Annotated in this window: 50 protein-coding genes and 1 pseudogene (2 of these 51 cut by a window edge); 9 read left to right on the top strand and 42 right to left on the bottom strand. The window is 68.8% G+C overall.

The window, feature by feature from the left end:
* The 4 genes from ccoN to C2U31_RS16305 all read right to left on the bottom strand — a co-directional run.
* A protein-coding gene (ccoN, locus tag C2U31_RS16320) for a cytochrome-c oxidase, cbb3-type subunit I (protein WP_103273714.1) crosses the window boundary here: on the bottom strand, positions 1-331 show its 5' portion. The gene continues 1,154 nt to the left of window position 1, outside the view; the window shows 331 of its 1,485 coding nt (coding positions 1-331); its start codon is at positions 329-331; its stop codon lies beyond the left edge, outside the window.
* 222 nt (positions 332-553) lie between these two features.
* Positions 554-715 carry a cbb3-type cytochrome oxidase assembly protein CcoS gene (ccoS, locus tag C2U31_RS16315; protein ID WP_103273713.1) on the bottom strand — a complete coding sequence of 54 codons (162 nt, stop codon included), beginning with the start codon at positions 713-715 and terminating at the stop codon, positions 554-556.
* Complete coding sequence (locus tag C2U31_RS16310) at positions 712-1,680, bottom strand: hypothetical protein (RefSeq protein WP_103273712.1); 969 nt, start codon at positions 1,678-1,680, stop codon at positions 712-714. The genes ccoS and C2U31_RS16310 overlap by 4 nt, the downstream gene beginning before the upstream one ends.
* A 122-nt stretch (positions 1,681-1,802) precedes the next feature.
* A complete protein-coding gene (locus tag C2U31_RS16305) occupies positions 1,803-3,071 on the bottom strand; it encodes an adenosylmethionine--8-amino-7-oxononanoate transaminase (protein ID WP_103273711.1) in 1,269 nt (422 codons plus the stop codon).
* 153 nt (positions 3,072-3,224) lie between these two features.
* Between C2U31_RS16305 and C2U31_RS16300 the strand changes: the two genes are divergently transcribed.
* From C2U31_RS16300 to bioD, 3 genes are read left to right on the top strand one after another with little or no spacing between them, the layout of a single operon-like run.
* Positions 3,225-4,415 (top strand): aminotransferase class I/II-fold pyridoxal phosphate-dependent enzyme, encoded by a 1,191-nt coding sequence (locus C2U31_RS16300; protein ID WP_199770832.1) that lies wholly within the window; start codon positions 3,225-3,227, stop codon positions 4,413-4,415.
* 2 nt (positions 4,416-4,417) lie between these two features.
* A complete protein-coding gene (locus C2U31_RS16295) occupies positions 4,418-5,068 on the top strand; it encodes an alpha/beta fold hydrolase (protein ID WP_103273709.1) in 651 nt (216 codons plus the stop codon).
* 1 nt (position 5,069) lies between these two features.
* Entirely contained in the window at positions 5,070-6,512 is a 1,443-nt protein-coding gene (gene bioD, locus C2U31_RS16290; protein ID WP_103273708.1) for a dethiobiotin synthase, read from the top strand.
* A gap of 49 nt (positions 6,513-6,561) precedes the next feature.
* Here bioD and C2U31_RS16285 read toward each other — a convergent pair whose 3' ends face one another.
* From C2U31_RS16285 to C2U31_RS16260, 6 genes are all read right to left on the bottom strand, one after another.
* Entirely contained in the window at positions 6,562-7,437 is an 876-nt protein-coding gene (locus C2U31_RS16285) for an SMP-30/gluconolactonase/LRE family protein (protein WP_103273707.1), read from the bottom strand.
* A 16-nt stretch (positions 7,438-7,453) separates the two neighbouring features.
* Positions 7,454-8,383: a 3-keto-5-aminohexanoate cleavage protein gene (locus tag C2U31_RS16280; protein ID WP_103273706.1), complete on the bottom strand. Its 930-nt coding sequence runs from the start codon at positions 8,381-8,383 to the stop codon at positions 7,454-7,456.
* Between the two features lie 80 nt (positions 8,384-8,463).
* The gene (locus C2U31_RS16275; RefSeq protein ID WP_103273705.1) at positions 8,464-9,414 is read right to left on the bottom strand and encodes a 3-hydroxyacyl-CoA dehydrogenase; all 951 of its coding nucleotides are present in this window, start codon (positions 9,412-9,414) and stop codon (positions 8,464-8,466) included.
* Positions 9,415-9,482: 68 nt separating this feature from the next.
* Entirely contained in the window at positions 9,483-11,561 is a 2,079-nt protein-coding gene (locus C2U31_RS16270) for an ABC transporter permease (protein WP_233772401.1), read from the bottom strand.
* The gene (locus C2U31_RS16265) at positions 11,558-13,207 is read right to left on the bottom strand and encodes a sugar ABC transporter ATP-binding protein (protein WP_233772400.1); all 1,650 of its coding nucleotides are present in this window, start codon (positions 13,205-13,207) and stop codon (positions 11,558-11,560) included. The genes C2U31_RS16270 and C2U31_RS16265 overlap by 4 nt, the downstream gene beginning before the upstream one ends.
* 8 nt (positions 13,208-13,215) lie before the next feature.
* Entirely contained in the window at positions 13,216-14,343 is a 1,128-nt protein-coding gene (locus tag C2U31_RS16260) for a sugar ABC transporter substrate-binding protein (protein WP_103273703.1), read from the bottom strand.
* A 342-nt stretch (positions 14,344-14,685) separates the two neighbouring features.
* Between C2U31_RS16260 and C2U31_RS16255 the strand changes: the two genes are divergently transcribed.
* Positions 14,686-15,348: a GntR family transcriptional regulator gene (locus tag C2U31_RS16255; RefSeq protein ID WP_199770831.1), complete on the top strand. Its 663-nt coding sequence runs from the start codon at positions 14,686-14,688 to the stop codon at positions 15,346-15,348.
* A gap of 352 nt (positions 15,349-15,700) precedes the next feature.
* Here the strand turns inward: C2U31_RS16255 and aceA are convergent, their stop codons facing one another.
* Positions 15,701-17,029, bottom strand: a complete 1,329-nt coding sequence (gene aceA, locus C2U31_RS16250; protein WP_103273701.1) for an isocitrate lyase — start codon at positions 17,027-17,029, stop codon at positions 15,701-15,703.
* A 339-nt stretch (positions 17,030-17,368) separates the two neighbouring features.
* On the opposite strand from aceA, the gene queF reads away from it, so the two are divergent.
* A complete protein-coding gene (gene queF, locus C2U31_RS16245; protein ID WP_103273700.1) occupies positions 17,369-18,193 on the top strand; it encodes an NADPH-dependent 7-cyano-7-deazaguanine reductase QueF in 825 nt (274 codons plus the stop codon).
* 77 nt (positions 18,194-18,270) lie between these two features.
* On the opposite strand, the gene C2U31_RS16240 is transcribed toward queF, so the two are convergent.
* From C2U31_RS16240 to C2U31_RS16180, 14 genes and pseudogenes are all read right to left on the bottom strand, one after another.
* The gene (locus tag C2U31_RS16240; protein WP_103273699.1) at positions 18,271-19,278 is read right to left on the bottom strand and encodes a cytochrome-c peroxidase; all 1,008 of its coding nucleotides are present in this window, start codon (positions 19,276-19,278) and stop codon (positions 18,271-18,273) included.
* A gap of 78 nt (positions 19,279-19,356) precedes the next feature.
* Positions 19,357-19,524: a hypothetical protein gene (locus C2U31_RS30575; protein WP_158658392.1), complete on the bottom strand. Its 168-nt coding sequence runs from the start codon at positions 19,522-19,524 to the stop codon at positions 19,357-19,359.
* 58 nt (positions 19,525-19,582) lie between these two features.
* Positions 19,583-20,866, bottom strand: a complete 1,284-nt coding sequence (locus C2U31_RS16235; protein ID WP_103273698.1) for an MFS transporter — start codon at positions 20,864-20,866, stop codon at positions 19,583-19,585.
* A 199-nt stretch (positions 20,867-21,065) separates the two neighbouring features.
* Positions 21,066-21,638, bottom strand: coding sequence for a CDP-diacylglycerol--glycerol-3-phosphate 3-phosphatidyltransferase (gene pgsA / locus C2U31_RS16230; protein ID WP_103273697.1), 573 nt, complete (start codon positions 21,636-21,638; stop codon positions 21,066-21,068).
* A gap of 286 nt (positions 21,639-21,924) precedes the next feature.
* Positions 21,925-23,751 (bottom strand): excinuclease ABC subunit UvrC, encoded by a 1,827-nt coding sequence (gene uvrC / locus C2U31_RS16225; protein ID WP_103273696.1) that lies wholly within the window; start codon positions 23,749-23,751, stop codon positions 21,925-21,927.
* Positions 23,714-24,775, bottom strand: a complete 1,062-nt coding sequence (gene nagZ, locus C2U31_RS16220; protein ID WP_103273695.1) for a beta-N-acetylhexosaminidase — start codon at positions 24,773-24,775, stop codon at positions 23,714-23,716. The genes uvrC and nagZ overlap by 38 nt, the downstream gene beginning before the upstream one ends.
* A gap of 52 nt (positions 24,776-24,827) precedes the next feature.
* Positions 24,828-25,289, bottom strand: coding sequence for a holo-ACP synthase (gene acpS, locus C2U31_RS16215; RefSeq protein WP_369869672.1), 462 nt, complete (start codon positions 25,287-25,289; stop codon positions 24,828-24,830).
* 60 nt (positions 25,290-25,349) lie between these two features.
* Entirely contained in the window at positions 25,350-26,093 is a 744-nt protein-coding gene (locus C2U31_RS16210) for a pyridoxine 5'-phosphate synthase (RefSeq protein WP_103273694.1), read from the bottom strand.
* Positions 26,090-27,575: pseudogene (locus tag C2U31_RS16205) on the bottom strand (efflux transporter outer membrane subunit). The gene C2U31_RS16210 and the pseudogene C2U31_RS16205 overlap by 4 nt, the downstream one beginning before the upstream one ends.
* On the bottom strand, positions 27,572-30,790 hold the full coding sequence (locus C2U31_RS16200) for an efflux RND transporter permease subunit (RefSeq protein ID WP_103273693.1): 3,219 nt from the start codon (positions 30,788-30,790) through the stop codon (positions 27,572-27,574). Before C2U31_RS16200 ends, C2U31_RS16205 begins: the two are co-directional and overlap by 4 nt.
* Before the next feature lie 67 nt (positions 30,791-30,857).
* Positions 30,858-32,120, bottom strand: a complete 1,263-nt coding sequence (locus C2U31_RS16195; protein WP_103273692.1) for an efflux RND transporter periplasmic adaptor subunit — start codon at positions 32,118-32,120, stop codon at positions 30,858-30,860.
* A 299-nt stretch (positions 32,121-32,419) separates the two neighbouring features.
* Positions 32,420-32,743, bottom strand: coding sequence for a helix-turn-helix domain-containing protein (locus C2U31_RS16190; RefSeq protein WP_199771038.1), 324 nt, complete (start codon positions 32,741-32,743; stop codon positions 32,420-32,422).
* Positions 32,744-33,029: 286 nt separating this feature from the next.
* Entirely contained in the window at positions 33,030-34,310 is a 1,281-nt protein-coding gene (locus C2U31_RS16185) for a patatin-like phospholipase family protein (RefSeq protein ID WP_103273691.1), read from the bottom strand.
* A 10-nt stretch (positions 34,311-34,320) separates the two neighbouring features.
* Positions 34,321-34,917: a DUF4136 domain-containing protein gene (locus tag C2U31_RS16180; protein WP_103273690.1), complete on the bottom strand. Its 597-nt coding sequence runs from the start codon at positions 34,915-34,917 to the stop codon at positions 34,321-34,323.
* Between the two features lie 153 nt (positions 34,918-35,070).
* Between C2U31_RS16180 and C2U31_RS16175 the strand changes: the two genes are divergently transcribed.
* On the top strand, positions 35,071-35,865 hold the full coding sequence (locus tag C2U31_RS16175) for a TOBE domain-containing protein (protein WP_103273689.1): 795 nt from the start codon (positions 35,071-35,073) through the stop codon (positions 35,863-35,865).
* Between the two features lie 88 nt (positions 35,866-35,953).
* Here C2U31_RS16175 and C2U31_RS16170 read toward each other — a convergent pair whose 3' ends face one another.
* The 8 genes from C2U31_RS16170 to C2U31_RS16140 form a co-directional block, all read right to left on the bottom strand.
* The gene (locus tag C2U31_RS16170) at positions 35,954-36,640 is read right to left on the bottom strand and encodes an ATP-binding cassette domain-containing protein (protein ID WP_103273688.1); all 687 of its coding nucleotides are present in this window, start codon (positions 36,638-36,640) and stop codon (positions 35,954-35,956) included.
* On the bottom strand, positions 36,637-37,320 hold the full coding sequence (gene modB, locus C2U31_RS16165; RefSeq protein WP_103273687.1) for a molybdate ABC transporter permease subunit: 684 nt from the start codon (positions 37,318-37,320) through the stop codon (positions 36,637-36,639). Before modB ends, C2U31_RS16170 begins: the two co-directional genes overlap by 4 nt.
* 22 nt (positions 37,321-37,342) lie before the next feature.
* Positions 37,343-38,113, bottom strand: coding sequence for a molybdate ABC transporter substrate-binding protein (modA, locus tag C2U31_RS16160; RefSeq protein ID WP_103273686.1), 771 nt, complete (start codon positions 38,111-38,113; stop codon positions 37,343-37,345).
* Between the two features lie 122 nt (positions 38,114-38,235).
* Positions 38,236-38,586, bottom strand: coding sequence for an adenosylmethionine decarboxylase (speD, locus tag C2U31_RS16155; protein ID WP_103273685.1), 351 nt, complete (start codon positions 38,584-38,586; stop codon positions 38,236-38,238).
* Entirely contained in the window at positions 38,583-38,744 is a 162-nt protein-coding gene (locus C2U31_RS30795) for a hypothetical protein (protein ID WP_199770830.1), read from the bottom strand. The genes speD and C2U31_RS30795 overlap by 4 nt, the downstream gene beginning before the upstream one ends.
* 4 nt (positions 38,745-38,748) lie before the next feature.
* Positions 38,749-40,218 (bottom strand): DUF4178 domain-containing protein, encoded by a 1,470-nt coding sequence (locus C2U31_RS16150; protein ID WP_103273684.1) that lies wholly within the window; start codon positions 40,216-40,218, stop codon positions 38,749-38,751.
* Between the two features lie 32 nt (positions 40,219-40,250).
* Positions 40,251-41,270 carry an SPFH domain-containing protein gene (locus C2U31_RS16145; RefSeq protein WP_103273683.1) on the bottom strand — a complete coding sequence of 340 codons (1,020 nt, stop codon included), beginning with the start codon at positions 41,268-41,270 and terminating at the stop codon, positions 40,251-40,253.
* A 38-nt stretch (positions 41,271-41,308) separates the two neighbouring features.
* On the bottom strand, positions 41,309-41,695 hold the full coding sequence (locus C2U31_RS16140) for a DUF350 domain-containing protein (protein WP_103273682.1): 387 nt from the start codon (positions 41,693-41,695) through the stop codon (positions 41,309-41,311).
* 79 nt (positions 41,696-41,774) lie between these two features.
* Here C2U31_RS16140 and C2U31_RS16135 point away from each other — a divergent pair, with 79 nt between their 5' ends.
* Both C2U31_RS16135 and C2U31_RS16130 read left to right on the top strand, forming a co-directional pair.
* Positions 41,775-43,286 carry a polyamine aminopropyltransferase gene (locus C2U31_RS16135; protein ID WP_103273681.1) on the top strand — a complete coding sequence of 504 codons (1,512 nt, stop codon included), beginning with the start codon at positions 41,775-41,777 and terminating at the stop codon, positions 43,284-43,286.
* Positions 43,286-44,923: an FAD-dependent oxidoreductase gene (locus C2U31_RS16130; RefSeq protein WP_103273680.1), complete on the top strand. Its 1,638-nt coding sequence runs from the start codon at positions 43,286-43,288 to the stop codon at positions 44,921-44,923. Before C2U31_RS16135 ends, C2U31_RS16130 begins: the two co-directional genes overlap by 1 nt.
* A gap of 67 nt (positions 44,924-44,990) precedes the next feature.
* Here the strand turns inward: C2U31_RS16130 and C2U31_RS16125 are convergent, their stop codons facing one another.
* From C2U31_RS16125 to C2U31_RS16115, 3 genes are all read right to left on the bottom strand, one after another.
* A complete protein-coding gene (locus C2U31_RS16125; protein WP_103273679.1) occupies positions 44,991-45,785 on the bottom strand; it encodes an ABC transporter ATP-binding protein in 795 nt (264 codons plus the stop codon).
* Between the two features lie 142 nt (positions 45,786-45,927).
* Positions 45,928-46,803: an ABC transporter permease gene (locus tag C2U31_RS16120; protein WP_103273678.1), complete on the bottom strand. Its 876-nt coding sequence runs from the start codon at positions 46,801-46,803 to the stop codon at positions 45,928-45,930.
* Positions 46,804-47,164: 361 nt separating this feature from the next.
* A complete protein-coding gene (locus tag C2U31_RS16115; protein WP_103273677.1) occupies positions 47,165-48,136 on the bottom strand; it encodes an ABC transporter substrate-binding protein in 972 nt (323 codons plus the stop codon).
* A gap of 289 nt (positions 48,137-48,425) precedes the next feature.
* Here C2U31_RS16115 and C2U31_RS16110 point away from each other — a divergent pair, with 289 nt between their 5' ends.
* Positions 48,426-49,385, top strand: coding sequence for an aldo/keto reductase (locus tag C2U31_RS16110; RefSeq protein ID WP_103276403.1), 960 nt, complete (start codon positions 48,426-48,428; stop codon positions 49,383-49,385).
* A gap of 12 nt (positions 49,386-49,397) precedes the next feature.
* Here C2U31_RS16110 and C2U31_RS16105 read toward each other — a convergent pair whose 3' ends face one another.
* From C2U31_RS16105 to C2U31_RS16080, 6 genes are all read right to left on the bottom strand, one after another.
* Positions 49,398-51,827: a TonB-dependent receptor gene (locus C2U31_RS16105; RefSeq protein ID WP_103273676.1), complete on the bottom strand. Its 2,430-nt coding sequence runs from the start codon at positions 51,825-51,827 to the stop codon at positions 49,398-49,400.
* Between the two features lie 84 nt (positions 51,828-51,911).
* On the bottom strand, positions 51,912-52,880 hold the full coding sequence (locus tag C2U31_RS16100; protein WP_233772399.1) for a FecR domain-containing protein: 969 nt from the start codon (positions 52,878-52,880) through the stop codon (positions 51,912-51,914).
* Entirely contained in the window at positions 52,877-53,377 is a 501-nt protein-coding gene (locus tag C2U31_RS16095; protein WP_103276401.1) for a sigma-70 family RNA polymerase sigma factor, read from the bottom strand. Before C2U31_RS16095 ends, C2U31_RS16100 begins: the two co-directional genes overlap by 4 nt.
* 83 nt (positions 53,378-53,460) lie before the next feature.
* A complete protein-coding gene (locus tag C2U31_RS16090) occupies positions 53,461-54,432 on the bottom strand; it encodes a tripartite tricarboxylate transporter substrate binding protein (RefSeq protein ID WP_103273675.1) in 972 nt (323 codons plus the stop codon).
* Between the two features lie 181 nt (positions 54,433-54,613).
* Positions 54,614-56,155, bottom strand: coding sequence for a malonyl-CoA synthase (locus C2U31_RS16085; RefSeq protein ID WP_103273674.1), 1,542 nt, complete (start codon positions 56,153-56,155; stop codon positions 54,614-54,616).
* A gap of 5 nt (positions 56,156-56,160) precedes the next feature.
* On the bottom strand, positions 56,161-56,723 hold the 3' portion of the coding sequence (locus C2U31_RS16080) for an enoyl-CoA hydratase/isomerase family protein (protein ID WP_103273673.1). The gene runs 229 nt beyond the window's last position; 563 of the gene's 792 nt are visible here — the last part of the coding sequence; its start codon lies off the right edge, out of view — the gene reads right to left on this strand; the stop codon is at positions 56,161-56,163.

Here is a 56,723-nt window from a genome sequence, read left to right as displayed (position 1 = left end):
TGACGATCTGCCATCCCCAGAAGGTGAACGCGGCCAGCGGGCTGCAGAACAGGCGGGTCTGACAGGTGCGCTGGACCACGTAGTACGACGTGGTGAACAGCGCGCTGCCGCCGAACGCGAAGATCACCGCGTTGGTGTGCAGCGGACGCAGCCGGCCATAGGTCAGCCAGGCGGTGTCGAAGTTCAACTGAGGCCAAATCAGCTGCGCGGCGAGCAGTACGCCCACAGCCATGCCGACGATTGCCCACACTACCGTCATGAGCGCGAATTGCCTCACGATCTTGTAGTTGAAGGTGTCGGCCTTGCTTGCGATTGCGGCGCAATCGTTCATCACCCTTCCCCTAAAAGAAACAAACAGTTCCAGGCTTCAATGATTGGGGGGCCGGGGTAAACCCGCGTTGATGTGGATCAAGTCCCTATTCGAGAAATGGGGAACGCGGCGCGCGGGCAACGGGTCAGAAGCAGCGGCTTCCGACCGGATCAGACATATCGGCGGCGGCGAATCTCAGGCCCCGGCGCGGACATCGCGGCGCGGACACCGAGCGGCGGCGGCCTAGCCCCGGCTGCCCGGCCCGCTGTCGTCGTCGCGCAGGATGGCCGTGCCGGCGCTGTCGGTGTCGTCGTACTGGCCGTTGAACACGGCCCACCACAGCGACACGCCGATCGCCAGCACGAACAGCAGCGACAGGGGCAGCAGCAGGTAGAGGATGGTCATGCGGATTCCGGCGCGCCGGCGGCCAATGCGCCGGACCAGTCGCGGCGCGACAGCCGCCAGGAGTTCCAGGCCACCGCCAGCGAGGACAGCAGCATGGTGATGGCCGCCAGCCAGGGCGTGACCCAGCCGACCAGCGCCAGCGGCGTCATCAGCAGATGCCATACAAGCGAGCCATGCAAGTTCTGGCGCGCCTTGCGGCCCGCCTCGTCCAGCAGCGCCTGCAAGGCCGCGTCGGGCATGGACGGATGCGCCGCCAGCGCGGCGTGCGCCGAGGCCATGGCCGTGGGCACGGCCATCGACATCGCGCAGGGACAGCTCATGACCAGCAGCGCCACCATCACCGGAATGCTGTGGGCCGGATCGATATAGGCCCAGGCCGCGGCGGCGGCCAGCGCCAGGAGCACCTGGATCATCACGAAGCGCGAGGCCAGCCGGTCGGCGCTGGCGCCCAGGCTCAGGCGGCGCGCTTCGACGCGGGAATGGCGCAGGCCGCCGGCCGAGCCGCCGTAGGATTGGCGCGCGCACAGTTCCAGGTAGCGGGCGGTCAGCAGGAAGGCCACGAACATGGTCACGGAATCGAAATACACCTCGCCGTGTCCGGTATAGGTCGCGTGCACCGAGGGAATGAAGGCGGCCACGATGCCCAGCGCCACCGGCACGTCCATGCCGGCGCGGCCATGGCGCAGGTTGTCGCCGGCGTGGCGCCAGATCGGCCATGCCGAGTACAGCACCACGGGCACGGTCAGCGCGAAACTGGCCCAGTTCATCAGCACGATGGCCCAGTCCAGCGTCTCCAGGGCATCCGTGGGGATGCCGTCGTGGCGCAGGTAGCCGGGCCAGGCAAACATCATCACCTGCATCATGGCCAGCCAGGCCAGCGACAGGCGCACCAGCGCGTGCCGGCGCTGCTGGCGGTCGACGTCGGACAGGCCGGCGGGGACGGCGAAGATCGATTTGGCTCGCATGCGCCGATCTTAGCCAGCCGCCCGGTCCGGCGTCTTGACATGGATCAAGCGGCCGGACCGGATTTGCCGCCGGCCGGTCCGGGACCGGCGGCTGGCGAGCCGGCGGTCCGGGCGTCGTCGGTTCAGGGCCGCTGACGGCGCAGCACGTCCGACACGGCGCCTGTCAGGACGGCCAGCTCGTCCGCCGCGATGGTCAGCGCCGGGGTCAGGTAGACCACGTTGCCGAACGGCCGCACCCAGACGCCGGCTTCGACCAGCCGCCGCTTGAGCGCTTCGCGGTCGGCGATGCCGTCCAGCTCCACCGCGCCGATCGCGCCCAGCACGCGCACGTCGCGCACCCAGGGCAGCTCGCGGCACGGCGCCAGCCCTTGCTCCAGCGCGGCGCAGATCGCCCGCGCCTGATCCAGCCTCGGCTCGCGCTCGAACAGGTCCAGCGAGGCATTCGCGGCGGCGCAGGCCAGCGCGTTGCCCATGAAGGTGGGACCATGCATCAGCGCGTGCGACGGGTCATCGGACCAGAAGGCGTCGAATACCCGGTTGCTGGCGACCGTGGCGGCCAGCGGCAGCGTGCCGCCGGTCAACGCCTTGGACAGGGTGATGATGTCGGGACGCGCGCCGGCCTGTTCATAGGCGAACATCGTGCCAGTGCGGCCGAAGCCGGTGAAGATCTCGTCGTAGATCAGCAGCAGGCCGTGGCGGTCGGCCAGCCGGCGCAGGCGGCGCAGCACCTCGGGATCGTGCATCAGCATGCCGCCGGCGCCCTGCACCAGCGGCTCGACCAGGATCCCGGCCAGCTGCGGGCCCCGGCGCTCCAGGAAGGCGTCCAGCTCGACCTCGCCGGCCTCGTCGCGCGGCAGGGCGACGATGTCGTGCTCGGTCAGCATGCCCCGGAACAGGCTGTGCATGCCCTCTTCCGGATCGCAGACCGCCATGGTGCCGAAGGTGTCGCCGTGGTAGCCGCCCTTGAACGCCAGGAAGCGGCCGCGCCCGCGCTCGCCCTGGTTGAGCCAGTATTGCAGCGCCATCTTCATGGCCACTTCCACCGCCACCGAGCCGGAATCCGTGTAGAAGACCCGGTCCAGACCCGGCCCCAGCAGCGCCGCCAGCCGCCGCGCCAGCGTCAGCGCCGGCTCGTGGGTCAGGCCGCCGAACATCACGTGCGGCATGGCGTCGAGCTGGGCGCGCACGGCCTGGGCGATGTGGGGATGGTTGTAACCGTGGCAGGCGGTCCACCAGGACGCCACCCCGTCTATCAGGCTGCGGCCGTCGGCCAGCTCCAGCCGGCTGCCGTGGCTGCGCACCACGGGCAGCGGCGGCGTGGCGGTCTTCATCTGGGCATAGGGCAGCCAGATGTGGGGCTGGCCCTGGGCCACCCAGTCGGGCGTGTGCATATATAGAACTCCTGCAAAACCGGAGGCCCGGGCCAGGGAACTCCCGGTGGGCCGTCTGCCGGGGCGCCGGGCGGACGGCGGCGCCTCCACTACAATGGCCCGCATTCTACGGCCTGGCCGCCCCGCCGCGCCCGGCCGCCCACGGATTTGCCGATGTCGAAGCTGGATTCCCTTTTCTCCTCCGAGCTCGCGCTCGCCGAGACGCGCCGCGTGCGCCGCCGCCTGCGCACCGCCGCCGCCGCCCCCGCCGGCCGCATCGTCCTGAACGGCGCGCCCATGCTGAACTTCTCCAGCAACGACTACCTGGGACTGGCGCGCCACCCGCTGCTGGTCGAGCGGGCGCGCGAATGGGCCGCGCTGCGCGGCGCCGGCGCCCAGGCCTCGCGACTGGTCTGCGGCAACCTGGACCTGCACGAACAGGTCGAGGCCAAGCTGGCCCGGCTCAAGGGCGCCGAGGCCGCCCTGCTGCTGGCCTCGGGCTGGCAGGCCAACGCCGCCGTGCTGCCCGCGCTGCTGCGCGCCGCCGCCGGCCAGGGCGAGGTCCAGCTCTATGCCGACAAGCTCAACCACGCCAGCCTGCACCACGGCTGCCAGGCCGCCGGCGTGAAGCAGATCCGCTACCGCCACAACGACCTGGACCACCTGGAAAGCCTGCTGGCGGCCCGCGCCGAGCCCGGCCCCGGCGGCAAGCCGGCGGTGCGCTTCATCGTCACCGAAAGCGTGTTCAGCATGGACGGCGACCGGACCGACGTGGCCCGGCTGGGCGAGATCGCCGAACGCCACCACGCCTTCCTCTACCTGGACGAGGCGCACGCCACCGGCGTGCTGGGCGCCCAGGGCGCCGGCCTGTCCAGCCTGGCGCCGGGCCGGGTGGACCTGATCATGGGCACCTTCAGCAAGGCGCTGGGTGGCTTCGGCGCCTATGTGGCCGGCTCGCGCGTCATGTGCGACTACCTGGTCAACGCCTGCTCGGGCTTCATCTACACCACCGCGCTGCCGCCGGCCGTGCTGGGCGCGATGGACGCGGCGCTGGACCTGCTGCCGCGACTGGACGCTGAACGCTCGCGGCTGGCCGACAGCGCGCAAACGCTGCGCGCCGCGCTGGCGGGGCTGGGCGTGGACACGGGCGGATCCTCGACCCAGATCGTGCCCGCCATCGTCGGCGACGAAGCCCGCGCGCTGGCCCTGGCCGCCGGGCTGGAGCGGCGCGGCCTGCTGGCCGTGGCCATCCGCCCGCCCACGGTGCCCGCCGGCACCAGCCGGCTGCGGATCGCGCTCAGCGCCGCCCATGGCGAGGACGATCTCGCCCGCCTGATCGACGGCCTGACGGCCGAGCTGGCCTGACCATGTCGCAAGCCACGCTCTGGTTCGCGCACGGCTGGGCCTATGACGCGTCGTTCTGGGCGCCGCTGCGCGCGGCCCTGTCCGACTGGCCCCAGGCGGCCGACGACGCCGGCTATTTCGGCGCCCCCCGCCTGCCGGAAGTCTCCGGCCCGGTGATCGCCATCGGCCATTCACTGGGCGTACTTCGCCTGTTGCGCCAGCCGCCGCCCGGCTGCGCCGGCCTGGTCTGCATCAACGGCTTCGCGCGCTTCGGCGCCGGCCCGGACTTTCCCGAAGGCGTGGCGCCGCGCCTGCTCGACCGCATGCTGCGGCAGCTCGTCGCCCAGCCCCAGGCGGTGCTGCGCGATTTCCGCGCGCGCTGCGGCGACGACACGCCATCCGGCGCGCCCGACATGGCCGCGCTGGAACGCGGCCTGCTGGCGCTGCGCGACGAGGACCGGCGCGCCGGACTGGCGGCGCTGCCCATGCCGGCGCTGGCGCTGGCCGGCGCCGAGGATCCGGTCGTGCCGCCGGCCATGACCGGCGCGGCGCTGCCCGGCGTCGCGCTGCGCTGGCATGCGCGCGGCGGCCATTTGCTGCCGCGATCGGACCCGCAGTGGTGCGCCGGACACATCCGCGACTTCGCGCTCGGCCTGGCCGGCATCGGAGCCTGACATGAACGGCCGCGCACGCAACGCCGCCATCGGCGCGCGCTTCGGCCGCGCCGCCGCCCGCTACGAAGCGCATGCCCCGGCCCAGCGCGCCGCCGCGCGGCGCCTGGCCGAGGACATCGCCCGGCTGGACCTGCCGCCGCGCCCGCGCATCCTGGAGATCGGCTGCGGCACCGGACTGCTGACGCGCGAGCTGGCGCGCCGCCTGGGACCGGCCGACTGGACGCTCACCGACATATCCCCGGCCATGCTGGAGACCGCGCGGCTCGGTCCCGCGCCGCAAGGCAGCGTGCGCTACGCGGCGCTGGACGGGGAACATCCCGACGCCCTGCCCGGCGGCTACGACCTCATCTGCTCCAGCCTGGCGGTGCAGTGGTTCGGCGACCTGAACGCGGGGCTGGGCCGGCTGGCCGCGCTGCTGGCGCCGGGCGGCCATCTGGCCATCGCCACGCTGGCCGAGGACACCTTCGCCGAATGGCGTGCCGCCCACGCCCGCGCCGGCCTGGACGCCGGCACCCCGGCCTATCCCGCGCCCGGCGCCATCCGTCCGGCCATGGGCAATCTGGCCGGTGCCGTGCGCGCCGAACGGCTGGTACAACAGCATCGTGACGGCCTGCATTTCCTGCAAGACCTGAAAGGCATCGGCGCCACCGCCGCCGCGCCCGGCCACCAGCCGCTGGGCGCGGCGGCGCTGCGCCGCGTGCTGGCGACATTCAACGAACAAGGAGCCAGCGTGACCTATCACCTGGCCTATGGCATGTGGAAGAAAACCGACTCCCGCCGCGCCGGCGTCTTCGTGACCGGCACTGACACCGGCATCGGCAAGACCCTGGTCTCGGCCATCCTGGCGCGCGCCTGGAATGCCGATTACTGGAAGCCGGTGCAGACCGGCGTGGCCGAAGAACCCGGCGACACCGACACGGTGGCCGGGCTGGCGCAGCTGCCGCCCGAGCGCCTGCACCTGCCGGCCTACGTATTGCAGGCGCCGCTGTCGCCCTGGGCGGCCGCGCCGCTGGAAGACGCCGAGCTGGACGCCACCACCATCGTGCCGCCGGACACCGACGCGCCGCTGATCGTGGAAGGCGCCGGCGGCCTGTACGTGCCGATCGATGACCGGCACATGATGATCGACCTGATCGCGCGGCTGGGCATGCCCGTGGTGCTGGCCGCGCGCAGCGGCCTGGGCACCATCAACCACACGCTGCTCAGCCTGGAGGCGCTGCGCCGCCGAGGCATCCCGGTGCTGGGCGTGGTCATGAGCGGCCCGCTGTCGCCCGGCAACAGGGAAGCCATCGAACGTTTTGGCGAAGTCCGCGTGCTGGCCGAGATCCCGCCGCTGGCGCGGGTGGACGCGGCTGCCGTGGCCGAGCTGGCGCGCGGCATCGCGCCGCTGGCCGACTGCCTGGCGGCGCTGGAAGGCAGCCCCGAGGGTGGTTCCGGCGGCTGAACCCGCCGCCGCGCCAAGGCGGGCCGGGGGCCCAAACCGCCCGGCCGCTTCAACCGCCGAAGCGCGGCTCGGGCAAGCCGCGCACGCCCAGCCCGTGCAACGCGAACAGGCTGCCGCGCGCCACGCCGTCCTGCGGAAAGCGCGGCAGCGGCGGCTTGGCCATGGACGTGACGTACAGCACGTCCAGCTCCGGGCCGCCGAACATCACGCTGGTGACTTTCTTGACCGGCATCTCGATGACGCGGTCCACGCTGCCGTCGGGCGCATAGCGCACCAGCTTGCCGTCGTAGACCTGGGCGTTCCACAGATAGCCCTCGGCGTCCACCGTGGAGCCGTCGGCCGCGCCGCCGCCGCTCATGTCCACGCGCGTGAAGGTGCGGCGGTTCGAGATCGCGCCGCTGGCTGGATCGCAGTCATAGGCCCAGATCTCGCCCGACCAGGTATCGGCGAAATAGAAGGTCCTGCCGTCCGGGCTCCAGCAAGGGCCGTTCGACACCACGATGCCGGTGTCCAGCCGATGCAGCGACAGGTCCGGATCCAGCCGGTAGAGCGCGCCATTGGGCCCGGCTTCCTGCGTGTCCATGCTGCCGGCGTAGAAACGCCCCTGCCGGTCGACCTTGCCGTCGTTCAGCCGGTTGGCGGGCTTGTCGGGCTCGGGATCGACGATCAGCTCGACCTCGCCGCTGCGAAAATCCAGGAAGTGAAAGCCGCGCGCCAGCGACACCACCGCCCCGCCCTGCTTGCGCAGCGCCATTGAGCCGATCTTCTGCGGCACGTCCCAGGCGCGCAGCTCGCGGCCGTCGGCGGTGCAGCGGAATACCCGGCCGTCGAAACTGTCGATCCAGTACAGCCGCTGCTCGTCCACGTCCCACAAGGGGCCCTCGCCCAGCGTGGTCTTGACGTCGGCCAGAATCTCGATGCGCATGCCTGTCTCCTTTGATTCAGAACGCCACCTGGTCGCCGCCCTTGAGCTGCAGGATGCGGCGGGCATCCTCGGGCGTGGCGATCTGCAGGCCCAGGCCCTCGATGATCTGCCGCACCGAGCGCACCTGTTCGGCGTTCGACTGCGCCAGCCTGCCCTTGCCGGCCCACAGGCTGTCCTCCAGCCCCACCCGCACATTGCCGCCCATGGCGGCGGACTGCGCGGCGACGCGGAACTGGCTGGCGCCGGCGCCCAGCACCGACCAGCGGTAGTCCTTGCCGAACAGGCGGTCGGCGGTGCGGCGCATGTGGATCACGTCCTCGGGGTGCGTGCCGATGCCGCCCAGCAGGCCGAACACCGACTGCACGAAGAACGGCGCCTTGACCAGGCCCCGGTCGGCGAAGTGGGCCAGGTTGTACAGGTGGGCGATGTCGTAGCACTCGAATTCAAAGCGCGTGCCGTTGTCGTAGCAGGTGGACAGGATGTACTCGATGTCCTTGAAGCTGTTGCGGAAGATCAGGTCGCGCGTGGCCTCCAGGTGCTCGCGTTCCCACTCGAACTGGAACTCGGTGTACTTGTTCAGCAGGTGGTACAGGCCGAAGTTGATCGAGCCCATGTTCAGCGAGGCGACCTCGGGCTTGAACTGCGCGGCGGGCCGGACGCGTTCCTCGACCCGCATGTAGGGGCTGCCGCCGGAGGTGATGTTGATGACCGCGTTGGTGCCCTGCTTGACCTGCGGCAGGAAGCGCGCGAAGGCTTCCGGCGTCTGGTCCGGCTTGCCGTTCTCGGGGTTGCGCGCGTGCAGGTGCAGGATGGCGGCGCCCGCCTCGGCGGCGGCGATGGCCTCGCGCGCGATGTGCTCCGGCTGAATCGGCAGGTGCGGCGACATCGACGGCGTGTGGATCGCGCCGGTGATGGCGCAGGTGATGATGACTTTTTCCTGGGACATGCTTCTGCTCCAAGCTTGGAAGATGCGCGGGCCGGCGGCCGGCGCGATGGGGAATCAACAATCGGAAAGGGGAATGGGGTTCAAGGCAGCTCCCGCCCCTGGCGCAGCCGCTCCTTGTGCGCGGCCAGTTCCATCAGGCGCAGGTCGCGCCAGATCTGGCGCTGGGCCAGCCCGTCGGCGGGCAGATGCTCGCGGCGCTGCGCCTCGACGCGGTCCAGCGTGGCGCCGCTCCAGGGCACGCGCCGGGTCATGGACTCGAACATCTCGGCGTACATGCCTTCGTAGCGTTCGGCGTAGTCGCGCACGCCGGCCGGGGCGTTCAGGTCGATGGTCTCGAACGGGCCCATGAAGGCCCAGCGCAGCGCCAAACCGTCGCGGATGCAGGTGTCCACGTCCTCGACGCCGGCATAACCGTCGGCCACCAGCCGGAACGCCTCGTGCAGCAGCGCGCCCTGCAGCCGGTTGACGACGAAGCCGTCGATCTCGCGCCGCATCACGATGGGCTGCTGGCCGGCCTCGGCCAACAGGCTGCGCGCTCGCTCGACGCAGGCGGCGTCGGTCCAGGGCGCCGGCACGATTTCCACGGCCGGCACCAGGTACGGCGGATTGATCGGATGCGCCACCAGGCAACGCGCGCGGCCAGGCAGGTCCGCCGTGAAATGCGAGGGCAGCAGGGCCGAGGTCGAGCTGGCCAGGATCGCGCCAGCCGGCGCCAGGCGATCCAGTTCGGCATAGACGCGACGCTTGCTGTCCAGGCGTTCGGGCGTGCTTTCCTGCACGTAGTCGGCGTCCCGCAGCGCGTCCTCCATGCGCTCGGCGGGCTCCAGCGCCGCCAGCAGCTGGTCCTCCGTGCGCCCGCGCAGCAGGCCCGCCTGCGCCAGCCCCGGCGCCACCTCGCGCGCGAAGGCCAGCGCCTGCTCGACCTGCCCGGGCTGGCTGTCCCAAAGCCGGACACGGTGCCCGCCGCGCGCGTACACCAGGGCCCATGCCCGGCCGATCAGGCCCGCGCCGATGATTGCCACATTCGCCATGCCGCTCTCTCTCCCGCGGCTCGCGCCGCCTGATGGCGGGCCGCTCACGGCGGCCCGCTACGAATCCGCTATGCGCGCCGCTCGCGCAGCGCGATCACCGCGCCCAGCACCACCAGCCCGTACAGGATGGCGCGGGTCGCGTAAGGCAGGTTGCTGCCGGCCAGCAGCGTCTGCAACGCCGTCAGCAGCAGCACGCCCGCCAGCATGCCCAGATAATGTCCGCGTCCGCCCGTGATCAGGCCGCCGCCCACCACCACCGCCGCGATCGACGGCAGCAGGTAGTCATCGCCCATGCCCAGGCTGGCCTGGCCGGAAAAACCCGTCAGCAGGATGCCGGCCAGCGCGGCGCACAGGCCCGACAGCACATAGGCGCAGACCAGCGTGCGCCCCACCGGCACGCCCGCCAGCCGCGCCGCGCGCACGCTGTTGCCGACCGCGTACACGCGCCGGCCGAAGGCCGTGTGCGACAGCAGCAGCACCGCCAGCACGGCGAACAGCGCCATCGCCGGCACCACCGGCGTCACGCCCAGCACCTGCCCCGTCATGAAGCCGCGCAGCAGCGGCGGCGCGAAGCCCGCCGGCGTGCCGCCCGAATACAGCAGCGCCAAGCCTTGCAGGATGCCGTTGACGGCCAGCGTGGCGACGATGGGCGACAGCCCCAGCGCCGCCACGGCCAGGCCGTTGACCAGCCCGATCAGACCGCCGACCAGCAACACCGCCGCCAGCGCGCCCGGCATGGCCGCGTCCATGCCCTGCGTCATGCCCGCGAACAGGATGCCCGACAGGCCGATGGTCCAGGGCAGCGACAGGTCCAGCCCGCCGGTCAGGATCACCGCGCCCTGCCCCAGCGCCAGGATGGCCAGGAAGCTGGACAGCACGATCAGCGCGTTCCAGTAGCCCCAATGCGTGAGCGAACGGCCCAGGGTCCATTGGGTGACGACCAGCACCAGCAGCAGGCAGACCACGGCCGGCAAGGCGTAGCGCAGGGTCTGGGCGTGACGGACGGCGAAGCCCGGCCGGGGTGAGAGGTCGACTCCGGCCTCCGGCAGCGCCAGCCGCCGGTCCGGCCCGCCCAGCTGGCGCGGCAGCATGCCGGCGCGCCATGCGCGCCAGCGCGCCGCCGCCGCGCGCAGCTGGAGCGCCAGCGTCGAGTCGCGGCTGGCGGCGGCGGCCAACGCCGCCGCGATCAGGATCAGGCCTTCGGCCACCGTCGAGAAATAGGCAGACACGTTCAACACCAGCAGGATGTTGACGACGATCATCAGGATGTAGGCGCCGAACACCGAGCCCATGGGCCCTCCCCGGCCGCCCCCCAGCCGCGTGCCGCCCACCACCACGGCCGCGAACAGCGACAGCAGCAGCGGATTGCCCACCAGCGGATCGCCCGAGCCGGTCTGCGCGCTGAGGAACACGCCGGCCAGCCCGTACAGCCCGCCGGCCATGACATAGGCCAGGAAGCGCGTCGCGTCGACCCGCAGTCCTGCGGCCCGCGCCGATTCGGCGTCGCTGCCGACGGCGTACAAGGCCACCCCGGCGCGGGTGCGCTTGAACCAGGCCCAGGCCAGTCCCAGCGTCGCCAGCAGCGCCAGCGGCATGGGTACGAGGCCCGGCACGGCGTCGCCCATGTAGAACTCGGCCAGCGCCGGCGCGACCGCGCCGCCGGGCTTGTCCATGATCAGCAGCATCGCGCCCTGCAGGATGAACATGGTGGACAGCGTCACCACGATGGGCTGCAGCCGCAGCACGGCGACGAAGAAACCGTTGAACGCGCCCGCCGCCATGCCGATGGCGATGCCTGCCGCCGTCAGCGCCAGCGGCGAGGCCGATGCGCCGCCCGCCAGCCCCAGCGCCAGCGCCACATTGACCAGCGAGATCACCGCGCCGGCCGACAGGTCGAAGCCGCCGGTCAGGATCACCAGCGTCGCGCCCATGGCGGCGATCGCCAGCGTGGCGCCGCCGCTGGCCAGGAAGGACAGGTCGAAATAGCTCAGGCCGCCATTGCCCAGCGCCGCCACCGTGGCCAGCAGCAGCGCGAACACGGCGATGGCGGTGACGAGGCCGCGATGCCGGCTCCAGCCCGCGCCGGCGCGGCGGTCTTGCGATACGCGACGCAGCATGGGCGCGCTCCCGGTCAGGTCTGTATTCATGCGGCGCTCCTGCCGGACTCGGATCCGCCCAGCGCGGCGCGCATGATGCCCGCCTCGGTCAACGCCTCGCCCGCCAGCTCGGTCTGCACGCGGCCGCCGTACAGCACCAGCGCGCGGTCGCACAGGTGCACGATTTCGGGGATCTCGGTGGAATGGAACAGGATCGCGCCGCCCGCCTCGACATAGCGGCGCATCAACAGGTACAGCTCGTGCTTGGTCCCCACGTCGATGCCGCGCGTGGGATCGAACAGCAGCAGGATGCGGCTTTGCGCCACCAGCCATTTGGCGATGGCGATCTTCTGCTGATTGCCGCCCGAGAACGCGCCGGCCGGCGTCCAGGCCGCGCGCCGGTCCACCTGCACCTGCGCGAAGGCGCGCGCCACGGCGGCGCCTTCGGCCCGGGCGCTCAGCACGCCGCAACGCGCGAAGCGCGCGGCCACCGGCAGCGTGGCGTTGGCGCGACCGTCCAGCTTCAGGAACAGGCCCTCGGTCTTGCGATCCTCGGGCACCATGCCGATGCCGATGTTCGGCCGGATCGCGTCGGCGGGCGACCCCAGCGCGACCTCGCGCCCGTCCACCAGGATCTGGCCCGCCCGTGGCGGCGTCATGCCGAAGCAGGCGTTGAACAGGTCCTGCTGGCCCATGCCCTGCAGGCCGGCCACGCCCAGGATCTCGCCCCGCCGCAGCACGAAGTCCACGCCGCGCGCGCGGCCGGCGTCCAGCCCGCGCGCCTCCAGCACCGGCGGCCGCGTCTCGGTCGGCGGTTCCGGGCGCGGCGGAAACGCCTGCGACAGGCTGCGGCCGATGATGCGCTCGATCACCTCGTCGTCGCTCAAGGCGTCGGCCGGGCCGGTGGATATGTGCTTGCCGTTGCGCAGGATGGTCAGGCGGTCGCAGAACTCGCGCACCTCGCGCATGCGATGCGAGATGAACACCACGGTCACGCCCTGGCGCTTGAGACGCTCGATGATGCCGCCCAGCCAGTCCACGTCGCGCCCGGCCAGCGTGGACGTGGGCTCGTCCAGCAGCAGGATGCGCGGCTGGCGCCACAGCGCCCGCGCGATCTCGACCTTCTGGCGCTGCGCCAGCTCCAGCGCGCCGGCCTCGGCCCGCAGGTCCACCTCGAACGCCAGGCCGCGCAGATGCGCGTCCACGCGCTCCGCCGCGCGGCGGCGCGCGATCATGCCCAGCGGTCCTTGCGGCGCATAGGGCAGCAGCATGTTGTCCAGCACGCTCAGGTCCGGCACCAGCGTCATTTCCTGGAACGCGGTCTGGATGCCCAGCGCGTGCGCCGCGCGCGGCGAGCGCAGCGCGGCCGGGCTGCCATGCACCCACAGCCGGCCCGCGCTGGGCTCGACCAACCCCGACAGCAGCTTGACGATGGTGGACTTGCCCGCGCCGTTCTCGCCCAGCAGCGCATGCACGGAGCCGGGCAGGATGTCGAACGACACGTCGTCCACCGCCACAGTGGCGCCATAGGCCTTGCGCAGGCCCTGCGCGCGCACCGCCGGCGCCTGCGCGGCGCCACCGTCCGCGCAACCAGCAGCCGCCACGCCATCGGGATGCCGCGGATCCAGCTCCGCCGGTCCGCAGGCATGCCCCCTCGAGGGGGAAGCGCGCAGCGCTTCGGGGGTGGGCCCGTTCACTGGCTTACTCATTTTTCAGGTTGAGCGGACAGCGCGGCGTTCAGCCCGACCTCCGGCGTGTCGGCCGAAAAGATCGACGCGAACCAGCCCGGGTTCTGCACCACGGACGGCTTGAACGCGTTGCAGCCCGCCTTCATCTCCGCCCAGCTGCCCTCCTGGCAAAGCTTGATGGTGTCGTTGGTGACCAGCGGCAACGGCAGCGTGACGCGCTTGGGCACGTCCTTGCCTTCCAGCGCCTGCACCGCCAGCTTCAGCGCCAGCGCGCCCGAGTACGGTGGCGAGGCGTAGGAAATGCGCGGCGCGCCCATGGGCGCGTAGCTGCCCGCCGCGCCGTCCGCCGCCGTGCCGGCCGGCAGCATCTGCACGCGACCGCCGTTAGAGCCCTCGCCCGCGCAGGGCAGCAACTGGCCGGGCTTGCGGCCCGCTTCCAGCTGCATGGCGTTGGCGGTGTAGCAGCCCACCTGCATCCACAGCCCGTCGATATCGTTCCAGCTGCGCGTGGCCAGCAGCTTGGACAGCTCGGTGCGCGCCACGGCCTGGCTCCACATGCCCACGGCCTCGCCCACCACCTTGATGTCCGGATACTTGGCGAACACCTTCTTCGCGGCGTCGGTGCGCTGCGTGTCGACCGAGGTGCCCGGCACGCCGGTCACCATCACCACCCGGCCCTTGCCGCCCAGCTTGTCGGCCAGCCATTGCGCCGTGACGCGCCCGGCCTCTTCCTGGTCGATGGTAACGTTGTGCGCGCAGGGCTCGGTGATCTCGCCGTCGTAGGCGAACACCAGCACCTTCTTGGCGCAAGCGCTGCGCACCACCTGATTCAGCGCGGTGGGCGAGATGGGAAAGATGACGATGGCCTTGGCGCCAGCCTGCACCATGGCGTTGATCTGCTGGATCTGCTTCTGCGCATTGGGACCGGCCACCTGCACCTGCAGGTCGATCTTGTTGGCCAGCGAGGGATGCGCCGCCATCGCCTTGACCATGTTCGAGGCCTCCGCCTGCCAGTCGTTGCCGACGTAGCTCATGCTGAGGAACACCTTGGCCCTGGCGGGCTGCGCCTGCGCGCCCGCCAGCGCGGGCAACAGGCCGGCTGCCACCAGGGCGCAGGCCGCCCCATTCTTGATCCACCGATGCATTTGCTTGTCTCCTGGCCGGAACGGTTGGTTATCGCGGTATTGCGATGGACAACGTCTGGTTGCGCGGCGGGTCCAGGCTGTTCCTGGATCGGGGCGCCTGATCCCGGCCGGCCCCGGTCCGGCCTGGGCGGGATCGGGCACGTCGGGCAGCAGGTTTTCACGCATGCCGGAACTCTTGCGGCTCCGGTCGGGTTAAGCTTGTTGTAGGACCAATCTTATCTGTGATCACAGATCATGAAAAATAATAGTACGACTGCAAATCCGGCCACGCAACCGTTGGAATCTCAGGGTTCTCCCTCGCGCACGTCACGTTTCGGCGCCGAGGCCGACCTGGACGGGAAGATGGAAAAGATCGTCCGCCAGACGCTGTCGGACCAGGTCTACGGCGACCTGAAGGAGCTTCTGCAGGCCGGGGAAATGGAGCCCGGCCAGCGCTTCACGCTGCGCGGACTGGCCGCGGCCATCGGCACCAGCGCCATGCCGGTGCGCGAAGCCGTCACCCGGCTGGCGGCCGAGCAGGCTCTGGAAGTGCTGCCCAACCGCGCGATCCGCGTGCCGCTGATGACGCGCGAGCGCTTCCTGGAACTGCGCACCATCCGCCTGCAGCTGGAATGCCTGGCTATCGAGGCCGCCGCCGACAAGCGCGACGACAACGAACTGGCCGAGATCCAGCGCCACGAACAGGAATTCCTGCAGGCCCGCGCCCAGCCCGACTCACGCGCGGCGGTACGCGCCAACAAGAACCTGCATTTCGCCATCTACCGCAGCGCGCGCATGCCGGCGCTGCTGCAGATCATCGAGAGCCTGTGGCTGCAGATCGGGCCGGTGCTGAACTACGACCTGGCCAGCAGCGCCGCGCGCCTGAGCCAGGGCGAGGCCCATCTGCACCACCGCGCCATGGTCGCCGCCATCGAGAACCGCGATCCCGCCGCCGCGCGCCAGGCGCTGCATGCGGACCTGCTGAGCGCCAGCGAGTACATCCTGGCGCGGGAGTTGTTGCCGTGAACAAGCGACGTTACGCATCCACTGGCGAATCAGCCCATAGAGACGCAGACAAGCTGCGCTTGCGGGAAATATTGCTTGCCGGGCAGGCTTCAGAGCCAGCTACCCCTGCCAACGCCGACTATTTCGCCATGCTGCGCACCCGCGTCCAGCAAAGCGTAGAAAACCGCTGTCCGACCAGCATGCTCCCTCGCCGCCCCCGCTGACCCCGGTTTGCTCTCAAGCAGATTGGGGGTTGGAACACTGCCAAAAAAAAGAGGGTGCCCGCAGGCACCCTTAATCCACCCTACAACAGCTACTACAAACTACGGTTACAGCAAACTCGGGAAGCGCGGGCCTCACGGCCCGGGCCTCGTCAGGCGACCAGCTTGGCCTTGCTGGCGGCGCCGTGCTCGAACTGGGCTTCCTCGGTCGAGCCGGTCAGCGCGGTGGTCGAGGACTGGCCGCCCTCGATGGTCTGGGTCACGGCGTCGAAGTAGCCGGTGCCGACTTCGCGCTGGTGCTTGACCGCGGTGAAACCGATCTCGGCGGCGGCGAATTCCTTCTGCTGCAGTTCCACGAAGGCGCTCATCTGGCGGCGGGCATAGCCGTGGGCCAGTTCGAACATGCCGTAGTTCAACGCGTGGAAGCCGGCCAGCGTGATGAACTGGAACTTGTAGCCCATGGCGCCCAGCTCGCGCTGGAACTTGGCGATGGTGGCGTCGTCCAGGTTCTTCTTCCAGTTGAACGAGGGCGAGCAGTTGTAGGCCAGCAGCTTGCCCGGGAACTGGCGATGGATGGCCTCGGCGAACTTGCGGGCGTATTCCAGGTTCGGCGTGGACGTTTCGCACCAGATCAGATCGGCATAGGGCGCATAGGCCAGGCCGCGCGAGATCGCCTGGTCGATGCCGGCGCGGGTGCGGAAGAAGCCTTCCACGGTGCGCTCGCCGGTGATGAACGGGCGGTCGTTGTCGTCCACGTCGCTGGTCACCAGATCGGCGGCGTCGGCGTCGGTGCGGGCCAGCAGCACGGTCGGCGTGCCCATCACGTCGGCGGCCAGGCGGGCCGAGACCAGCTTGGACACGGCCTCGCGGGTCGGCACCAGCACCTTGCCGCCCATGTGGCCGCACTTCTTGACCGAGGCCAGCTGGTCTTCGAAGTGCACGCCCGAGGCGCCCGCTTCGATCATGCCCTTCATCAGTTCGAAAGCGTTGAGCACGCCGCCGAAGCCGGCTTCGGCGTCGGCCACGATGGGCGCGAAGTAATCGATGTAGCCTTCATCGCCGGGATTCTTGCCTTCCATCCACTGGACCTGGTCGCAGCGGGTCAGCGAGTTGTTGATGCGGCGGACCACCTGCGGCACCGAGTTGGCCGGGTACAGCGACTGGTCGGGATACATCTCGCCGGCCAGGTTGGCGTCGCCCGCCACCTGCCAGCCCGACAGGTAGATGGCCTTCAGGCCGGCCTTGACCTGCTGCATGGCCTGGTTGCCGGTCAGCGCGCCAAGCGAGTTCACGAACGGTTCGCTGTGCAGCAGTTCCCACAGGCGGGTCGAACCGCGGCGTGCCAGCGTGTGCTCGACGGCGACCGAACCGCGCAGACGGATCACATCCTCGGCGCTGTAGGCGCGCTTGATGCCCTGCCAGCGGGCGTTCTCGGCCCAGTCCTTCTGCAGATTGCGGATTTCGGTTTCGCGGGTGCTCATGGTGATGCTCCTGGTCAGTAGTGGGAAAGACTTTCAAGGATGGGTCCGGAGGAATTTCGCGGCCCGGGCATTGCGTGAATCGTTGGAGAAAGTCTATTCCTGTGCTGCGGAGCAATGTGGCCAGATATCTTATATAAGACGAAAAAGTTATTTCTTTAATATCAACAACTTGAAAGTTCAATTTTGCATTACGGAACGCTATCGCCATCTGTGAAATGCCTTCCCGCTGCTGCGCAACACGAACTTTCACATGACGAAGACGGCATTTCACAATGCAAAAAAATGCGCATTTCAAAGCGCCTAAAATGCGTCCATTCCCCTGTAGATCCCAATCCATCCATGACGCTGTCTCACGGCCCGCTGGGCCAGAGCGTGGCCTACGCCTCGCAATACGATCCCTCGCTGCTGTTCCCCATCGCCCGCTCGCACAACCGCGCCGCGCTGGACCTGCATGCCGGCGCCCTGCCCTTCGCCGGCGTCGACCTGTGGAACGCCTATGAACTGTCGTGGCTGGACGCCAAGGGCAAGCCGCGCGTGGCCATGGCCACCTTCTCGGTGCCGGCGGACAGCCCCAATATCATCGAGTCCAAGTCGTTCAAGCTCTACCTGAACTCGTTCAACCAGACCCGGCTGGTCAATTCCGCCGCGCTGCGCGGCCGGCTGGAGCGCGACCTGAGCGCGGCCGCCGGCGCGCCGGTGGGCCTGGACTTCATCCTGCCGCAGCGTTTCGGCGAACTGCGCATGGGCGAACTGGACGGCATCTATATAGACAAGCTGGACATCGAGATCGACACCTACGAGCCCGCGCCCGAGCTGCTGCGCACGCGGCCCGGCGATGCCGTCGAGGAGACGCTGTGCTCGCGGCTGCTGAAATCGAACTGCCCGGTCACCGGCCAGCCCGACTGGGCCAGCGTGCAGATCCGCTATCGCGGCGCGCCGATAGACCGCGAAGCGCTGCTGCGCTACGTGATCTCGTTCCGCCAGCACGCGGAATTCCACGAGCACTGCGTGGAGCGCATCTACACCGACATCATGGCGGCCTGCCGGCCCGAGCTGCTGACGGTCTATGCGCGCTATACGCGCCGTGGCGGGCTGGACATCAACCCGTGGCGCAGCAACTTCGAGGCGGCCCCGCCGCCCGACGTGCGCACGGTGCGCCAATAAGGCAAACCGCCGGCGCGCCCGGCCGGCGGAATGCGGCGGCGCAGCCCCATCGAGGACTGCGCGCGCCTGGCCATGGCCTACTTCGTGAAGGGCTGCGGCCTCGGCGTATCGTCCGCCGAGGGCGGCAGGATCGGATACTGGAACACCGGCTGGTCGCCCGTCAGCGTCTTCAGGAAGGCCACGATCTGGGCGTTCTCCTCCTTCGTGAAGGTGCGGCCCAGTTGCAGCCGGCCCATCACGTCCACCGCCTGCGTCAGCGTGGCGGCTTCGCCATCATGGAAGTAGGGATAGGTCAGCTCGACGTTGCGCAGCGTGGGCACCTTGAAATTGAAGCGGTCGGCGTCCTTGCCGGTCACCGCCGAGCGCCCCTCGGCCTTGTTGTCGGTCTTGTAGGGCTCGACCACGCCCATCTTCTGGAACGAGTTGCCGCCCACCGCCGCGCCGTTGTGGCAGGCCACGCAGCCGCTGTTCTTGAATAGCTGGTAGCCGGCCAGTTCCTGCACGGTCAGCGCCTTCTTGTCGCCGCGCAGCCACTTGTCGAAGCGCGCGTTCGGCGTCACCAGCGTTTCCTCGAACGCGGCCAGCGCGCCGGTCACTTCCTCGATGGTGATGGCGTCCTTGCCGAACACCTGCTTGAACTCGGCCCTGTAGCCAGGGATGGAATTGAGCACCTGCACCGCCAGCTCGTGCGAGGACGCCATTTCCATGGGGTTGGCGATGGGGCCGCCGGCCTGCTCGCTCAGATCCTTGGCGCGGCCGTCCCAGAACTGCGCGATGCTCAGGCTGGAATTGAGCACTGTCGGCGAGTTGATGCCGCCTTGCTGCCAATTGTGGCCGATGGAGCCCTTGATGTTGTCCGAGCCGCCCATGCCCAGGTTGTGGCAGGAATTACAGGAGATGGCGCCGGACTTGGACAGGCGCGGATCGAAGAACAGCTTCTTGCCCAGCTCCACCTTGGCGGGATCCTTGATCACCGCGGCCTCGATCGGCTGTATCGGCTCCTGCGCGGCGGTCGTCGCCGTGGCCGGACTGGCCCACAGCCCCGCGAGCAGTCCTGCGGCGAGCCATACGCTTTGCTTACTCATGTTGCTTACTCCCGTTGAATGACCTCTCTGCTTATGAGGTATTACAGCGATGAAGGCCCCGGCGCTGCTTGCGGCCGGTCAAGCCTGCAAGCCGGTCGCGCGCCAGCCACGCGCGGCGTTGACCAGACGCAAGCACGCGAAGGCGAAAGGGGGAATGAGCAGATGCGCGCGCCAGATGCGGCGCAGAACGAAGAGGAAGGCGAAGAGAAAGGCCGGTCGGACGGCCGGCAGGAGCGTCGCGGCCATTGTGCCGGCGCTCAGGCCCACGGCGATCCGCCAGACAGATCGCCGTGAACGACGCGCCTCAGGACCGCGCGGGCGCGGCCGCCACCGGATCGGCGCGGCGCGCCTGCACCGCGATCCACTGGGCCAGCAGCGCCGCGACGGCGAAAGCCACGCCCGCGCCCACCCACGGCCCCTGGCGCAGGCCCGCGTCCAGCAGCAGGCCGAAGGCCAGCGGCCCCAGGGCCGAGCCCACATCCATGCCCGAATACACCAGGCCATAGACCGAGCCGGTGGCGCCCTTGGGCGTCACGCGGCGGATCAGCATGTCGCGCGACGGCGCCGCCACGCCGGAGCAAAAGCCCGCCAGCCCCACCACCGGCGCGGCCAGCGCGGCGGGCACCAGGCCCAGCGCCAGCACCACCAGCGTCAGACCGGCCAGGATCAGCGCCACCATCACGGTGCGCTCGGTGCGCGGATTGGCCGACACCAGGAAGCCTCCCGCCGCCATGCCCACGGCGGACGCGATCATGTAGCCGGACAGCGCCGAACTGGCGGCGACCTTGGACAGGTCATAGAGCTGGCCCAGCAAGGGAATGGTGTAGTTCTGCACCGAGGACAGCGCGATCGAGGTGAAAGCGAAGAACAGGAAGGCGCCCCACAGCGCCGGCTTGGACAGCAAGGTCGCCAGGGTCGCGAGCACGCCCTGCTGCGCCGCCGGCGGCCGCGCGCCGGTCTTGGCAGCGTCGGCCTCGGCCGCCGCCAGGCCGCCGATCAGATCTCGCCCCAACACGGCCAGCAGCAGCACCAGCGCCACCAGCCCGGCGGCGCAGTAGGCCGCCACGCGCCAGTCGGCCAGCAGCGTGATGCTGGTCATGAACACCGGCGTCAGCGCCCAGCCCAGATTGCCGGTCAGGCCGTGCGCCGAGAACGCATGGCCCAGGCGCGGAGCCGTGACGCGATGATTGATGATGGAATAGTCGGCCGGATGGAACACCGAATTGCCGATGCCGCCCACCACTGCGGCGGCCATCAGCATGGCGTAGCCATTGGCCGAGCCGATCAGCAGCCCCGACACCACGAAGCAGCTCAGGCCGAACCACAGCACCGGCCGCGCGCCGATGCGGTCCACCACGAATCCGGAAGACGCCTGGCCGATGCCGGACACCACATAGAAGGTGGACACCAGCAGGCCCAGCCGGGCGAAATCCAGCCCGAAGGCATTGCCCAGCGAGACGTAGAGCGACGGCAGGACGAGCTGGAAGAAGTGCGAACTGGCGTGGATCACGCCGATCAGGAGGATGATCTGCCAGTCGCGGCGCCGGACGGCGGCGTCCGAGGCCAGGGAATTTGCTGCGCTGTTCATTGCGATGGGCCGCGCGAGGCGGCGATGGCGGCCGCCGGCTGCGGGCGGCTCGCGGGTTGTCTCCGGCGGCGCCGCATATCACGGCGCCGGTCTCTCGGCGAATGCGGCGCGGCGGCCGTGCCGGTCTGCCGGCATCGCTCTTGGAATACGATGGCGGCCCCGGGCGCGAGCCGGGCCGCCATTACGTTAACACGTTAGTTTACTTGGCCTTTTCGCGGATCGCCGGCCAGGCGCGCTGCAGGTAGTACAGCATGGACCAGACCGTCAGCACCGCCGCGACGATGATCAGCAGGTCGCCCAGCAGCTTGGTGCTGACGCCCATGACCGGCTGGTTGTACAGCAGGCAGGGAATCGCCACCATTTGCGCCGCGGTCTTGAACTTGCCCAGCCGGTGCACCGCCACGCTGGCGCTGGCGCCGATCTGGGCCATCCATTCGCGCAGCGCGGAAATCGTGATCTCGCGGCCGATGATGATCAGGGAAATGAAGGCGTCGACGCGGCTCAGGTCCAGCAGCACGATGAGCGCGGCGCAGACCATCAGCTTGTCGGCCACCGGATCGAGGAAGGCGCCGAACGCCGAGGTCTGGTTCCAGCGGCGGGCCAGCCAGCCATCGAACCAATCGGTCAACGCGGCGATGATGAAGGCCCAGGCGGCCAGCGTGTCGCGCGTGGTGACCGCCATCCAGCTGTCGGGCAGGTAGAACAGCCCGACGACCAGCGGAATCATGGCGATGCGCAGCCATGTCAGGATTATGGGTACGTTAATTGGCATAGTATCCGTATGCTACATCAAGGGTCCACCCCCGACGCGCCTGCGGCGCTTCCCCCTCAAGGGGGCGCCACTGCGGACCGGCAAAGCCGGCTCCGCGTGGCCCGGATTGTGGGGCACCAGCGGCTTGCGTCGCTCGGCTTGCGCGGCCCTGCTCGGCTGTTGCGTGGCGCGGCAGCGTTGCAGACAGGCTGTATTGGCTGGCCTGAAAGCCTGCTTTACACGCTGCGCGGTCGGCTTTCCCTGTGCGACGGGTTTGAACAAGGTGGGGATATGTAGCACGGAAGTGCTACCGCAAGGCTTCATAAATGCGGATGGCGAGGTCTTGGGAGATGCCGTCGACCGAGGCCAGGTCTTCGATGCTGGCCGAGGCCACGCCTGAAAAACCGCCGAAGCGGGCCAGCAGGCGCTGGCGGCGGCGGGCGCCGATGCCTTCGATTTCTTCCAGGCGCGACACGTTGCGGGCCTTGGCGCGGCGGGCGCGCATGCCGGTGATGGCGAAGCGGTGCGCCTCGTCGCGCACCTGGGCGATCAGCATCAGCGCGGCCGATTCGCCGCCCAGCGCCACCGGCGGGCGGCCATCGGCGAAGACCAGGGTTTCCAGGCCGACCTTGCGCCCTTCCCCCTTGGCCACGCCGACCAGGGTCTGGATGTCCAGGCCCAGCTCGGCGAACACCTGCCGCGCGACTTCCACCTGACCCTTGCCGCCGTCGATCAGCACCAGGCCCGGCATCTGCGCCTCGCCGTCGGCCACCTTGGCGAAGCGGCGCGACAGCACCTGGCGCATGGCGGCGTAGTCGTCGCCCGGCGTGATGCCGGCGATGTTATAGCGGCGGTAGAGCGAGGGCTGCACGTCGTGATGCTCGAACACCACGCAGGACGCCTGGGTGGCTTCGCCGGCCGTGTGGCTGATGTCGAAGCACTCGATGCGCAGCGCGTCCAGCGCGGCCTCGTCGGTGTCCAGGTCCAGCGCTTCGGCCAGGGCCAGGGTGCGGGCGGCGCGCGCGCCGGATTCGGTCAGCGCCCGCGCCAGCGCCATGTCAGCGTTCTTGCCGGCCTGCTCCAGCCAGGCGCGGCGCGCGCCCTGCGGCCGAGTCAGCACGCGCGCGGGACGGCCGCCGGCCTGCTCGGCCAGCAGGTCCACCAGCTCGGGATCGGGCAAGGCATGCGAGCACACCAGCACCGGCGGCAGCGCGTTGTCGGCGTAGTGCTGGGCGACGAAGGCCTCCAGCACCTGCGGCGCGGCCTCGCCTTCGGCGTGCGATGGGAAAAACGGTTTGTCGCCCAGATGGCGGCCGCCGCGCACCATGGCCAGGTTGACGCAGACCTTGCCGCCGGCGATGGCCACGGCGATGATGTCCGTGTCCTCGCCGCTGGTGCTTTCCATGGTCTGCTGGTGCAGCACGCGCGCCAGCGAACCCATCTGGTCGCGCAGCGCCGCCGCCTCCTCGAAGCGCAGCTCGCTGGCCGCCTGCTGCATGCGCGACTCGATCTCGCCCATGACGTCCTTGGCCTCGCCGTTCAGGAAACGCACGGCTCGCTGCACGTCGCGCGCGTAATCCTCGGCGCCGATCACGCCCACGCAGGGCGCCGAGCAGCGCCCGATCTGATGCAGCAGACAGGGCCGCGAACGGTTGGCGAAGACCGAGTCCTCGCAGGTGCGCAGGCGAAAGACCTTCTGCAGGATCTGGATGGTTTCGCGCACCGCCCAGGCGTTGGGAAACGGGCCGAAGAACTGGCCGCGCTTGTTGGTGGCGCCGCGATAGTAGGCGATGCGCGGCCACTCATGGCCCGTGATGAGCAGGTACGGATAGGACTTGTCGTCGCGGAACAGGATGTTGTAGCGCGGCTTCAGGGTCTTGATGAGGTTGTTTTCCAGGATCAGCGCCTCGGCCTCCGAGCGCGTGACCGTGACCTCCAGCCGCGCCACCTTCGCCACCATCTGGGCGATGCGCGGGCTGGACAGGGTCTTCTGGAAATACGACGAGACGCGCTTCTTCAGGTCGCGCGCCTTGCCGACATACATGACCTCGCCGGCCGCATCCAGGTGCCGGTACACGCCCGGCAGATGCGGCAGGTCAGCCAGGAACGATTTGAGATTGAAGTCGTCGGGCATTCTGGTAACGGCTTTCGGCCTGCAGGGTGTCCCAGTCCGGCGCGTCGAAGCGCGGCATCAGGCGGCGGATGCGCTCGACCGACTCGGGCGGGTGCTTGAACGACAGCCGCGACAGCAGCTCGTCGGCCAGGTCCGGCCGGTTGCACACCAGCACCATGTCGCAGCCCGCGCCCAGCGCCGCGTTGGCGCGGTCCAGGATGTCGCCGGCCACCGAGGCGCCTTCCATGGTCAGGTCGTCGGAGAACACCACCCCGTCGTAGCCCAGGCGCTTGCGCAGGATGTCCTGCACCCAGCGCCGGGAGAAGCCGGCGGGATGCTTGTCGACCTTGGGATAGATGACGTGCGCCGGCATGACCGAGGGCAGCACGGCGTCGCCCAGCCAGGCATAGGGCGCGGCGTCGTCGCGCAGGATGTCGGCCAGCGGGCGCGGGTCGACCGGGATCTCGTGGTGCGAATCGGCCTGCACATAACCGTGGCCGGGGAAATGCTTGCCGCAGGCCGACATGCCGGCCAGCGACAGGCCCTGGATCAGCGCGCGCGACAGCATGGCGACCACGCGCGGATCGGCGTGGAAGGCGCGGTTGCCGATCACCTTGCTGACGCCGTAGTCCAGGTCCAGCACCGGCGTGAAGCTCATGTCCACGCCGCAGGCGCGCAGCTCGGCGGCTAGCACGTAGCCGGCCTCGGTGGCCAGGCGCATGGCGTTCAGCGGATCGCGGTCCCACAGCTCTCCCAGCGCGCGCATCGGCGGCAGCGGCGTGAAGCCGTCCTCGCGGAAGCGCTGCACGCGGCCGCCCTCATGATCCACCAGGATCAGCAGCGGCTCCTTGCGCGCCTTGTGGATCTGGCGCGTCAGGCGGGTCAGCTGGGCGCGGCTCTCGAAATTGCGCGCGAACAGGATCACGCCGCCCACCAGCGGGTGGCGCAGGCGCTTCTTTTCTTCCTTGGTGAGCGTGAATCCCGCCACATCGACCATCACGGGGCCGGGAGGCAGGACCGCTTTCTTGGATGATTTCTTGGTCATCGGGCAGTCCTTTTCGTTGCATCAGGCGGGCCCGAGGATACGGGCGCCGCGGTCAGGGCTTGCTTTCGACCACCACGTAGGCGGCGGCCATGTCGGTTTCGTCGGTAATCGACACATGCGCGGCGCCGAAGCGCGCCGCATACCATTGTTGCAGCTCCGGCGCGATGACGAGCACCGGCCGCCCGCCCGGCGCGTTCAGGGTCTGCACCCGACGCCAGGTCATGGGCATGCGCATGCCCAGGCCGATGGCCTTGGAAAAGGCTTCCTTGGCGGCGAAGCGCGTGGCCAGGAAGCGCACGCCGCGCACCGGGTCGCGGGCGCGGCGCGCATGGAACTTGCGCAGTTCCTCCACGCCCAGGATCTTCTCGGCGAAGCGGTCGCCGTGGCGCGCCAGCGCGCGCTCGATGCGGTCGATGCGCAACAGGTCCATGCCGATGCCGGCGATGGCGCCCGCCTTCGGGGCGGACGGAACTGGCGGCGTGGCGGCTGCAGGATCGTAGGCGGCGTCGGACATGGGCGTGAGCGCGGCGGCGGGTTCAGGTACGGGGCGTCGTGCAGGCCTCGCGGCCACGGATCAGCGGCCGCGCAGCGCTTCCAGGCGCGCCTGCACCATCAGCGCCTTCATGTCGCGCACCGCCTTTTCCCAGCCGTCGAACACCGCCTGCGCCACGATGGCGTGGCCGATGTTCAATTCGGCGATCCCGTCCACCGCCGCCACCGGACCCACATTGCCGTAGTGCAGGCCGTGGCCCGCATTCACGCGCAGTCCGTGGCGCAGGCCCTCGGCCACCGCCACGCGGATGCGCGTCAGCTCGGCCCGGGCCGTGGCCTCGTCCTGCGCTTCGGCATAGGCGCCGGTGTGCAGCTCGACCACGGGCGCGCCGGCCTGGGCGGCGGCCGCGATCTGCGCCGGCTCGGGATCGATGAACAGCGACACCCGGATGCCGGACTCGGCCAGCAGGCCGACGGCGTCGGTCACGGCGGCCAGCGCGCCGGCCACTTCCAGGCCGCCCTCGGTGGTCAGCTCGGTGCGTTTTTCGGGCACCAGGCAGACGTCGCTGGGCTTGACGGCACAGGCGATCTCCAGCATTTCGGCCGTGATCGCGCACTCCAGGTTCATGCGCGTGCGCAGCAGCGGGCGCAGCGCGTAGACATCCTTGTCCTGGATGTGGCGGCGGTCCTCGCGCAGGTGCAGCGTGATCAGGTCGGCCCCGGCGTCCTCCGCCCGCAGGGCGGCGGCGACCGGGTCCGGATAAACCGTGTGACGCTGCTGGCGCAGCGTGGCCACGTGATCGATATTTACACCAAGTTCTATCATTGCGTCCTAGTCGTTTCCTGCCAGCCGCCGCCCAGGGCCTTGTACAGTTCCACGCGGTTGATCAATGCGGCCAACCCCGTCTGCACCAGGGAAATCTGGGCATTGAAAAAGTCCACTTGCGCCGTCTGCACCTGCAGATAGCTGTCGACGCCGTTGGTATAGCGCAGGTTCGACAGTTCCAGCGTGCGCGCCGAGGAATCCTGCAGGCCGCGCTGGGCATCCAGCTGGGCGCTGTAGGTAGCCTCGCCGGCCAGCGCGTCCGAGACTTCGCGGAACGCCTGCTGGATGGTTTTCTCATACTGCGCCACCGCGATATTATCGCGCGCCTTGGCCAGGTTCAGCCCTTCGCGGATACTGCCGCCGGCGAACAGCGGCGTGGTGATCGACGGCGAGAAGCTCCAGTACCCCTGCCCGCCCTTGAAAAGATCGGACAGCGAGGGGCTGGCCGCCCCCAGCAGGCCGGTCAGGGAGATGGTCGGGAAGAACGCCGCGCGCGCCGCGCCGATATTGGCATTGGCCGACTTGAGCTGGTGCTCGGCGGCGACGATGTCGGGCCGGCGCTCCAGCAGGTCGGACGGCAGCCCCGCCGGCACGGTGGCCAGCAGTTGCTCGCGGCCGAACGCGGCCGGCGCGGGCAGGTCCTCGGGCAAGGGCGCGCCCACCAGCACCACCAGCGCGTTGACGGCTTGCGCGCGCGCGGGCCAGCTCGGCCAGGCTGGACGAGGCCGAATCCAGCAAGGTCTTGGCCTGATTCAAGTCCAGCTCGGACGACACACCGCCGTCGAAGCGGCGCTTGACCAGGTTGTAGGACTCCTGGCGCGAGGCCAGCGTGCGCTGGGTCAGGTCCATCTGGACCTCGGCCGCGCGCAGGTTGAAATAGGCCTGCGCGACCGAGCCCACCAGCGTGATGTGCACGCTCTTCTGCGCCTGCTCGGTCGACAGGTACTGCTGGTACGCCGCCTCGGACAGGCTGCGCAACCGGCCGAACAGGTCGATCTCGAACGTGGTCAGGCCGATGCCGGCCTGGTAGCTGCTGCTGATCGAGCCAGCGCCCGGCGCCCGCATGTTGGCGGGCAGGTGCTGGCGCTGGCCCTGGATGCCGGCGCCGATGCTGGGCCACTGCGCGCCGCGCTGCACGCCGTACTGCGCGCGCGCCTCTTCGACGCGCTGCACGGCCACGCGCAGGTCGCGGTTGTTGGCCAGCGACAGCTCGATCAGGCGCTGCAGGCGCGGATCGCGGAAGAACTCGCGCCAGCCGATGTCGGCGGCCGGCGTGCCGGCCTGCGGCTCCACCGAGGCCGCCGGCTGCGTGCCCAGCGAGGTCGGCTTGGCGTAGGCGCCGTACTGCACCTTGGGCTGGTCCGGCCAGTTGCCGGACACCGGCGCGTCGGGACGCTTGTAATCGGGCGCCAGCGAGCAGCCGGCCAACGCCACCGCCACGAAGGCGGACAAGGCGGTCTGTTTGTACATCAGGGCTTTCATACCTTGCCCTCCTGGCCACCATGGGGTTGAGCGGGTAGTTGCGCGCCGGAAGCCTCGGCGGCCTTCTTGGCGGCCTGTTCTTCCTCGAACGCCTTCAGTTCGGCGCCCAGCAGGCGGGGCTTGGTCTTGAACAGGCCCAGCACCACCACGAAGAAGGTCGGCACGAACATCACGGCGAAAGGCGTGGCGGCAAGCATGCCGCCCAGCACGCCCAGGCCCACCGCGCGCTGGCTGGCGGCGCCGGCGCCGGTGGCCATGGCCAGCGGCACCACGCCCAGGATGAAGGCCAGCGAGGTCATCAGGATGGGCCGGAACCGCAATCGCGCGGCCTCGACCGCCGCCTCGTAGAGCCCCATGCCGCGCGCGTACTGGTCCTTGGCGAATTCCACGATCAGGATGGCGTTCTTGGCCGCCAACCCGATCACGGTCACCATGCCCACCTGGAAGTACACGTCGTTGGACATGCCCAGCGCGCTGACCAGCGCCACCGCGCCCAGCATGCCCAGCGGCACCACCAGCATGACCGACAGCGGGATGGCCCAGCTTTCATACAGCGCGGCCAGCACCAGGAACACGACCAGCAGCGACAGGCCCATCAGGATCGGGGCCTGGTTGCCGGCCTGGCGTTCCTGGTAGGACAGGCCGTTCCACTCGAAGCCGTAGCCCGGCGGCAGCTGCGCCACCAGGCGCTCCATCTCGGCCATGGCATCGCCGGTGGTATAGCCCGGCGCGGCATTGCCGCCGATACGGATCGACTCGTAGCTGTTGTAGCGCACCACCTGGACGGGGCCCTGCTTCCATTCGGCCGTGACGAAGGACGACAGCGGCACCATGCCGCCCTGCAGGTTGCGAGCATTCAGCGCCAGCACATCCTTGAGCTGCATGCGGTACGGCGCGTCGGCCTGCACCCAGATGTTCTGCATCCGGCCCAGGTTGGGGAACTTGCTCAGGTAGGCCGAGCCGACGGCGGTGGAGATCAACGCCGCAGCCTCGTTGAAGTCCACGCCCAGCGCGGCCGCCTTGTCGCGGTCGATGTTCAGGCTGAGCTGCGTGCCCGGTCCCAGGCCGGTGATGCGGACCTGCGACAGCACCGGGCTCTGCATCGCCAGGCCCATCAGCTGGCCGGTGGCCGCGGCCAGCGCCTCGGTTCCGGCCGCGCCGCGATCCTGCAGGCGGAAGTCGAAGCCGGTGGCGTTGCCCAGCGCGGAGATGGCCGGCGGCACCAGGGTGAACACCATGGCGTCGTGGATGCCCATCAGCTGCTGCTGGAAGGCGTTGAAGGCGATGGCGCCCGCGGAATCCTCGCTGCCCTTGCGCTTGCTGAAATCCTTGAGCGTGGTGAAGGCAATGGCGGCGTTCAGGCCGTTGCCGTTGAAGCTGTACCCCTGGATCGCAATGACGTTCTCGACCGCCGGGATCTTCATGAAGTAGTCCTCGACCTGCTTGAGCACGTCGACGGTCCGGTTGGCCGTGGCGCCTGTCGGCAGCTCGATGTTGCTGACCACGTAGCCCTGGTCTTCCTCAGGCAGGAACGACGACGGCAGGCGCAGGAACAGCCAGCCCAGCAGCACGACCAGCAGCACGAAGGCCAGCATCATGCGGCCGCCCTTGTGCAGGACGCGCGCCACCCAGTTCTGGTAGCCGTGCGTGGTGGCATCGAACTTGCAGTTGAACCAGCCGAAGAAGCCCTTCTTTTCCTCATGGTGCCCCTTGGGGATGGGCTTGAGGATGGTGGCGCACAGCGCCGGGGTGAAGGTCAGCGCCAGCAGGGCCGAGAAGAAGATCGACACGGCCATGGCCACCGAGAACTGGCGGTAGATCACGCCCACCGACCCGCCCATGAAGGCCAGCGGCAGGAACACCGTCACCAGCACCAGCGTGATGCCGACGATGGCGCCGCTGATCTGGGGCATGGCTTTCTTGGTGGCCTCCTTGGGCGGCAGGCCCTCGGTGGCCATGATGCGCTCCACGTTCTCGACCACCACGATGGCATCGTCCACCAGGATCCCGATGGCCAACACCATGGCGAACATGGTCAATACGTTGATGGAGAAGCCCAGCCCCAGCATCACCGCGAATGTCCCCAGCATGGCCACCGGCACCACCAGCGCCGGGATCAGGGTATAGCGCACGTTCTGCAGGAACAGGTACATCACCAGGAACACCAGCACCATGGCTTCCACCAGGGTGTGCAGCACCTGCTCGATCGACACCTTCACGTAGGGCGCGGTGTCATAGGGAATGGAATACGTGATGTTGCCCGGGAAATACTTGGCCAGCTCGTCCATCTGCTTGCGCACGCCCTGGGCCGTGGCCAGCGCGTTGGCGTTGGGCGACAGCACGACGGCGAAGGCGGCCGTGGGCTTGCCGTTCAGGCGGGCGCCGAACTGGTAGTTGTCGGCGCCGACCTCGATGCGCGCCACGTCGCGCAGCAGCACCTTGGAACCGTCGGTATTGGCGCGCAGCACGATCTTGCCGAAGCCCTCGATCGTGGACAGCTGGCCGTTGGCGGTCACGGTGGCGGTGATGCGCTGCGAATCCGGGTTAGGCGGCGAACCGACGCTGCCGCCCGAGATCAGGACGTTCTGCGCGGAAATCGCCTGATTGACCTCGGCCATGCTCAGGTTGAAACCGACCAGCTTGGCGGGATCGACCCAGATGCGCATGGCGCGCGGCGCCGCGAACAGCTGGAACTGCCCGACGCCGGGCACGCGCGAGATCGGGTTCTGGATATTGCGGGCGATGTAGTCGGCCAGCGCGGTCTGGTCCAGCGAACCGTCGGTGGACGACACCGTCACCACCAGCAGGAAGCCCGTGCTGGTCTGCTCGTACTTCAGGCCCTGCTGCTGCACGGCGGTGGGCAGTTGCGCGATCACGTTGGACACGCGGTTCTGCACGTCCACCTGCGCCAGATCGGGGTCGCGGCCGGGCGCGAAGGTGGCGGTGATGGTCGAGGTGCCGTAGGAATCGCTGACCGATTCGTAGTACAGCAGGCCCTTGGCGCCGTTGAGCTTGTCCTCGATGATGGAGGTCACCGACTGAGCCACCTCCTTGGCGGACGCGCCCGGATAGGTGGCCGTGATGGTGATGGCGGGCGGTGCCACGTTCGGGTACTGCGACACCGGCATGCTGGGGATTGCCAGCACACCCGCAAGCAGGATGAACAGGGCGACGACCCAGGCGAAAATTGGTCTTTCAATAAAGAATTGCGGCATGTGGGCGGACTCTGAAAGCGATGCTCACTGAAGGGGAACGCGGCGCCTGATAGGCGCCGCGAGCCGCTTAGGACTTCTGGCCTGCGGCCGGGTCTTGCTTGGCAGGCTCCTGCTTGGCGGGCGCGCCCTCGGCCGGCTCGGCCGGCTGCTGCGCAGCGGGCTGGCCCGCGGGCGCCGCGCCTGACTGGCCGCCGGCCTTCCACGGGCTGGCCTGCACCGGCGCGCCGGGGCGGATCTTCTGGAAACCCTCGACCACCACCGTGTCGCCGGCCTTCAGGCCGCTGGTGACGATCCAGTTGGTCTTGACGGCGCCGCCGGTGGTCACCGGCACCTGCTCGACCTTGTTTTCCTTGTTGACCAGCATCAGGCTCTGGGCGCCGTCGGGCGTGCGTTGCAGCGCCTGCTGCGGCACCAGCAGCGCCTTGTCGTCCACGCCCTGCTCCAACTTCACGCGCACATACATGCCCGGCAGCAGCACGTTGTCCGGGTTCGGCACTTCGGCGCGCAGGTTGACCTGGCCGGTGGTCGGGTCGACCGTGATGCCGGTGAACAAGAGCTTGCCCGGGTGCGGATACTCGGAACCGTCCTCCAGCACCACCGTGGCGCGGGCGGCGTCCTTGCCGACCTGCTGCAGCTTGCCGCTGGCGAAGGCGCGACGCAGCGCCGCCAGATCCGTGGTGGACTGGTTGAAGTCGATATAGATGGGGTCGAGCTGCTGCACCGTGGCCATCTGCGTGGCCGAGGTGCCCTCGACCAGCGCGCCCTCGGTGACCAGCGGCTTGCCGATGCGTCCGGTGATGGGCGAGGTCACGTCGGTGTAGCCGAGGTTGATCGAGGCGTTGTCCTGCGCGGCCTTGGCGGCGGCCACGGCGGCCTCGGCCTGGCGGTACGACGCCACGGCGTTGTCGTACTCCTGCTTGCTGACCGCGTTGGCCTTGACCAGCGGCGCGTAGCGATCGGCCAGCACCTTGGCGCTGAACAGATTGGCCTGCGCCTGCTTGAGCTGGGCGGTGGCTTGATCGTAGGCCGCCTTGTACGGCGCCGGATCGATCTTGAAGAGCAGTTGCTTCTCCTGGACGTCGCCGCCCTGCTCGAAAGCGATCTTCTGGACGATGCCGGTCACCCGCGCGCGGATCTGCGCATCGCGGACCGCATCGACACGGCCGGGCAGCTCCGCCACGATCGGCGTGCGCTCGGGCTGGACCGTGATGACGCTGACCTGGGGCATGCCGGGGTTCATTTGCGGGTGCTCGCCGCACCCCGCCAACAGCAGCGCCAGCGCGCCACCCGAAAGAGCCAGACCTGAAACACGTTTAGGCGAAAACCGCATCGAAACCCCCGCGTAGTATGCCGCGTCAAGTAAGCAAGATAGTCAGGCGCCTGCGTGCAGCCATGGCCAATGCAAGATCCGCGCCGGGGCGGGCGCCTGAATAGCCCAATAATGTAACTCAGTTATCAGGCGATCCAAGGGTTTTCGAGGGGGATTTGGCGTGGTTGCGCAGCAACGGACGCCAAATTTGGCGCCGCGCCACACTATATGGAGAGGAGTTCGCCACAAAAACAGGGTCCGATCAGGCGGACGCCTTGAAGTGAGGGGCGGGCCGCGAGCCGCGCGCGCCCTCTGGCCTGTCAGGGTTCGGCGAATTCCCGGAGCTTGCCCAGGAAGACGTAGCCGATGCCGTGCACGGTATGCAGCGGCAACTGGTCGCCGGCATCGCCCACCTTGCGGCGCAGCCGGCAGATGGCGACATTCAGCGTGCGCATCTTGGTGTGCTGCCGCATGGCCACCAGTTCGGACCGCAACAGCTCGCGCCGCGGGTTGCGCAACAGACACAGGAAGCAGGCGCGCTCGAGTTCGGACAGGTCGAGGCGGCCGCCACGGGGCGTAAGCAGCGTCCAGCCGCCGTAGCGCAGCGTCCACCAGCCTTCCAGCCTGTCGCTGGCGGCTATCAGACCATCGACGGGGACGGCATGGACCGGCGCGGCCAGGGGCGCGCCGGAGGCGGACAGAACGGGCTCGGATTGGGCGGTAACGATCACGGCTGGCTCTCCACCGGACTCGGCACCGCGCAATCCGCGGTTTCCGGGCGCCGGAAACAAAAAATGCAACTTGTTCGAGAGACTAACGGGCCTGCAAGCCGGATTTCCTCTTGCTACGCCAGGATCAGACTAATCCCTTTAAATTCAGTTCATATCGGCTGAAGATCCTATCTTTTCCCCATCCTGCCCGCCCCCTCGATCAATGCCGCTTGCCGTTGCGATGGATGTCGTGGGCGACAAAACAACTGTCCTCGGTCGGACGGTCCAGCACGCCCGGCCGGGCCAGGGTCAGGCGGATGTCCGACAGGCCGGACTCCCAGTGCTCGCGCATGGCCTCGGTGCCGAACTCGTAGTCCTTGGAATAGCGCTCGCGGTGCTTGGACTCGTAGATCAGGTTGACGATGTTGGTCGCCGGCGTGTGCGACAGCCGGCGCAGCTCTTCCAGGTCGGCCGCGCCGCGCTCGGATTCGGGCAGGCGCGCCAGCAGCTTCTGCAGGCCGTGGCGCAGCTTGAGCACTCGGCGCAATTGGTCGGTCACCAGGCGGGTCCGGCTGGAATACTGGATGTCCTTCTGCCGCTCGGCCACTTCTTCCAGCGAGGTGGGCAGGCCGCCGCGCGCCGGCCACAGGTCCACCTGGAAGGCCAGCGTGTCGCGCATGTTCTCCGCGCCCACCACCTGGGCCAGCGGGGTGTTGGACACCACGCCCCCGTCCCAGTAATGCTCGCCATCGATTTCCACGGACGGGAAGCCCGGCGGCAATGCGCCGGAGGCCATGACGTGCTCGGGGCCCAGCCGGTCCTTGCGGCTGTCGAAATAGGCGAAGTTGCCGGTCCGCACGTTGACCACGCCGAAGCTGGCGCGCACCTTGCCCGCGTTCAGCAGGTCGAAGTCGACGAACTGGCGCAGCGTATCGGCCAGCGCAGACGTGTCGTAGAAGCTGGTGGAAGCCGCCCCCTGCCCATGCAACAGGTAGGGCGGCGGAAAGCGCGGCTTGAAGAAACCAGGCTGACCGGACACCAGCGCATGGAAGGCGGACAGCTGGCCGTTCATGGCCGGCGAGCCGAAGCCGAACGGAATGCCCTCGAACATGCCGGCCAGCGTATCGCCCCAAGGCAGGGCGGCGAAGCCGGTCGGCCGGCAGATCGTCTCCCAGAACCCGCGCAGCCGCGCCACGCGCTCGTCCTCGGGCGAGCCGGCGATGATGGCGGCGTTGATCGAACCGATGGAAATGCCCGCCACCCAGTTGGGGCGGATGCCGGCCTCGTGCAGGCCCTGGTACACCCCGGCCTGGTAGGCCCCCAGGGCGCCGCCGCCCTGCAGCACCAGGGCGACCGTGTCGTAGGACTGCGCGCCGCCGGAGTCCGCGGCGGCGCGGCCCGGGCTGTCGGCGTCGGCCGGGGCGGTCTTGGACGTGCGGCGCGGACTGTCGGTATCGGCCGGGGCGGCCTGGCGCTTGCGGGACGGGCGTGCCGTGCTCATGCGGGACTCCTCAAGGCTTGGACTTGTCCGGTCCCTGCGGCGCGGCCACGCCGGCGCGGAACGGATATTTCGAGAACACTTGGGCGACGGCCTTTTCCACGCTCTGCTGCGACGCGGCCATCTCGGGGTTGCGCACCTCGCCCACGGCCACGCCTTCCCACACCAGCTGCTTGCGGCGCGCGTCGACCAGGTCGATGTTCAGCGTGCCCTCGGTGTATTGATAGACGGTGTCGCCCCAGCCATAGCCGGGCCAGCCGCCATAGAAGCCGCTGCGATAGCCGTAATAAGGACCGATGGCCGGCGGCGCCTGGGTGACCTGGGTCTTCTGCTGCAGCTTGCCGTTGAAATTGATCAGCAGGTCCGGATCGGCGGTGTTATAGACGTAGCCGCGCATTTCCATCTGGCCGCGCGTGGCGTCCTTCAGGCGCTCGGTCAGCAGGCTGCTGTAGCCGGCGTTGTCCGTGCCCAGCGGGCTCATGTAGCCGAAGGTGCGATAGCGCGAGAAATCCGCCTTCTGGTCATAGTCGCTGCGTATCGATGGTCCGGTGGCGCAGGCCGACAGCAGCGCCGCCAGGCAGCCCGCGGCCAGCAGGGTTGGGGCTTTCATGATCCAGTCTCCAGGAATCCGAGGCCAGCACATAGTGCCGCGAAGCCCGCAAAGTTTCAATGACGCCTCTCATTCCCATCGCGCCGTCGCCGCCGGGGCCGACCGTCCATTACACTGCAAGCCTTCAATCGGAACTGAACGGACCTCACCGCCATGTTGGAACTCGACGGCTCGATCTGGCTGCGCTCCGGCGCCCAGACCTGGGGCGGCAAGAACCGCATCGACCTGCTCGCCCAGATCGACGCCACCGGCTCGATCACCGCCGCCGCGCGCGCCGTGGGCATGAGCTACAAGGGCGCGTGGGACGCCATCGACGCGATGAACAACCTGGCGGGCGAACCGCTGGTGCTGCGGGCGGCCGGCGGCCGGGGCGGCGGCGGCACGCAGCTGACCGACCGGGCGCGCCGCCTGATCGCGACCTTCCGCGCGCTGGAGGCCGAACACCGCAAGTTCATGGAAAACCTGACGCGCGCGGGCCTGGACGCCAGCGGCGACATCGACCTCATGAGGCGCTTCATGCTCAAGACCTCCGCGCGCAACCGCCTGCTGGGCACCGTCATCGGCATCACGCCGGGCGCGGTCAACGACGAAATCCGCCTGCGCATCGCCGGCGGCCAGACCCTCACCGCCACCATCACCCGCGAAAGTACCCAGGAACTGGGCCTGGCCGACGGCAAGGAAGCCATCGCCCTGATCAAGGCGTCCTCGGTGATCGTGGGCGTGCCCGGCAAGGGCCTGCGCCTGTCGGCCCGCAACCAGCTGCCGGGCGCCGTCTCGGCCGTGCGCCCCGGCGCGGTGAACAGCGAGATCCTGATCCAGCTCGACGGCGGCGCCACGGTGGCCGCCATCGTCACCAATGAAAGCGCGCAGGAACTGGGCCTGAAACAGGGTTCGCCGGCCGTCGCCATCTTCAAGGCCTCGAACGTCATCCTGGGCGTGCTGGATTAAGCGTCTCGCACGGGCCCCGGGAACCGGCCCGCGGCGGTCTCGGGCCAGCGGGCCAGCGCTGATAAATCAGATAGCGATCCGGTCGCCGTCACAATCCCACGTCTTCATCCCGGCGGCGCACGCGGCCGTCGCGCAGCTCGAACACCTCGTCGGCCAGCGCCTCGACGTCGGCCGGATCGTGCGTGATCAGCAGCATCGGCACGTCCAGCCTGCGCTGTAGCGCGTCCAATTCCTGCCGCATCTTGCCGCGCAGCTGCGAGTCCAGCGCCGAGAACGGCTCGTCCAGCAACAGGATGTCGGGTTCCAGCATCAGCGCCCGCGCCAGCGCCACGCGCTGCTTCTGGCCGCCCGATATCTCGCTCGGATAGCTGCCCACGATGGCGCCCAGCTCGAAGGCGTCGACCCAGCGCCGCGCCTGCTCGCTGACCTGCTTGCGCGGCGGATTGCGCCAGCCGCGCCGCATGCCGAACGCGATGTTCTGCGCCACCGTCAGGTGCGGGAACAGCGCGTAGTCCTGGAACAGATAGGCCACGCGGCGCGACTGCGGCGGCAGGCATATGCCTTGCGCCGAATCGAACAGCGCGCGGCCGTTGATGTCGATGCGTCCGGCATCCGGCCGCAGCAGGCCGGCCACGGCCCGCAGGGTCAGGCTCTTGCCGGCGCCGGACGGGCCGAACAGCGCGATGCGCTTGGACCTGGACGTGACATCCACGTCCAGCGCGAAATGCCGGTCGCCGGACACCATGCGCTTCCGGATCTGAATGGCGACGCTCATCGTGCCCCCGAATCACGCCGGCCGGACACCGGCACCAACCGTCCCGCCAGCAGCAGGACCACCACGCAGGTCACGGACGTGACCAGCACCAGCAGGTTGGCGGTGGCGTCATCGCCGGCCTGCACCGCCTCGTAGATGGCGACCGACAGCGTCTGGGTGCGGCCCGGCAGATTGCCGGCGATCATCAGCGTGGCGCCGAATTCGCCCAGCGCTCGCGCGAAGGCCAGCAGCACGCCGGCGACGATGCCGCGCGCGGCCAGCGGCAGCGTCACGCGGAAGAACACCCCCGCCTCGCACACGCCCAGCACCCGCGCCGCGTTCTCCAGCTGCGCGTCGACGTTCTCGAACGCCGCGCGGGCCGACTTGAACACCAGCGGAAACGCCACCACGGCGGCGGCGATGACGGCGCCCTGCCAGGTGAAGACCAGCTCGATGCCCCAGCCCGCCAGCGTCTCGCCCAGCACGCCGCGCCGGCCCAGCAGCACCAGCAGGTAGTAGCCCAGCACCGTGGGCGGCAGCACCAGCGGCAGCGTCAGCAAGGCGTCCAGCAGGTCGCGGCCCCGCCAGCGCCAGCGCGACAGACCATAGGCGGCGGCGGTGCCGGCCACCGCCGCCAGTAATGTGGCCCACCCCGCCACTTTCAAGGAAAGCAGCAGGGGCACCCAGACAGAATCACTCATCGACGCATGCGCTCAAGCGGAATCAGGGCTTCTGGAAGCCGTAGCGCGACAGTATCTCCTGGCCGGCGGGCGAAAGCACGTAGGCGACGAAGCTCTGGGCTTCCTTGGCGGCGGCTTCGCGCGCGGTCACGGCGATGGGATAGGTGACGGGCGTCTGCGACGGCACGCGCACGGCGACCTTGACCTTGTCCGCCATGATGGCGGCGTCGGTGGCGAACACGAAGCCGGCGTCGACCTCGCCGCGCGACACATAGTCCAGGCTCTGGCGCACGTTCTGCGCCAGCACGCTCTTGGCCTGCACGGCGTCCCACAGGCCGGCGGCCTGCAACGCGCCCTGCGTGTAGCGGCCGACCGGCACCGAGGCCGGATTGCCGTAGGCGATGCGCTTGACGTCGTCGCGGGTCAGGTCCTTCAACGCGGTGATGTTGGCGCGGCTGTCGGTCGGGACGATCAGCACGACCTGGTTGGCGGCGAAGTCCACGCGCGAGGCGGGCTTGACGGCCTTTTCCTCGACCGCCTTGTCCATCGCCTTCTGGTCGGCCGAGGCGAACACGTCGGCCGGCGCCCCCTTGACGATCTGCTGCAGCAGCACGTCGGAGGCGCCGAAGTTCAGGACCACCTTGGTGCCGGCATGCTCTTTTTCATAGGCGGCGGCCACGTCCTTGAACGCGTTGGTCAGGCTGGCGGCGGCGGACACGACCAGCTCGCCGGCGCTGGCGTTGGCGCCCCACAGGGTGGCCAGCGCGAAGGCGGCGGCCAGGGTCGGGCGCAGGTTCGGACGTTTGACGGACATCTTGCTCTCCAGAGCGATCGGGTTGTCTATTGGTCACGAAATATATATAGGTATATAACGAACGTCAATTTGAACCCTGTAGCGCCTTGAGGCATGTCAAACAAGGGAAAAAGCGCCGCGCGTCAGCCCCGGTCGACGACCGTGACGCGGACCGAGGCCGGCGCCAGCGCGGCGCGCAGGCTGTCCAGCGCGCGCTCGGGCCGGGCCGCGCCGCACATGAACACATCCAGCGCCGCGTAGCCGTGTTCCGGCCAGGTATGGATGCTGATATGGGATTCGCTGAGCATGACCACGCCGGTCACGCCCGCTCCTTCCCCGAAATGATGGAAATGCGCGCTCAGCACGCGCGCGCCGGCGGCGTCAGCCGCCGCCAGCAACTGGCGCTCCAGCGCGGCCGCGTCGGACAGGCCGGCGGCGGCCACGCCGTGGAAATCGGCCAGCACATGGCGGCCGGGCGTGGCGTGGACCGTCACTTGTGCGACCCGCTGGACCAGCCGGTGCTGCTGGAGGAGCCGCCGCCCCAGGTGCTGCCGCTGGTGCCCGTGCCGCCAAAGCGCGCCCCCGGCGCGCTCGCGCCGGTGGTGGCCAGCACCACGATCACGGCATAGACGGTGTAGATGAACTTGCCCATCGTCTTATTCGCCCCTGCCGGAAAGCTTGTCCGCCAGCTTGGCCGGCAGCCACAGGAAGGCCAGCCCGATCAGCGACGGCAGCAGCCGGCCTTCAAGGATATTGTCGAAATTCAGGAAAGCCAGGACGATGGTCGCGATCCAGGCCCAGCCGGCGTAGGCGCCGGACTTGCCCCCGCCGACCGACGACTTCAGCGCCGCCAGCTCCGGCCGCTTGAACCATTCGGCCAATTGCGCGCCCGACACCGGCGAGGACGCGGACCAGCCCAGTTCGGCCTCGCCCTGCTCGCGCGTGAGCTTGAAATTGCCGGTCTGGTAATCGGTGATCTGGGTGCTGTCGCCGACCTTGACGCGCCAGTTGAACGCGCCCAGCGCCAGATCCACTCGCGAGGTGTAGTCGTACAGCTTGCGGTACTGGCGCGATTGCCAGCGCACGGTGGACGCATTGACCTGGCTGGGCCAGGTATCGCAGACCTTGACGCGCTCCCAGCCCTCATCGGTCTCGACCAGCCACAGGAAGCCCTGGGCCGGGTTGAACATCAGGTATTCGATCCATTGCGACGGCTCCTCGGGATCCGGGTCCGCGCATTTCATCAGGCCGATCAGGCTGTAGTCGGCGCCGTCGATGCTGGCCGTCTCGCCCAGCGCCAGCGTGGTCTTGATGGACTTGAGCTTGCGCGCCTTCTCGATGACCTCGGCCTTCTCGCCGGCGCAGTCCACGGTCGAACCGCAGGACGGGCACACCACCTGGGTGGCCATCGCCGCCACGAAGCTGATGGAGCCGCCGCAATTGGGGCAGTCCAGCGCCTTGATCTGGCCGCGGAACCGGCCCGCCGTCTCGCGCACCTGATCGGCGTTGCGCAGCGAGGCGGCCTGCATGTCGGACAGCGCGAACGCGCGGCCGATGTACAGCTCGGGATCGGGCCCGTCGGAATAGTCCAGCGTCAGGAAGGCGTCCAGGCTGCGGAAGTCGGCCACCTTGGCCTGCCAGCCGCCGTCGGCCACGAAGGGCAGCTCGCCCTGCGTGCCGCCGGCCGCGCAGGTGCGGATGTCGGAGGCCACGTAATTCTGGCCGTCCAGCTTGAAGAAGAAGCCCGGCTTGATCTGGTCGAAGGCCGGCATTTCCCTGGCCGTCTTGGCGCGGCGCCGCCGCGTCACCGCGTACTGGCCGGACGCGTCAGACAGCCAGCCGTCCGAGCCATCCTCGAACCACAGGTACCACTCGTTCCAGAAACCGTCGTCGTAGCGCATCTGGATGCGGCCGACCACGTCGAAGCGCTTGCTCTCGTACTTGCCGGCCGCGCCCAGGCAGATCGGCGAGTAGTCTTCCAGCACCTCGGCCGCCTCGCCGATGCGGCGCACCGAGGCGGCATCCTTGAGCAGCGTGCTGCGGCAGGCGCCGCAAACCGCCATGACGGAGGCGGCGGACGTGAACGAGACGGGAGCGCCGCACTGCGGGCACAGGACCTGCTGCATGGGTTCGGAGGATGCTCTGGTGCGGTCTGGGATCAGCTGGTGAGTTTCTTGAGCACGTCGGCCTTGGCCGCGTCATAGTCGGCCGCGGTGATCAGGCCCTTGTCGAGCAGGTCCTTGAGCTGCTGCAGCTTCTGCACCGGATCGACGGCGGCCGGCGCCGCCTGCGCGGCGGACTGGGCGGCCTGCCCTGCCGCCGCCGCGCCCAGCCCCTGCGCCATGGTCTGGCCCAGCGCCGCGCCCGCGGCCAGGCCGGCGCCGATGCCGGCGATGCCGCCTTCGTTCTGCGCCGCCATCGGAATGGCCGTGGCCGTCTGGTACTGGGTGAACTTGGCCAGGTCGCCGGCCATGCCCATGGAAATCCGCGTGTCCAGCGCCTTCTGCAGCTCTTCCGGCAGCGACACGTTCTCGACGGTGAAGTTGTCCAGCTTGACGCCGTAGCGCTCGAAGGTCGGCGCCAGCTGCTCGCTGATGCTCTGCGACATCAGGCCCTGGTTGCCGGCCATGTCCAGGAACGGCACCTTGGAGCCGCCCAGCGCCGTGGTCATTGCGGCGACCACCATGTTGCGCAGCTGCAATTCCAGGTCGTCCACCGTGTACACGTCGCGCGTGCCGCTGACTTCGCGGTAGAACGTGCCGGGATCGGCGATCTGGTACGAGTACACGCCGAAGGCGCGCAGGCGCACCATGCCGAACTCGCTGTCGCGCAGCGTCACCGGCTGGGCCGTGCCCCAGCGCCGGCCCAGCTGCAGGCGCGTGCTGAAGAAGATCACGTCGGACTTGAACGGCGACTCGAACAGCTTGTCCCAGTTCTTCAGGTACGTCAGGATCGGCAGCGTCTGCGTGGTCAGCTTGTACATGCCGGGGCCGAACACGTCGGCCACCTTGCCTTCGTTGACGAACACCGCCATCTGCGACTCGCGCACCGTCAGGCTGGCGCCGTACTGGATTTCGAAATCCTGCATCGGATGGCGCCAGGCGAGCACGCCGTCGCGATCCTCGTTCCACTGCAGGATGTCGATAAATTGCTTGCGGATAAATGAACCGAGACTCATGGCCAGTCCTCCTGTTGCTATTCCGGTGCCGCGCCCGATCAGGTCAGGCAGGCGGCGTTGACGATGCCCGCCGCCAACGAGACGGCGCCCATCAGCCCGCCCATGGCGACGTTGTTTTCCTGGATGGCGTCATTCATGCCGCGCACGCATTGCGCCACCGCCACATAGACCACGATCTGCACCACCAGCGCGGCCAGGCCCCAGACCAGGAACATGGTGAAGCTGGCATGGACGGCGATGCTGGAGCAGAGCGTGAGCGAAAAACCCACCAGCGCGCCGCCGTAGGACATCGCCGCGGCGATGTTGCCTTCGCGGATCAGGTCGAATTCCTTGTAGCGCGTCACGCCGGTGTAGATCACCGTGAACAGCCCCAGCATGACAAGCGCCGAGGCGATGTAGATCAGATAGGTCACTGCAGGATGCATGGTTGCTCCTCCCCAATTGCGCGAAGTATATACGGCGCCTTCGATATACTCCGAGTGCATTTTTCCTGTCGGATCCTCCATGCGCGATCGCGTCCTCATCCTGTCGGTCCTCATCGTCGCCTCCTGCGGCCTGGGCTACGAACTCATCAGCAGCGCGCTCGCCAGCTATTTGCTGGGCGATTCGATCCTGCAGTTCTCCTCGGTCATCGGCTGCTATCTGTTCGCCATGGGCATCGGCTCGTGGTTGTCAAAATATGTAAAAGATGACGACGTTCTGAATCGATTCATCGATGTGGAACTGCTGGTCGCGCTGCTGGGCGGGGTATCGGCCGCCGTGCTGTTCCTGGTGTTCGCTTGGCTGTCGGCGCCGTTCCGCGCCGCGCTCTACGTGGGCGTGTTCGTCATCGGCCTGATGGTGGGCATGGAGATCCCGCTGGTGATGCGCGTGTTCAATCAGCGCAAGGCGGAGTTCCGCGAAATCGTCAGCCGGGTGCTGACCTTCGACTACCTGGGCGCGCTGGCCGTGTCGCTGGTCTTTCCGCTGCTGCTGGCGCCCAAGCTGGGCCTGCTGCGCACCAGCTTCCTGTTCGGCATGCTGAACGCCGGCGTGGCGCTGTGGACCACCTGGCTGTTCCGCGCCGAAGTGCGCCGGCCCGCCGAGCGCGCGGTGCGCGGCGGCGTGGTGCTGGGCCTGTTGACGCTGGGCTTCGTCTATTCCGGCCACATGACGGCCTGGGCGGAAAAGGGCCTGTACGGCGACGATGTGGTCCATGCCGAGACCACGCCCTACCAGCGCCTGGTGGTCACGCGCTGGCACGACGACCTGCGCCTGTACATCAACGGCAACCTGCAATTCTCCTCGCGCGACGAGCACCGCTACCACGAGGCCCTGGTGCATCCCGGCCTGCTGGCCCTGCCCTGGGCCCGCAACGTACTGGTGCTGGGCGGCGGCGACGGGCTGGCGGTGCGCGAGATTCTCAAGCACCCGAACGTCGAACACGTCACGCTGGTGGACCTGGACCCGGCCATGACGGGCCTGTTCTCGCGCTCCGAGCCGCTGGTCAAGCTGAACCAGGGCGCGCTCAAGGACCCGCGCGTCACCGTCATCAACGATGATGCCGGCCGCTGGCTGGAAAGCCATGCCGAGGTCTACGACTACATCGTGGTGGACTTCCCCGACCCGTCCAACTTCGGCCTGGGCCGGCTGTACTCTGTGCCCGTCTACCACCTGATGGCGCGCCACCTGGCCGAGAACGGCTACATGGTGATCCAGTCCACCTCGCCGTACTTCGCGCCGCGCTCGTTCTGGAGCGTGGACGCCACGCTCAAGGAAGCCGGCCTGCACACCTGGCCCTACCACGCCTACGTGCCGTCCTTCGGCGACTGGGGCTTCATCCTAGCCGGCAAGCGCCGCGACTACACGCCCGCGGACAAGATCACCGTGCCGGCGCGCTACCTGGACCCGGCCACGTTGCGCGAGCTGTTCCACTTCCCCGCCGACATGCCCGCGCTGGCCATGCCGCCGAACCGCCTGAACGAACAGTCCCTCGTGCGCTACTTCGACGAAGACTGGCGCAAGGTCATCCGCTGATGCAGCGCCGCGCGTTCCTGCTGGGCGCGACCGCCGCGGCCGCCATCGCCGGCGGCGCCGGCTACCTGCGCGCGCGCATCGTCGAGACGCCGGCCCAGGTCCGCTATCCCGGCATGCAGGCCGGCCATGCGCTGCGCGACGGCGCCGCGTTGCCCGAGCCCACGGACGCGCGCGCCTGCGGCGTGGCGATCCTGGGTTCCGGCGTCGCCGGCCTGTCCTGCGCCTGGAAACTGGCGCGCGAGGGCCATGCCGATTTCGTCGTGGTGGCGGGGCCGGAATACGCCGGCAACGCCGCCGGCGGCGCGCAGGACGGCCTGGACTATCCGACGGGCGCGCACTACCTGCCCCTGCCCTCGCGCGAATCGACCCACGTGCGCGAGATGCTGGCCGACTTCGGCCTGATCGAGCGCGACGCCGGCGGCGACACGCCCTACTACGACGAAACCGCGCTGGTCCATTCGCCGCAGGAACGACTGCTGCGCGATGGCCGCTGGGAAGACAGCCTGCTGCCGATGCAGGGCCTGCCCGAGGCCGACCTGGCGCAGCACCGCCGCTTCCTGGCCCAGGTGCAGGCCCTGCATACGCGGCGCGGCAACGACGGACGCAAGGTCTTCGCCATCCCGCTGACCCTGTCCTCGCGCGATCCGGCCTGGACCGCGCTGGACGGCATCACCTTCAGGCAATGGCTGGAACGCGAGGGCTATACCTCGCCAGCCCTGCGCTGGTATCTGGACTATTGCTGCCGCGACGACTACGGCGCGGACACCGGCGCCGTGTCGGCCTGGGCCGGACTGCACTACTTCGCCGCGCGCGACGGCCATGCCGCCAACGCCGCCGAGGGCGCGGTGCTGACCTGGCCGGGCGGCCTGTCGACACTGGTGGCGCGCATGCGCGCGGCGATCAGCGCTAGGCTGGGCCATGAACGCTGGCTGCTGCCCGGCACGGCCGCGCGCATCCGCGAAACGCCCGCCGGCCCGCGCATCGCCTGCGTCACCGATGACGGCGGCGCCTACGCCCTGCAGGCGCGCCGCGCCGTCTGCGCCATGCCGCTATTCGTGGCGCAGCGCCTGCTGCCCGACATCCGCGCCTATGGCTACGACCCGGCGGTGCACGCTTCGCCGCGCGCGGCCTGGATGGTGTCGAACTTCGTCATGGACGGCTATCCGCTGGAAGCGCCCGGCGAACCGCTGTCCTGGGACAACGTGGTCTACCAGGGCCAGGGACTGGGCTATGTGGTCTCCACGCACCAGCTGCTGCGGGTGGCGCGGTCGCCGCGCAGCGTGTTCACCGCCTACCATGCTCTGAGTCGCCTGGAACCCGCCGACGCGCGCCGCTGGCTCAGCCAGGCCAGCCCCGAGGCCTTGCGCGACGAAGCCGCCGTCGACCTGATCGCCGCCTATGGCGAGGAATTCTGGCGCCGCGCGCGCCGGCTGGACATCACCGTGCGCGGCCATGCGATGGCCACGCCGCATTGCGGCAGCCTGTCCAACGCCGGACTGGCCGCGCTGCGGGACGTCGACGGCCAGATCCTGTTCGCCCACGCCGACCTGTCGGGCTATTCGGTGTTCGAGGAAGCGGCCTGGTGGGGGGTAACGGCGGCGGCTCGCGTCCTGGGCGCGCGCCCCGAAGTCGCCTGACAAAGAAAAAACCCGCCGCCCGCCTTGTGCAGGCCGGCGGCGGGCTGGACGCCACAGCGTCGGTCTTCTAGCCCAGCAGCAACGCGTCGTCCGACAGTTTCTCGCCGCGCACGCGCTCGAACATGGCCAGCAGGTCCGGCACGTCCATGCCGCGGCGCTCGTCGCCGGACACGTCCAGCACCACCTGCCCCTGGTGCAGCATGACCGTGCGCTCGCCCACGTCCAGCGCCTGGCGCATGCTGTGCGTCACCATCATGGTGGTGAGCTTGCTTTCGGCGACGATGCGCGCCGTCAGCTGCAGCACGAAATCGGCGGTGCGCGGATCGAGCGCGGCGGTGTGCTCGTCCAGCAGCAGGATGCGCGACGGCTGCAGCGCCGCCATCAGCAGGCTGACGGCCTGGCGCTGGCCGCCGGACAACAGGCCGATGCGATCGGCCAGGCGGTTTTCCAGGCCCAGGCCCAGCGTCGCCAGCCGCTCGCGGAAGCCTTCGCGCATCGAGGCCTTGACCGCGCGGCTGTAGCCTCGGCGGTCGCCGCGCAGCTGCGCCAGCGCCATGTTCTCTTCGATGGTCAGGTCTTCGCAGGTCCCGGCCATCGGGTCCTGGAACACGCGCGCCACCTTGGACGAGCGCGCCCACACCGGCTTGCGCGTCATGTCCACGCCGTCGATGTCGATGCGGCCGGAATCCACCAGCAGGTCGCCCGACACGGCGTTCAGGAAGGTGGACTTGCCGGCGCCGTTCGAGCCGATGACGGTGACGAACTGGCCCGACGGAATCTCCAGCGACAGTCCGCACAGCGCGCGCGTCTCGATCGGCGTGCCGGCGTTGAAAGTGATCTTCAGATCTTTAGCGGACAACATTCTTCAATTCTCCATTCTGCGCATAGTTCCCCCGCACACCGGCCGTCCCCACAAGATCGGGGCAGCGCGGATCCGGCTCCGCCGGTCCGCAGCTGTGCCCCCTTGAAGGGGAAGCGCGCAGCGCTTCGGGGGTGGGCCATCTCTACTTCAGTTTTTTCTTGAGCATCGGAATGACCAGGGCAATCGTGACCAGCACCGCCGTGACCAGGTTCAGGTCCTGCGCCTTCAGGCCGATGAAGTCGCTGTTCAGCGCCAGCGCGATGAAGAAGCGGTAGACGATGGCGCCGATGATCACGGCCAGCGTGGCCAGGACCAGCTTGCGCGACGGCAGGATGCTCTCGCCCACGATCACCGCGGCCAGGCCGATCACGATAGTGCCGATGCCCATCGAGATGTCCGAGCCGCCCTGGGTCTGCGCGAACAGCGCGCCGGCCATCGCCACCAGCGCGTTCGACAGCGCCATGCCGCCCAGGATCATGCGGCCGGTGTTGACGCCTTGCGCGCGGGCCATGCGGCCGTTGGAGCCGGTGGCGCGCATCGCCAGGCCGGTCTGCGTGGCGAAGAACCAGTCCAGCAGCAGCTTGGCCAGGATCACGACCACCACCAGGATGAGCGGACGGGCCACGTAGTCCGGCAGCCAGGCCGGCTGCAGGATGGAGAACATGGTGGGCTCGGTGATCAGCGGCACGTTGGGCTTGCCCATGATGCGCAGGTTGACCGAGTACAGCGCGATCATCATCAGGATGCTCGCCAGCAGGTCCATGATCTTGAGCTTGACGTTCAGCCAGCCCGTCACCAGGCCGGCGGCCGCGCCGGCGAAGGTGGCCGCGATCGTGGCCAGGAAGGGATCGGTGCCCGCGGCGATCAGCGTGGCACAGACCGCGCCGCCCAGCGGAAAGCTGCCGTCGACCGTCAGGTCCGGAAAGCGCAACAGGCGGAAGGAGATAAACACGCCCAAAGCCACCAGGCTGAAGATCAGCCCGATCTCCAACGCGCCTAACAACGAAAACAATGACATGGGTCAAATCCAATCAGATGAGAAACGAGCATATTAAAGAGTTGAAACGTCGCACTTCTTGCGTTTCGGGGTAAGTTTTACCCGAGCTTTTGCAACGAACATTTCCCCAGCGACGATTTTCGCCTGTTTTCTGCCAAAGCGCGCACGGTCCTGCCCCGGCAGCCCGATTCGGCGGCCGGCTCGCGCGCCCAGGGCGCGCGGATTTCTAGCGGGGACGAGTCCGACGCGGGCATTCCCACCGGCGGCAGGCGCCGTGCGGCAAGACAGGAAAGCGGCGGGACGGGAAGGCAAGACAGACAGGCAGGTAAAACAAAACCCCGCTCATGCCGCAAGGCATGCGCGGGGTTTCAGGCGGGGCGGCTTACTTCACCACCACCGCTGCCGACTTGATCAGCGCGTCGGACAGCGTGACGCCTTGCTTGGCGGCTGCGCCCGGATTCACATAGAGTTCCAGCTTGGAGCTGGTTTCCGAGGCGATGGCGCCGGGCTTCTCGCCCTTCAGGATGCGCACGACGACCTTGCCGGTCTGCACGCCCAGGTCGCGGTAGTTGATGCCCAGGGCGGCGATGCCGCCGCGCTTGACGCTGTCGGTGTCCGAGGCGACCAGCGGGATCTTGGCGTCGTTGCCGACCTTCACCAGCGACTCGTAGGCCGAGACCACGTTATTGTCGGTGTTGGTGTAGATGACGTCGACCTTGCCGATCAGGCTGCGCGCGGCCGAGGCCACGTCGACCGAGCGCGGCGCGGCCGCCTCGACCAGGCTCATGCCGTACTTGGGCAGCAGCTCCTGCAGCTTCTTGACCACCACGACCGAGTTGGCCTCGCCCGGGTTGTAGACCATGCCGACGCGCTTGGCGTTGGGCACGATCTTCTTGATCAGGTCGATCTGCTTGTCCAGGACCAGCAGGTCCGACACGCCGGTGACGTTGGTGCCCGTGGGTTCCATGCTGGCGACCAGCTGGGCGGCGACCGGATCGGTCACGGCCGAGTACACGACCGGCACGTCCTTGGTGGCCGCCACGACGGCCTGGGCCGACGGCGTGGCGATGGCGACGATGGCGTCGGGCTTGTCGCCGACGAACTTGCGGGCGATCTGAGCGGCGGTGCCGTTGTTGCCCTGCGCGCTCTGATACTGCCATTTCAGGTTCTTGCCCGGCTCATAGCCGGCTTGCTTGAGGGCGTCCTGCACGCCGTCACGCACGGCGTCCAGCGCCGGGTGCTCGACGATGGCGGTCACCGCCACCGATTTCTGCTGCGCCGACACGGGCGAGGCGATAGCCATCGCGAGCGCCATGGCGCCAACCGTCAGAAAATGTTTTTTTCCGATCAGCATAGATAAGCTCCTTGAACCTTCGGTGATTGTTCGTTGTTGGACTGTACGCCCAAGGCTGTCTTGGTTCTCTTTACGGCGGCCCCGGCGGCTTCCCGCAGGTCCGTCCGGCCGTAAAAGCCATATAGTCTAACGTGGCGCAGATCAAAAGCCTTTGCGGGGAATCCCTGAATGGGTGCATGGCGCGCGCCGCGCCCCGGATCCCGGCGCCGCCGCCCGCTCCATTCCCGATACACTGGACAATCGGGACGGTCGTCCGGCCGCCCCCGGCGGCAACACAGAGGGCCTCATCATGATCAAGCGCGCGCTGGGCCGTTCCGGCCTGCAGATCCCTCCCCTGACCTTCGGCGGCAATGTCTTCGGCTGGACCGTCGACGAGGCCGGCGCCTGTTCCCTGCTGGACGCCATGGTCGACGCCGGACTGAACTTCATCGACACCGCCGACGTGTATTCGCGCTGGGCGCCGGGCAACCAGGGCGGCGAATCCGAAACCCTGATCGGCAAGTGGATCAAGCGCTCGGGCCGGCGCAGCCAGGTGCTGCTCGCCACCAAGGTCGGCATGGAAATGGGGCCCGGCCGCAAGGGCCTGGCGCCCGCCTACATCCGCCAGTCGCTGGAAGCCTCGCTGTCGCGGCTGCAGACGGACTACGTGGACCTGTACCAGTCGCACCAGGACGACCCCGACACGCCGCTGACCGACACGCTGGGCGCCTACGCCCGGCTGATGGAAGCGGGCAAGGTGCGCGCCATCGGCGCGTCCAACTACACGTCCGTGCGCCTGTCCGAGGCCCTGATCGCCAGCGAGCGCCACAACCTGCCGCGCTACGAAAGCGTGCAGCCTGAATACAACCTGTACAAGCGCGAGGGCTTCGAGTCCGGCCTGCAATCGCTGGTGCGGGCGCAGGACATGGGCGTGATCAACTACTACGCGCTGGCCAGCGGCTTTCTCAGCGGCAAATACCGCAGCGCCGCCGACGCGGGCAAGAGCGTGCGCGGCCGCAAGATCGTCGACACCTATCTGAACGAGCGCGGCCTGCGCATCCTGAAGGCGCTGGACGAAGTGGCCGAGGACGCGAACTGCACGCCGGCCCAGGCCGCGCTGGCCTGGCAGATCGCGCAGCCCGGCATCACCTCGCCCATCGTCAGCGCCACCTCGCTGGAACAACTCGACGAACTGGTCAAGGCCGCCAGCCTGACGCTCAGCCGCGACCAGCTCGCCAAGCTCAGCCGGGCCAGCGACTGGCGCGTCTGAACGCCGGACACGCTAGAAGCGCTGGCTGAGCGTCAGCATCGCGGTCCTGCCTTCGCCGTAGAACACGGAGTTGTAGAAGCCCATGGACCGGTAGTACTTCTTGTCGGCCAGATTGCGGATATTCAACTGCAGCCGGGTCTTGTCGCTGAAGTCGTACTGCGCCATCAAGTCGAACAAGGCATAGGGCTTCTGCACGATGTCGCCCGCCTGCAGACCGTAATAGGTCTGCGCGCTGGTGCGACTCTGCCAGCGCACGCCGCCACCGACGGTCAGCTTGTTCCAGCTGCCGGGCAGGCGATAGGCCGTGCTGGCCTTGAGCAGTTGCTCCGGCTGCGTGGTCTGCACCTTCCTGCCCTCGTTGTCCTTGGACTGCCGGTAGGTATAGCCCAGGAACACGTTCCAGCCCGGAGTCACCTCGCCGGCCAGCTCGGCCTCGAAGCCGCGCGTGCGCGTGCCTTCCAGGATGTAGTACCAGCCGTCGTCATGCACCGGATCGAAGCCGCCGTACTCGGCCACATCCTTCTGGTCCGTCTGGAACACCGCGAGCGACGCGTTCAGCCGCCCATCCAGATAGGCGGCCTTGATGCCCGCCTCGTAGTTGTGGCCATAGGCCGGACCGGCCATGTCCCAGCTGCGGGTCTTGACCATCTGCGGCAGGAAGATGTTGGTGTAGCTGGCGTAAGCGGTGTAGGTATCGTCCAGGTCATACGTGGCGCCCAGATACGGCGTGACCTCGGAATAGGTATGCGTGTAGCCCGCCACGCCGCCGCTGGTCTCGCTGGACTGCCAGCGGGTCCAGCGCGCCCCGGCCAGCAGGTGCAGGCGATCGGCCAGCTGCAGGCGCAAGGTGCCGTAGATGCCCGTCTGCTCGTCACGGTGGGTCTGCGACAGCGCCAGGATGTCCCAGCGCGGCGCGGGCCAGTCGCCGGTCCAGTCCTTCACGTCCGGTATCGGGTAGCCGGCCTGATCCGACGTGTCCCAGCTCTGGTTCCACGCCTTGATGATCGAATGCGAGAAACCCAGGTTGAACTGGTGCTTGCGGCCCAGCGCATCGAACGCGCCGTCCATCGATCCGCCATACACGTCCTGGTCGCTGCCGCCCTTGAACTTGCGCAGCAGCGGCGGCTTGGAGAACCCGTTCAACGTCACCGGCACGTCCGAGGTGAACAGCAGCGGCGCATCGAAGGTGTTCTCCAGCCGGGTGTACGACAGGCGCGCGTTCCAGCCATTGGAAAAACCGTGCTCGATCTGGGCGAAGTATTCATGGGAATCCGTGTCCCAGCGCGACCACTTCGCGCCCATGGCCTGGCCCTTGGGCCAGTCGATCGGCTTGCCCGAGGCGTCCAGCGCCGGCAGGCCGCCCCAGCTGATGCCGCGCGGACGCGAGCGCTGCACCGAACCGCCCGCGCTGATCGTCGTCGACTCGCCGATATCGGCCTCGACGATGCCATACAGCACGTCCCGCTTCTTGCTGTAGAGATCCATCGTGTCGCCACGGCGCTCTTTCGCGCCGACCAGGCGCCCCCGCACAGAGCCGGAGGCGTTGAACGGCGTCGACAGGTCGATCTCGCCCCGATACGTGTCGTGGCTGCCGGCAGAGACCTTGGCCTCTCCCTGGAATTCACGCGTCGGACGCTTGCGGATGAAATTGACCGAACCGCCGGGATTGCCCGTGCCGCTCATCAGGCCAGTGGCGCCACGGATGATCTCCACGTGGTCATAGATGGCCGGATCCAGGTTGCCTTCGCCGAACTGGTACAGGCTGTTCAAGGGCTTGACCACGCCGTCGAACTGAAAGGTATCCATGGAAAAGCCGCGCGAGTAATAGGTCAGGCGCTCCGATTCGGCCTGCTGCACGTTCATGCCGGTGGCGTTCTCCATGACGTCGCGCACGCTGCCGATGGCGCGGTCGTCCATCTGCTGCCGGGTGATGACGCTGGTCGACTGCGGCGTATCGCGCTGCGACAGCACCAGGCCGTTGGCGGACCGCATCCAGTCGGCGGTATACAGGCCCGAGCCCTCGGTCGTCGCTCCCGCTCCCAGCACCACCACCGGCGCCAATTGCGCGGCCTCGGCGCCGGCGCGCCGCAGTTCGAAATCACCGTCCGCGCGGCGATGCGCCTGCAAGGAGGTGCCGGCCAGCAATGCGTCAAACCCCTCCTGCACGCCATGGCTGCCCTGCAGGCCGGGGCTCTGCAGGCCATCGGCCAGGGCGGGATCGAACGACAGCAGTACCTGGGCCTGCCGCGCGAAGCCGGCCAGCGCCGCGCCCAGCGGGCCAGCCGGCACATTGGCCCGGACGCGCGGCGCGGCGGTCGCGGGCGTCTGTGCATGGGCCTGGGCGGCCGCCAGCGCGGCGCCGGCCAATGCCGCCATGACCAGCGCGACGCCGGTTTTCATGCGCAAGACGCGCGGATGGAAGGGAGCGGAAGGCAAGGACATATCGTTGGGTTCCAGGCGAAGAAAATCGAGGCTTCACCCGTATGCCAATCGAAAACGCAAAAGTGACAGTCCGGCCTGTGTTTTTCAGGCTCTGCCGCGCAGCACGACCCAATAGCGGGTATAGCGCAGCACCTGCACCGGCAAGGCGCGCTCGACAGCGGCCAGCGCACGATCGGTGTCCGCCAGGGGGAAGGATCCCGAAATGCGCAGACCCGCCACGGCCGGATCGCAGGCCAGCCGGCCGCGCCGGTAGCGCCCCAGTTCCGCGATGAACGCGTCCAGACGCATGTTGTCGGCATATAGCGCCCCTTGAAGCCAGGCGTCTTCGTGCATCGCGGGTCCGGACGGCCGCGCCGCGCGCGCGTCGAACCAGGCGCCCTCGCCCGCCTCCAGCCGACACGCGCCCGCCGCGCCGGCGGCGGCGGGCTCGATCCGCACCGCGCCGTCATTCACCACCACCCGGACGCGGTCGTCGTGCAGGCGCACCAAGTAGCGGGTGCCCAACGCGAGCACGCGACCCATCGGCGTGTCCACGGCCAGGGGCCGGGCAGGCGTCATCGCGTCCCGGTACGTGGCGATATGCAGCTCGCCCTGGCGCAGCACGATCAGGCGCAACGCGTCGCTGAAGCGGACATCGGCCGCGCTGCCGGTATTGAGCGTGAGCAGGCTGCCGTCGTCCAGCGTGGCGACGCGCGTCTGGCCGATACCGGCGGACAGGTCCGAGGTCCAGGCACGCCACGGCAGGCCCGCCGCGGTCAGGCCGCCCGTGCCTGCCGCCAGCGAGAGGATTTTCAAGGCGCGGCGGCGGCCGCCGGAGGCAGGCCGTTCCAGCGCGGCCAGGCCGGCCCGCGCTTGCACCTGGCCGAACTGGCGGCCCAGCGCCTCCACCCGCGCCCAGGCCCGACGATGCCGCGCGTCGGCCGCGAGCCAATCGCGCCACGCGGCCTCGTCGGCCGCGCCGGCCTCCTCCGCGCCCAGCCGCACGAACCACTCGCTGGCCGCGCGTATCACCGACTCGGGCAAGGCGGGCTCCGCCATCGCGCGCGCGCTCACCAGGCCGCCAGGCAATGCTGCATGGCGCGGGCCAGGTACTGCCGCACGGAACTCACCGAGACCTGCATCCGATCGGCGATCTCGGCATGGCGCAGCCCTTCCAGCTGGGCCAGCAGGAACGCCTTGCGCACCTTGCCGGGCAGTCCGTCGAGCAGGCGATCGATTTCGACCAGGGCTTCCAGCGCCAGGGCGCGGCGTTCCGGCGATGGCGCCTGCCCGGCCTCGCAGGCATGCAGCGCGTCCAGATAGGCGCGTTCGATGTCGCGGCGGCGGAACAGATTGACCATCAAACCATGCGCGATCGTCACCAGATAGGCGCGAGGCTCGCGGCAGGCATGGGCCTCGCCGGCGCGCAACAGCACTTTCAGATAGGTGTCGTGGGCCAGGTCCGCGGCATCGAACGGGCAGCCCGTCTTCTTGCGCAGCCAATCGCGCAGCCAGGAGTGATGCTGGATATAGAGCCCTTCGACAGGCGCGGGGGAACCGCTTTGATTCATGGCCATTCGACGGACCGGACTCGAGATATATTAATGATAATAATTATCAATAATAATCCAATCCAGCCCGCCCTGGCGCGACTTCAGTCCAGCTGCACGCCGGAATCCCGCACCACCTTGGCCCAGCGCGCGACCTCGCTGTCGACGAACTGGCCGAAATCGGCGCCCGTCATGCCCGGAATGGCCGAGCCGTTGCTGGTCCAGATCTCCTTGATCTTGGGCGTGTTCAGGGCCTTGGTGATCTCCGCCGTCATGCGGTCCACGGCCTCCTTGGGCGTGCCGGCCGGCGCCCAGATCGCGTACCAGGTGGACACCACGTAGTTCGGCACGCCGGCCTCGGCGGCGGTCGGCACGTCCGGCAGCGACGGCGAACGCTCGGACGCGGCCACGGCCAGCGGCTTGATGGTGCCCGAACGGATATGGTTGGACGACGAGCCCAGTCCATCGAACGCCAGATCGACCTGCCCGCCGATCAACGCCGACAGCATCGGCCCCGCGCCCTGGTAGGGCACGTCCACCAGTTTGATGCCGGTCTGCATGGCGAACAGCTCGCCGGCCAGGTGGTGCGTGCTGCCCTTGCCCGCCGTGCCGAAGTTGATGTCGCCGGGGCGCTTCTTCGCGTAGTCGATGAATTCCTGCAGCGTCTTGACCGGCAGCTTGCTGGCGTTGATCACCACCACCTGCGGCGGCTGCGCCACCAGCGCGACCGGCACGAAGTCCTTCTGGATGTTGTAGTTCAGGCTCTTGTAGAGCGACGGCGCCAGCGCGTGATGGGCGCCGCCCATGAAGAAGGTGTAGCCGTCCGGCCGGGCCTTGGCCGCCACGCCGGCGCCCACGGTGCCGCCGGCGCCGCCCTTGTTGTCGATCACGACCGAATGACCGAGCTGTTGGGTCAGCTGCTGGGCCAGCGGCCGGGCGAAGGTGTCGGTGCCGCCGCCTGCCGGGAACGGCACGATCAGCGTCACGGGGCGTTCGGGCCATTGCGCGGCAGCCTGGCCGCCGGCCATCAGCGCGGCGGCGGCGAACAGGGCCGCCGCAGTCTTGCGGGTCTTCATAGTGTCTCCTCTGGCATGCAGCGTGCGGACGGCGCGGAGGTTCCGCATCCCGTCTCGTTCTTCTTTCTAGTACTTGGGAATTATTGGAAAGCTGCGGGTGGGATGAGGGCTGCTGGGCGGATGAGGCTCCTTGGAAAAAAGGCGCCGGCCGGGCGGGCCGGCGCCATCACGGCGTTGCGGGTCAGAGCGCCTTGTAGGTTTCGCGCAGCACGTTCTTCTGCACCTTGCCCATGGCGTTGCGCGGCAGTTCGTCGACCACGTGCAGGCGCTTGGGCACCTTGAAGTTGGCGATGCGCGCCTTCAGCTCGGCCTGCATGGCGTCGGCGTCCAGCGCCGCGCCCGCCTTGGGCACGACCACCGCGACCACGGCCTCGCCGAAGTCCGCGTGCGGCACGCCGATGACGGCGGATTCGGCCACGCCGGGCATGTCGTCGATCAGCGTCTCGATCTCTTTCGGATAGACGTTGAAGCCGCCGGAGATGATCAGGTCCTTGCTGCGTCCGACGATGGACAGGTAATCGGCCGGCACGTCGCGCCCGGCCGATTCGCCGCCCCAGCGGCCCACGTCGCCGGTCTTGAACCAGCCGTCGGCGGTGAATTCCTCGCGCGTCTTTTCCGGCATGCGCCAGTAGCCCGAGAACACATTCGGACCGCGCACCTGCACGTTGCCGATCTCGCCTGGCGCCAGCGCCAGGCCGGCATCGTCCACCACCCTCACCTGCACGCCCGGCAGCGCCCGTCCGACCGTGCCGGCCAGGCGCTCGCCGTCGCCCGGCGCATAGGGGTTGGAGGTCAGCATGACCGTTTCGCTCATGCCGTAGCGCTCCAGGATCGCGTGGCCGCTGCGCTGCTTGAAATCGGCGAAGGTCTCGGCCAGTAGCGGCGCGGAGCCGGAGATGAAGAGGCGCATCTTGGCGCAGACCTTGCGGTCGAAGCGCGCATCGGCCAGCAGGCGCACGTAGTAGGTCGGCACGCCCATCATCACCGTGCTGCGCGGCAAATAGCGCAGCGCCTGCTCGATGTCGAGCTTGGGCAGCCAGATCATGCGCGCGCCGGCCAGCAACGCGCCATGCGAGGCCACGAACAGGCCGTGCACGTGGAAGATGGGCAGCATGTGCAGCAGCACGTCGTCGGCGCGCCAGCCCCAGTACTGGTGCAGCACGCGCGCGTTGGACGCGAGGTTGCCGTGCGACAGCATGGCGCCCTTGCTACGGCCGGTGGTGCCGGACGTGTACAGGATGGCGGCCAGGTCGTCCTCCCGCCGCGCCACGGTCTCGAAACGCTGCGACAGGCCGCCGGCCACGTCCAGCAGCGTGCCGCTGCGGTCGTCATCCAGCGTGTAGACATGGGCGCAGCCGGCCTTGTCGGCGGCGCGCTGGACCCACTCGCGGTTCTTGCTGGAACACACCACCACGGCGGGCTCGGCGTTTTCCAGGAAATATTCGATCTCGGCCTCGCGGTAGGCGGTGTTCAGCGGCAGGTAGACCAGGCCCGCGCGCAGCGTGGCCAGGTACAGCAGCAGCGCCTCGGGCGACTTCTCGGCCTGCACCGCCACGCGCGAACCCTCGGGCAGCCGGAGCGAGGCCAGCAGGTTGGCCATGCAGGCGGTGGCGCGGTCGATATCGTCCCAGGTGTATTGCAGGTCGGGCGTCTCCAGCGCGACCTTGCTGCGATCGGCGGGGAAGCCGCCTTGCAGGACTGCGTACAGATTGGCGTTGCTCACCTTGTCTAGTCTCCGGTAAAGGTGGGGTCCTCGCCGGCCAGGAAGGCGCGCACGCCTTCCTGGTGGTCGCGGCTCTCGGCGTAGGAAAAATAATCGCGGTAGTCGTCTTCGCTCAGCGGGCCGCCTTCGGCCAGCCTGCGCGACAGGCGCTTGTTGATGCGGGCGGCCAGCGGCGCGCCCTGGGCGATGCGCTCGGCGCTGCGGCGGGCCTCAGTCGCCACCTGGGCATCGTCGACCACGCGGGTCAGCAGACCCATGGCGCGCGCCTCGTCGGCGCCGAACACGCGGCCTTCCAGCAAAATGGCCAGCGCGGCCGCGCGGCCCGCCAGCGCGATCAGGCCGCGCATCTCGTCGGGCGCCATCGGAAAACCCAGGCGGTTGATCGGCACGCCGAAACGCGCGGACGCGCCGGCGATGCGCAGGTCGCACTGGCTGGCGATCTCCAGTCCGCCGCCCACGCACACGCCCTCGATCTGGGCCACGACCGGATGCGGGCAGGCGGCCACGGCCGCCAGCGCCGGCGCCAGCACCTCGCGGTGATAGCGCTGCACGCCGGCCATGTCGGCGC

The organism is Achromobacter sp. AONIH1, from assembly GCF_002902905.1.
GTDB lineage: Bacteria > Pseudomonadota > Gammaproteobacteria > Burkholderiales > Burkholderiaceae_B > Achromobacter.
Note: the sequence above shows the minus strand (reverse complement) of the source record. Positions and strands in the feature narration are given on the sequence as shown.

Coding starts and splice junctions, on each gene's coding strand:
- ccoS (WP_103273713.1), bottom strand. CDS start 715: ATGACCATCCTCTACCTGCTGCTGCCCCTGTCGCTGCTGTTCGTGCTG.
- C2U31_RS16310 (WP_103273712.1), bottom strand. CDS start 1,680: ATGCGAGCCAAATCGATCTTCGCCGTCCCCGCCGGCCTGTCCGACGTC.
- C2U31_RS16305 (WP_103273711.1), bottom strand. CDS start 3,071: ATGCACACGCCCGACTGGGTGGCCCAGGGCCAGCCCCACATCTGGCTG.
- C2U31_RS16300 (WP_199770832.1), top strand. CDS start 3,225: ATGTCGAAGCTGGATTCCCTTTTCTCCTCCGAGCTCGCGCTCGCCGAG.
- C2U31_RS16295 (WP_103273709.1), top strand. CDS start 4,418: ATGTCGCAAGCCACGCTCTGGTTCGCGCACGGCTGGGCCTATGACGCG.
- bioD (WP_103273708.1), top strand. CDS start 5,070: ATGAACGGCCGCGCACGCAACGCCGCCATCGGCGCGCGCTTCGGCCGC.
- C2U31_RS16285 (WP_103273707.1), bottom strand. CDS start 7,437: ATGCGCATCGAGATTCTGGCCGACGTCAAGACCACGCTGGGCGAGGGC.
- C2U31_RS16280 (WP_103273706.1), bottom strand. CDS start 8,383: ATGTCCCAGGAAAAAGTCATCATCACCTGCGCCATCACCGGCGCGATC.
- C2U31_RS16275 (WP_103273705.1), bottom strand. CDS start 9,414: ATGGCGAATGTGGCAATCATCGGCGCGGGCCTGATCGGCCGGGCATGG.
- C2U31_RS16270 (WP_233772401.1), bottom strand. CDS start 11,561: ATGAATACAGACCTGACCGGGAGCGCGCCCATGCTGCGTCGCGTATCG.
- C2U31_RS16260 (WP_103273703.1), bottom strand. CDS start 14,343: ATGCATCGGTGGATCAAGAATGGGGCGGCCTGCGCCCTGGTGGCAGCC.
- C2U31_RS16255 (WP_199770831.1), top strand. CDS start 14,686: ATGGAAAAGATCGTCCGCCAGACGCTGTCGGACCAGGTCTACGGCGAC.
- aceA (WP_103273701.1), bottom strand. CDS start 17,029: ATGAGCACCCGCGAAACCGAAATCCGCAATCTGCAGAAGGACTGGGCC.
- queF (WP_103273700.1), top strand. CDS start 17,369: ATGACGCTGTCTCACGGCCCGCTGGGCCAGAGCGTGGCCTACGCCTCG.
- C2U31_RS16240 (WP_103273699.1), bottom strand. CDS start 19,278: ATGAGTAAGCAAAGCGTATGGCTCGCCGCAGGACTGCTCGCGGGGCTG.
- C2U31_RS30575 (WP_158658392.1), bottom strand. CDS start 19,524: ATGGCCGCGACGCTCCTGCCGGCCGTCCGACCGGCCTTTCTCTTCGCC.
- C2U31_RS16235 (WP_103273698.1), bottom strand. CDS start 20,866: ATGAACAGCGCAGCAAATTCCCTGGCCTCGGACGCCGCCGTCCGGCGC.
- pgsA (WP_103273697.1), bottom strand. CDS start 21,638: ATGCCAATTAACGTACCCATAATCCTGACATGGCTGCGCATCGCCATG.
- uvrC (WP_103273696.1), bottom strand. CDS start 23,751: ATGCCCGACGACTTCAATCTCAAATCGTTCCTGGCTGACCTGCCGCAT.
- nagZ (WP_103273695.1), bottom strand. CDS start 24,775: ATGACCAAGAAATCATCCAAGAAAGCGGTCCTGCCTCCCGGCCCCGTG.
- acpS (WP_369869672.1), bottom strand. CDS start 25,289: ATGTCCGACGCCGCCTACGATCCTGCAGCCGCCACGCCGCCAGTTCCG.
- C2U31_RS16210 (WP_103273694.1), bottom strand. CDS start 26,093: ATGATAGAACTTGGTGTAAATATCGATCACGTGGCCACGCTGCGCCAG.
- C2U31_RS16200 (WP_103273693.1), bottom strand. CDS start 30,790: ATGCCGCAATTCTTTATTGAAAGACCAATTTTCGCCTGGGTCGTCGCC.
- C2U31_RS16195 (WP_103273692.1), bottom strand. CDS start 32,120: ATGCGGTTTTCGCCTAAACGTGTTTCAGGTCTGGCTCTTTCGGGTGGC.
- C2U31_RS16185 (WP_103273691.1), bottom strand. CDS start 34,310: ATGAGCACGGCACGCCCGTCCCGCAAGCGCCAGGCCGCCCCGGCCGAT.
- C2U31_RS16180 (WP_103273690.1), bottom strand. CDS start 34,917: ATGAAAGCCCCAACCCTGCTGGCCGCGGGCTGCCTGGCGGCGCTGCTG.
- C2U31_RS16175 (WP_103273689.1), top strand. CDS start 35,071: ATGTTGGAACTCGACGGCTCGATCTGGCTGCGCTCCGGCGCCCAGACC.
- C2U31_RS16170 (WP_103273688.1), bottom strand. CDS start 36,640: ATGAGCGTCGCCATTCAGATCCGGAAGCGCATGGTGTCCGGCGACCGG.
- modB (WP_103273687.1), bottom strand. CDS start 37,320: ATGAGTGATTCTGTCTGGGTGCCCCTGCTGCTTTCCTTGAAAGTGGCG.
- modA (WP_103273686.1), bottom strand. CDS start 38,113: ATGTCCGTCAAACGTCCGAACCTGCGCCCGACCCTGGCCGCCGCCTTC.
- C2U31_RS30795 (WP_199770830.1), bottom strand. CDS start 38,744: ATGGGCAAGTTCATCTACACCGTCTATGCCGTGATCGTGGTGCTGGCC.
- C2U31_RS16150 (WP_103273684.1), bottom strand. CDS start 40,218: ATGCAGCAGGTCCTGTGCCCGCAGTGCGGCGCTCCCGTCTCGTTCACG.
- C2U31_RS16145 (WP_103273683.1), bottom strand. CDS start 41,270: ATGAGTCTCGGTTCATTTATCCGCAAGCAATTTATCGACATCCTGCAG.
- C2U31_RS16140 (WP_103273682.1), bottom strand. CDS start 41,695: ATGCATCCTGCAGTGACCTATCTGATCTACATCGCCTCGGCGCTTGTC.
- C2U31_RS16135 (WP_103273681.1), top strand. CDS start 41,775: ATGCGCGATCGCGTCCTCATCCTGTCGGTCCTCATCGTCGCCTCCTGC.
- C2U31_RS16130 (WP_103273680.1), top strand. CDS start 43,286: ATGCAGCGCCGCGCGTTCCTGCTGGGCGCGACCGCCGCGGCCGCCATC.
- C2U31_RS16125 (WP_103273679.1), bottom strand. CDS start 45,785: ATGTTGTCCGCTAAAGATCTGAAGATCACTTTCAACGCCGGCACGCCG.
- C2U31_RS16120 (WP_103273678.1), bottom strand. CDS start 46,803: ATGTCATTGTTTTCGTTGTTAGGCGCGTTGGAGATCGGGCTGATCTTC.
- C2U31_RS16115 (WP_103273677.1), bottom strand. CDS start 48,136: ATGCTGATCGGAAAAAAACATTTTCTGACGGTTGGCGCCATGGCGCTC.
- C2U31_RS16110 (WP_103276403.1), top strand. CDS start 48,426: ATGATCAAGCGCGCGCTGGGCCGTTCCGGCCTGCAGATCCCTCCCCTG.
- C2U31_RS16105 (WP_103273676.1), bottom strand. CDS start 51,827: ATGTCCTTGCCTTCCGCTCCCTTCCATCCGCGCGTCTTGCGCATGAAA.
- C2U31_RS16095 (WP_103276401.1), bottom strand. CDS start 53,377: ATGAATCAAAGCGGTTCCCCCGCGCCTGTCGAAGGGCTCTATATCCAG.
- C2U31_RS16090 (WP_103273675.1), bottom strand. CDS start 54,432: ATGAAGACCCGCAAGACTGCGGCGGCCCTGTTCGCCGCCGCCGCGCTG.